The organism is Pseudomonas sp., from assembly GCF_050739775.1.
GTDB lineage: Bacteria > Pseudomonadota > Gammaproteobacteria > Pseudomonadales > Pseudomonadaceae > Aquipseudomonas.
This window is the reverse complement of record NZ_JBOICA010000029.1, coordinates 1-56193: the sequence shown is the minus strand read 5'-3', so window position 1 is coordinate 56193 and position 56193 is coordinate 1. Positions and strand designations below refer to the sequence as shown.

53 protein-coding genes and 2 pseudogenes are annotated in these 56193 nt (G+C 60.8%); 27 read left to right on the top strand and 28 right to left on the bottom strand.

Features of this window, described 5'->3' with window-relative positions; all coding sequences use genetic code 11:
- Window positions 1-290: 290 nt before the first annotated feature.
- The 5 genes from betA to speB form a co-directional block, all read right to left on the bottom strand.
- The gene (gene betA, locus ACRESH_RS16435) at window positions 291-1976 is read right to left on the bottom strand and encodes a choline dehydrogenase (RefSeq protein WP_431742970.1); all 1686 of its coding nucleotides are present in this window, start codon (window positions 1974-1976) and stop codon (window positions 291-293) included.
- 4 nt (window positions 1977-1980) lie between these two features.
- On the bottom strand, window positions 1981-3450 hold the full coding sequence (locus tag ACRESH_RS16430) for a cytosine permease (protein WP_431742969.1): 1470 nt from the start codon (window positions 3448-3450) through the stop codon (window positions 1981-1983).
- A complete protein-coding gene (locus ACRESH_RS16425) occupies window positions 3447-3626 on the bottom strand; it encodes a hypothetical protein (RefSeq protein ID WP_166571115.1) in 180 nt (59 codons plus the stop codon). The genes ACRESH_RS16430 and ACRESH_RS16425 overlap by 4 nt, the downstream gene beginning before the upstream one ends.
- 95 nt (window positions 3627-3721) lie before the next feature.
- Complete coding sequence (locus tag ACRESH_RS16420) at window positions 3722-5230, bottom strand: aldehyde dehydrogenase family protein (RefSeq protein WP_431742968.1); 1509 nt, start codon at window positions 5228-5230, stop codon at window positions 3722-3724.
- A 15-nt stretch (window positions 5231-5245) separates the two neighbouring features.
- Window positions 5246-6217, bottom strand: a complete 972-nt coding sequence (gene speB, locus ACRESH_RS16415) for an agmatinase (RefSeq protein WP_431742967.1) — start codon at window positions 6215-6217, stop codon at window positions 5246-5248.
- Window positions 6218-6517: 300 nt separating this feature from the next.
- On the opposite strand from speB, the gene ACRESH_RS16410 reads away from it, so the two are divergent.
- From ACRESH_RS16410 to ACRESH_RS16400, 3 genes are all read left to right on the top strand, one after another.
- On the top strand, window positions 6518-7432 hold the full coding sequence (locus ACRESH_RS16410; RefSeq protein ID WP_431742966.1) for a LysR family transcriptional regulator: 915 nt from the start codon (window positions 6518-6520) through the stop codon (window positions 7430-7432).
- A 309-nt stretch (window positions 7433-7741) separates the two neighbouring features.
- The gene (locus ACRESH_RS16405; RefSeq protein WP_431742965.1) at window positions 7742-8032 is read left to right on the top strand and encodes a hypothetical protein; all 291 of its coding nucleotides are present in this window, start codon (window positions 7742-7744) and stop codon (window positions 8030-8032) included.
- A gap of 311 nt (window positions 8033-8343) precedes the next feature.
- Window positions 8344-9684, top strand: coding sequence for a tetratricopeptide repeat protein (locus ACRESH_RS16400; protein ID WP_431742964.1), 1341 nt, complete (start codon window positions 8344-8346; stop codon window positions 9682-9684).
- A gap of 258 nt (window positions 9685-9942) precedes the next feature.
- Here the strand turns inward: ACRESH_RS16400 and ACRESH_RS16395 are convergent, their stop codons facing one another.
- Both ACRESH_RS16395 and ACRESH_RS16390 read right to left on the bottom strand, forming a co-directional pair.
- Window positions 9943-11205 carry a type II toxin-antitoxin system HipA family toxin gene (locus tag ACRESH_RS16395; protein ID WP_431742963.1) on the bottom strand — a complete coding sequence of 421 codons (1263 nt, stop codon included), beginning with the start codon at window positions 11203-11205 and terminating at the stop codon, window positions 9943-9945.
- Window positions 11198-11518 (bottom strand): helix-turn-helix domain-containing protein, encoded by a 321-nt coding sequence (locus tag ACRESH_RS16390; RefSeq protein ID WP_431742962.1) that lies wholly within the window; start codon window positions 11516-11518, stop codon window positions 11198-11200. Before ACRESH_RS16390 ends, ACRESH_RS16395 begins: the two co-directional genes overlap by 8 nt.
- Window positions 11519-11707: 189 nt before the next feature.
- Here ACRESH_RS16390 and ACRESH_RS16385 point away from each other — a divergent pair.
- Window positions 11708-11933 (top strand): annotated as a pseudogene (locus ACRESH_RS16385) (TraC family protein); the annotation flags it as partial.
- Between the two features lie 158 nt (window positions 11934-12091).
- Here the strand turns inward: ACRESH_RS16385 and ACRESH_RS16380 are convergent.
- Complete coding sequence (locus ACRESH_RS16380; protein ID WP_431742990.1) at window positions 12092-13765, bottom strand: TonB-dependent receptor; 1674 nt, start codon at window positions 13763-13765, stop codon at window positions 12092-12094.
- Window positions 13766-13916: 151 nt separating this feature from the next.
- Between ACRESH_RS16380 and ACRESH_RS16375 the strand changes: the two genes are divergently transcribed.
- Window positions 13917-14402: an adenosine-specific kinase gene (locus tag ACRESH_RS16375; RefSeq protein WP_431742961.1), complete on the top strand. Its 486-nt coding sequence runs from the start codon at window positions 13917-13919 to the stop codon at window positions 14400-14402.
- A gap of 66 nt (window positions 14403-14468) precedes the next feature.
- Here ACRESH_RS16375 and ACRESH_RS16370 read toward each other — a convergent pair whose 3' ends face one another.
- The 3 genes from ACRESH_RS16370 to ACRESH_RS16360 form a co-directional block, all read right to left on the bottom strand.
- Window positions 14469-15164 (bottom strand): tRNA (adenine(22)-N(1))-methyltransferase, encoded by a 696-nt coding sequence (locus tag ACRESH_RS16370; RefSeq protein WP_431742960.1) that lies wholly within the window; start codon window positions 15162-15164, stop codon window positions 14469-14471.
- Between the two features lie 127 nt (window positions 15165-15291).
- Window positions 15292-16179 carry a LysR substrate-binding domain-containing protein gene (locus ACRESH_RS16365; protein WP_431742959.1) on the bottom strand — a complete coding sequence of 296 codons (888 nt, stop codon included), beginning with the start codon at window positions 16177-16179 and terminating at the stop codon, window positions 15292-15294.
- A 353-nt stretch (window positions 16180-16532) separates the two neighbouring features.
- A complete protein-coding gene (locus ACRESH_RS16360) occupies window positions 16533-17285 on the bottom strand; it encodes a phytanoyl-CoA dioxygenase family protein (RefSeq protein ID WP_431742958.1) in 753 nt (250 codons plus the stop codon).
- Between the two features lie 112 nt (window positions 17286-17397).
- Between ACRESH_RS16360 and ACRESH_RS16355 the strand changes: the two genes are divergently transcribed.
- A complete protein-coding gene (locus ACRESH_RS16355) occupies window positions 17398-17790 on the top strand; it encodes a GFA family protein (RefSeq protein WP_431742957.1) in 393 nt (130 codons plus the stop codon).
- 43 nt (window positions 17791-17833) lie between these two features.
- Here the strand turns inward: ACRESH_RS16355 and ACRESH_RS16350 are convergent, their stop codons facing one another.
- Entirely contained in the window at window positions 17834-19747 is a 1914-nt protein-coding gene (locus ACRESH_RS16350) for a hypothetical protein (RefSeq protein ID WP_431742956.1), read from the bottom strand.
- Window positions 19748-19953: 206 nt separating this feature from the next.
- Between ACRESH_RS16350 and ACRESH_RS16345 the strand changes: the two genes are divergently transcribed.
- Both ACRESH_RS16345 and ACRESH_RS16340 read left to right on the top strand, forming a co-directional pair.
- Window positions 19954-21348, top strand: coding sequence for an acyltransferase family protein (locus tag ACRESH_RS16345; protein WP_431742955.1), 1395 nt, complete (start codon window positions 19954-19956; stop codon window positions 21346-21348).
- A 142-nt stretch (window positions 21349-21490) separates the two neighbouring features.
- Window positions 21491-22126: a hypothetical protein gene (locus tag ACRESH_RS16340; RefSeq protein WP_431742954.1), complete on the top strand. Its 636-nt coding sequence runs from the start codon at window positions 21491-21493 to the stop codon at window positions 22124-22126.
- A 10-nt stretch (window positions 22127-22136) separates the two neighbouring features.
- Here the strand turns inward: ACRESH_RS16340 and ACRESH_RS16335 are convergent, their stop codons facing one another.
- Together ACRESH_RS16335 and ACRESH_RS16330 are read right to left on the bottom strand one after the other, a co-directional pair.
- The gene (locus ACRESH_RS16335) at window positions 22137-24458 is read right to left on the bottom strand and encodes a TonB-dependent siderophore receptor (RefSeq protein WP_431742989.1); all 2322 of its coding nucleotides are present in this window, start codon (window positions 24456-24458) and stop codon (window positions 22137-22139) included.
- A 215-nt stretch (window positions 24459-24673) separates the two neighbouring features.
- Window positions 24674-25183, bottom strand: a complete 510-nt coding sequence (locus ACRESH_RS16330; RefSeq protein WP_431742953.1) for a GNAT family N-acetyltransferase — start codon at window positions 25181-25183, stop codon at window positions 24674-24676.
- An 89-nt stretch (window positions 25184-25272) separates the two neighbouring features.
- Here ACRESH_RS16330 and ACRESH_RS16325 point away from each other — a divergent pair, with 89 nt between their 5' ends.
- Complete coding sequence (locus ACRESH_RS16325) at window positions 25273-25701, top strand: DUF1801 domain-containing protein (RefSeq protein ID WP_431742952.1); 429 nt, start codon at window positions 25273-25275, stop codon at window positions 25699-25701.
- Window positions 25702-25727: 26 nt separating this feature from the next.
- Here the strand turns inward: ACRESH_RS16325 and ACRESH_RS16320 are convergent, their stop codons facing one another.
- Together ACRESH_RS16320 and ACRESH_RS16315 are read right to left on the bottom strand one after the other, a co-directional pair.
- Window positions 25728-26900: a cystathionine gamma-synthase gene (locus ACRESH_RS16320; protein ID WP_431742951.1), complete on the bottom strand. Its 1173-nt coding sequence runs from the start codon at window positions 26898-26900 to the stop codon at window positions 25728-25730.
- Window positions 26897-28273, bottom strand: coding sequence for a pyridoxal-phosphate dependent enzyme (locus ACRESH_RS16315; protein WP_431742950.1), 1377 nt, complete (start codon window positions 28271-28273; stop codon window positions 26897-26899). Before ACRESH_RS16315 ends, ACRESH_RS16320 begins: the two co-directional genes overlap by 4 nt.
- A 226-nt stretch (window positions 28274-28499) precedes the next feature.
- Between ACRESH_RS16315 and ACRESH_RS16310 the strand changes: the two genes are divergently transcribed.
- From ACRESH_RS16310 to ACRESH_RS16300, 3 genes are all read left to right on the top strand, one after another.
- The gene (locus tag ACRESH_RS16310) at window positions 28500-28829 is read left to right on the top strand and encodes a hypothetical protein (RefSeq protein WP_431742949.1); all 330 of its coding nucleotides are present in this window, start codon (window positions 28500-28502) and stop codon (window positions 28827-28829) included.
- Between the two features lie 52 nt (window positions 28830-28881).
- On the top strand, window positions 28882-29286 hold the full coding sequence (locus ACRESH_RS16305; protein WP_431742948.1) for a GFA family protein: 405 nt from the start codon (window positions 28882-28884) through the stop codon (window positions 29284-29286).
- Between the two features lie 150 nt (window positions 29287-29436).
- On the top strand, window positions 29437-29769 hold the full coding sequence (locus ACRESH_RS16300) for a YegP family protein (protein WP_431742947.1): 333 nt from the start codon (window positions 29437-29439) through the stop codon (window positions 29767-29769).
- A gap of 79 nt (window positions 29770-29848) precedes the next feature.
- On the opposite strand, the gene ACRESH_RS16295 is transcribed toward ACRESH_RS16300, so the two are convergent.
- Window positions 29849-30577: a substrate-binding periplasmic protein gene (locus ACRESH_RS16295; RefSeq protein ID WP_431742946.1), complete on the bottom strand. Its 729-nt coding sequence runs from the start codon at window positions 30575-30577 to the stop codon at window positions 29849-29851.
- 128 nt (window positions 30578-30705) lie between these two features.
- On the opposite strand from ACRESH_RS16295, the gene ACRESH_RS16290 reads away from it, so the two are divergent.
- Window positions 30706-32070 carry a hypothetical protein gene (locus ACRESH_RS16290; protein ID WP_431742945.1) on the top strand — a complete coding sequence of 455 codons (1365 nt, stop codon included), beginning with the start codon at window positions 30706-30708 and terminating at the stop codon, window positions 32068-32070.
- A gap of 42 nt (window positions 32071-32112) precedes the next feature.
- Here ACRESH_RS16290 and ACRESH_RS16285 read toward each other — a convergent pair whose 3' ends face one another.
- From ACRESH_RS16285 to ACRESH_RS16265, 5 genes are all read right to left on the bottom strand, one after another.
- A complete protein-coding gene (locus ACRESH_RS16285) occupies window positions 32113-33060 on the bottom strand; it encodes a DUF4880 domain-containing protein (RefSeq protein ID WP_431742944.1) in 948 nt (315 codons plus the stop codon).
- The gene (locus tag ACRESH_RS16280) at window positions 33057-33566 is read right to left on the bottom strand and encodes a sigma-70 family RNA polymerase sigma factor (protein WP_431742943.1); all 510 of its coding nucleotides are present in this window, start codon (window positions 33564-33566) and stop codon (window positions 33057-33059) included. The genes ACRESH_RS16285 and ACRESH_RS16280 overlap by 4 nt, the downstream gene beginning before the upstream one ends.
- A gap of 372 nt (window positions 33567-33938) precedes the next feature.
- Entirely contained in the window at window positions 33939-34274 is a 336-nt protein-coding gene (locus tag ACRESH_RS16275) for a DUF2790 domain-containing protein (RefSeq protein ID WP_431742942.1), read from the bottom strand.
- A 77-nt stretch (window positions 34275-34351) separates the two neighbouring features.
- Entirely contained in the window at window positions 34352-35104 is a 753-nt protein-coding gene (locus ACRESH_RS16270; protein ID WP_431742941.1) for an anti-sigma factor family protein, read from the bottom strand.
- Complete coding sequence (locus ACRESH_RS16265) at window positions 35101-35610, bottom strand: sigma-70 family RNA polymerase sigma factor (RefSeq protein WP_431742940.1); 510 nt, start codon at window positions 35608-35610, stop codon at window positions 35101-35103. Before ACRESH_RS16265 ends, ACRESH_RS16270 begins: the two co-directional genes overlap by 4 nt.
- 131 nt (window positions 35611-35741) lie before the next feature.
- On the opposite strand from ACRESH_RS16265, the gene ACRESH_RS16260 reads away from it, so the two are divergent.
- The 6 genes from ACRESH_RS16260 to ACRESH_RS16235 all read left to right on the top strand — a co-directional run bounded on the left by ACRESH_RS16260 (window position 35742) and on the right by ACRESH_RS16235 (window position 40611).
- Entirely contained in the window at window positions 35742-36788 is a 1047-nt protein-coding gene (locus ACRESH_RS16260; protein ID WP_431742939.1) for a catalase family peroxidase, read from the top strand.
- On the top strand, window positions 36785-37333 hold the full coding sequence (locus ACRESH_RS16255) for a cytochrome b (protein ID WP_431742938.1): 549 nt from the start codon (window positions 36785-36787) through the stop codon (window positions 37331-37333). Before ACRESH_RS16260 ends, ACRESH_RS16255 begins: the two co-directional genes overlap by 4 nt.
- Window positions 37334-37418: 85 nt before the next feature.
- The gene (locus ACRESH_RS16250) at window positions 37419-38645 is read left to right on the top strand and encodes an MFS transporter (RefSeq protein ID WP_431742937.1); all 1227 of its coding nucleotides are present in this window, start codon (window positions 37419-37421) and stop codon (window positions 38643-38645) included.
- 58 nt (window positions 38646-38703) lie between these two features.
- Window positions 38704-39252, top strand: coding sequence for a cupin domain-containing protein (locus tag ACRESH_RS16245; protein ID WP_431742936.1), 549 nt, complete (start codon window positions 38704-38706; stop codon window positions 39250-39252).
- Between the two features lie 493 nt (window positions 39253-39745).
- Window positions 39746-40078 (top strand): hypothetical protein, encoded by a 333-nt coding sequence (locus ACRESH_RS16240; protein WP_431742935.1) that lies wholly within the window; start codon window positions 39746-39748, stop codon window positions 40076-40078.
- Window positions 40079-40188: 110 nt separating this feature from the next.
- Window positions 40189-40611 (top strand): group II truncated hemoglobin, encoded by a 423-nt coding sequence (locus ACRESH_RS16235; RefSeq protein ID WP_431742934.1) that lies wholly within the window; start codon window positions 40189-40191, stop codon window positions 40609-40611.
- Here ACRESH_RS16235 and ACRESH_RS16230 read toward each other — a convergent pair.
- The 4 genes from ACRESH_RS16230 to ACRESH_RS16215 all read right to left on the bottom strand — a co-directional run bounded on the left by ACRESH_RS16230 (window position 40602) and on the right by ACRESH_RS16215 (window position 44146).
- The gene (locus ACRESH_RS16230; protein ID WP_431742933.1) at window positions 40602-40904 is read right to left on the bottom strand and encodes a hypothetical protein; all 303 of its coding nucleotides are present in this window, start codon (window positions 40902-40904) and stop codon (window positions 40602-40604) included. The two genes, ACRESH_RS16235 and ACRESH_RS16230, sit on opposite strands and share 10 nt — an antisense overlap.
- 138 nt (window positions 40905-41042) lie before the next feature.
- A complete protein-coding gene (locus tag ACRESH_RS16225) occupies window positions 41043-41231 on the bottom strand; it encodes a hypothetical protein (protein ID WP_431742932.1) in 189 nt (62 codons plus the stop codon).
- A gap of 161 nt (window positions 41232-41392) precedes the next feature.
- Window positions 41393-41713: a YbjQ family protein gene (locus tag ACRESH_RS16220; RefSeq protein WP_431742931.1), complete on the bottom strand. Its 321-nt coding sequence runs from the start codon at window positions 41711-41713 to the stop codon at window positions 41393-41395.
- Between the two features lie 99 nt (window positions 41714-41812).
- Window positions 41813-44146 (bottom strand): FdhF/YdeP family oxidoreductase, encoded by a 2334-nt coding sequence (locus ACRESH_RS16215; RefSeq protein ID WP_431742930.1) that lies wholly within the window; start codon window positions 44144-44146, stop codon window positions 41813-41815.
- 357 nt (window positions 44147-44503) lie between these two features.
- On the opposite strand from ACRESH_RS16215, the gene moaA reads away from it, so the two are divergent.
- Both moaA and ACRESH_RS16205 read left to right on the top strand, forming a co-directional pair.
- The gene (gene moaA, locus ACRESH_RS16210; protein ID WP_431742929.1) at window positions 44504-45544 is read left to right on the top strand and encodes a GTP 3',8-cyclase MoaA; all 1041 of its coding nucleotides are present in this window, start codon (window positions 44504-44506) and stop codon (window positions 45542-45544) included.
- A 26-nt stretch (window positions 45545-45570) separates the two neighbouring features.
- Window positions 45571-46470: a bestrophin family protein gene (locus tag ACRESH_RS16205; protein WP_431742928.1), complete on the top strand. Its 900-nt coding sequence runs from the start codon at window positions 45571-45573 to the stop codon at window positions 46468-46470.
- Window positions 46471-46482: 12 nt separating this feature from the next.
- On the opposite strand, the gene moaB is transcribed toward ACRESH_RS16205, so the two are convergent.
- Window positions 46483-47022 carry a molybdenum cofactor biosynthesis protein B gene (moaB, locus tag ACRESH_RS16200; protein WP_431742927.1) on the bottom strand — a complete coding sequence of 180 codons (540 nt, stop codon included), beginning with the start codon at window positions 47020-47022 and terminating at the stop codon, window positions 46483-46485.
- Between the two features lie 240 nt (window positions 47023-47262).
- Between moaB and ACRESH_RS16195 the strand changes: the two genes are divergently transcribed.
- Entirely contained in the window at window positions 47263-48150 is an 888-nt protein-coding gene (locus ACRESH_RS16195) for a LysR family transcriptional regulator (RefSeq protein WP_431742926.1), read from the top strand.
- Between the two features lie 169 nt (window positions 48151-48319).
- Window positions 48320-49741, top strand: coding sequence for a purine-cytosine permease family protein (locus ACRESH_RS16190; RefSeq protein WP_431742925.1), 1422 nt, complete (start codon window positions 48320-48322; stop codon window positions 49739-49741).
- A 116-nt stretch (window positions 49742-49857) separates the two neighbouring features.
- Here ACRESH_RS16190 and ACRESH_RS16185 read toward each other — a convergent pair whose 3' ends face one another.
- On the bottom strand, window positions 49858-50073 hold the full coding sequence (locus ACRESH_RS16185; protein ID WP_010227092.1) for a TOBE domain-containing protein: 216 nt from the start codon (window positions 50071-50073) through the stop codon (window positions 49858-49860).
- A gap of 450 nt (window positions 50074-50523) precedes the next feature.
- On the opposite strand from ACRESH_RS16185, the pseudogene fdnG reads away from it, so the two are divergent.
- The 4 genes and pseudogenes from fdnG to fdhE all read left to right on the top strand — a co-directional run bounded on the left by fdnG (window position 50524) and on the right by fdhE (window position 56029).
- A pseudogene (gene fdnG, locus ACRESH_RS16180) lies at window positions 50524-53573 on the top strand (formate dehydrogenase-N subunit alpha).
- A gap of 16 nt (window positions 53574-53589) precedes the next feature.
- Window positions 53590-54480, top strand: a complete 891-nt coding sequence (fdxH, locus tag ACRESH_RS16175; protein ID WP_431742988.1) for a formate dehydrogenase subunit beta — start codon at window positions 53590-53592, stop codon at window positions 54478-54480.
- Window positions 54477-55121, top strand: a complete 645-nt coding sequence (locus tag ACRESH_RS16170; protein ID WP_431742924.1) for a formate dehydrogenase subunit gamma — start codon at window positions 54477-54479, stop codon at window positions 55119-55121. The genes fdxH and ACRESH_RS16170 overlap by 4 nt, the downstream gene beginning before the upstream one ends.
- Window positions 55118-56029, top strand: coding sequence for a formate dehydrogenase accessory protein FdhE (gene fdhE, locus ACRESH_RS16165; protein WP_431742923.1), 912 nt, complete (start codon window positions 55118-55120; stop codon window positions 56027-56029). The genes ACRESH_RS16170 and fdhE overlap by 4 nt, the downstream gene beginning before the upstream one ends.
- Window positions 56030-56193: the final 164 nt, after the last annotated feature.

Here is a 56193-nt window from a genome sequence, read left to right as displayed (position 1 = left end):
TCAGCCAGTGCGGCTGAGTGCCAATGAAAGAGCAAGGTCTATGCCAAGCGAAAAAGCGTTGTTTTATGCAGCGTTGTATTTATCAGGTGTAATGAAGTCACTCCATAAAAAGTCGCTAATCAGGCTGCCCACCGGCACTAAAGCGTCGTAACCCCTGCTCTTGGGCCCACTGTAGCGGTTTCGCTCCAATGGAACGCATTCAGTCCGGAGGGTGTGGGAGCGGGCTTGCCCCGCGATTGCGAGCTGTCAGACAACATCGCATCGCGGGGCAAACCCGCTCCTACCCAACGTCAGGCGCGTACCTTACGCACCGGCGCGCGGCTGCGCTGTTCTTCTTCCCAGCTACCGACCAGGCCGACCGGTATATCGCTCGGCGCCAGCGGCTCACGCCCACGCACCAGGTCCGCGGCCCGCTCGGCGAGCATGATGGTCGGCGCATTGAGGTTGCCGTTGGGCTCGCTGGGGAACACCGAGGAGTCGATCACCCGTAGCCCCTGCAGGCCACGCACGCGCAGTGAGGAGTCGACCACCGCCATGTCGTCCTCGCCCATGCGGCAGGAGCCACAGGGGTGCATGGTGCTTTCCATGTTGGCGCGCACGAAGGCGTCGATCTGCTCGTCGGTCTGCACCTGCGGTCCGGGCGCCAGCTCCTCGCCACGGAAGCGGTCCATGGCCGGCTGGGCGATGATTTCCCGGGTCAGGCGCACACAGCGGCGGAAGCCCTCACGGTCCTCTTCGCTCTCCAGGTAGTTGAAGCGGATTTCCGGATGCTGGTAAGGGTCCGCCGACAGCGCCCGCACATGACCTCGGCTCTTGGGTTTGTTCGGCCCGGTGAGCACCATGAAGCCGTGGCCCTTGAACGGTTTGTCGCCGTCGTAGCGCATGGCCGCCGGCAGGAAGTGGAACTGGATGTCCGGCCAGCGCAACCCCTTGGACGAGCGAATGAAGCCGCCGGCCTCGAAGTGGTTGCTGGCGCCCAGGCCATCCTTGAACAGCAGCCAGCGCAGGCCGATCATCGCCTTGCCCAGCAGGCTCATCTTGCCGTTGAGCGTCACCGGCTCCTTGCAGGCGTACTGGATGTAGATTTCCGAATGGTCCTGAAGGTTTTCGCCCACCCCCGGCAGGTGATGACGCACCTCGATACCGGCCTTTTTCAGTACCGCCTCGGGGCCGATGCCCGAACGCTGCAACAAGTGCGGCGAGCCGATCGGGCCAGACGATACCAGCACCTCGCGGTTGCAATAGACCTTGTGGGTCTGGCCGCCCTCGTCGTACTCCACCCCCACCGCCCGCTTGCCATCGAGGAGGATGCGCCGGGTCATGGCATGGGTGACGACCGTCAGGTTCGGCCGGGTCATGGCCGGGCGCAGATAGGCATTGGCGGTGGACCAGCGCACGCCGTCCTTCACCGTCATGTGCATGGCGCCGAAGCCTTCCTGCATGTAGCCGTTGCAGTCGTCAGTCTTGATGTAGCCCGCCTCGGCGCCGGCTTCCACCCAGGCACCGTACAACGGGTTCTGCATGTTGTTGCCGTTGTTGGTAGACAGCGGCCCGTCACCACCGCGGTAGTCATCGCCACCGAACTTGTAGTTCTCGGCGCGTTTGAAGTACGGCAGGCAATTGCGATAGCTCCAGTTCTTCGCACCCAGGCTTTCCCATTCGTCGAAGTCACAGGCATGGCCACGGATGTAGACCAGGCCGTTGATCGACGATGAGCCGCCGAGCACCTTGCCCCGCGGGCAGTGCAGGCGCCGGCCGTCCAGGTGCGGCTCGGCGACTGTCTCATAGCGCCAGTTGTACTTCTTGGTGTTCATCGGCAACGAGAACGCGCTGGGCATCTGGATCAGCACACTGCGGTCGCTGCCGCCGAACTCCAGGACCAGCACCGAGGTACCGGCATCTTCGGTCAGGCGGTTGGCCAGGACGCAGCCGGCGGAGCCTGCACCGATGATGATGTAGTCATATCGCTTGTTCATTGTTCTAGTCCTGTGCTCGCAGGCCCGTGGCCTCGGTGTTGCGTTCTTTGTTCTTTGGGTAGCTGCCCCAGCCCAGGCGCGCCGCCAGCAGTCGGGTCAGGCCGTAGTGGACCAGCCCGGCCAGCAGGCAGGACGGCAGGGAAGCGGTGGCGAAGGTGAAGAAGTCGGTATGGGCCAGGGTCTGCGGGTTGAACACCACCACGTAGATGGCGAAGCCCGCCACCAGCGCCACCAGCGCGATGGGGTTGAAGCCTTTGCAGAAGCGCAAGGGCGACCCGCTTTGTTCGGCATACAGTTGGCGCAGGTTCACGCGCTGGTGACGCAGGAAGAAGTAATCGGCGATGCCGATGCCGGCCAGCGCACTGTTCAGCGCAGAGGTCCATACCAGAAAGATGAAGAAGCCATCGTAGATACCCGGGAAGCACAGCGCGATGATCACCGGAATCACGCAGAACAGCCCGATCAATATCCCCCAGCGCACGCTGCGCAAGCGCTCCCCGGCCAGTTGGCGCAGGCCGATGACGGCGGTGTAGAGGATGTTGACCATGCCGGTCAGGTTGGCCAGCGCCAGGAAGCTCAACGCCACCACGCCGAAGCCCACGCCACCGGCCAGACGCATCCAGGCGGTAGGGTCGCTGCTGCCCAGGGTGGAGGCGGCGAACAGGCTGACGGTTTCGCCCAGCGCGGCGGCGCCGAAGATGCCCACCAGGTTGGGCCAGAAGGCCGTGCGCTGGTTGCTGCACAAACGCGACAGGTTGCCGATGTATGGCCACCAGGAGAAACCGGCGGCGATATTGATTTCCACGGCAATCATGAAGTTGATGCGCTGATCGGCAAAAGGCGGCTGCAACGGCGGCATGGCTAGCAGTTCGGCGAAGCTGAAGCGCTGGGAAATGAAGTACATCAGCGCCAGCATGATCAGGATCAGGCTGGGCGCGATCACCGCACTCAACCGCCGGATCATGTCCGGCCCGCGCATGGCCACCAGCGCCGCGAGGACGATGGCCAGCAAGGCGCCCGCCGTCACCAGCCAGCCGTCGCCGTCGGGTTGGCTGTGCTGCACCAGGGTTTCCAGGTTGTCCAGCGCCCGCCCGCACATCAGCCCCAGCACCGCCAGCCAGCCCATGGTCAGCACCACCACCGACAGCACATAGACCAGGCGGCTGCCGTTGAGGCCGAACATGCTGCGCAGGTAAGTGAATTGCTCAACACCGTACTTGCCGCACGGCAGGCAAGTAGACGACGCAGCGAGAATCACGCCGATGATGTTGCCGATGACGATCGCGGCGATACCTTGCAAGGGCCCGACGAACAACGCAGTGGCACCGCCGATCAGGAACACCCAGGTGGCTACAGCCAACGCCGAGTTGGCATAGGCAAAGCCCCAGAAGCCCCACACCCGCTCGTTGGGCAGCAACGGGGTATCGCCCCGTTCAGCGCCCAGGCGAAATTCCTGCTCTCTGGACTGGCTCATGGATGACCTCCCAGGAAGTAAGCCCCGGCAACCATCACCAACGTCAGCAGGGTCAGCGCGACAAAATCGCCAGCGCTCAATGCGCCGGGCCAGTCCGCCCTGCTCTCCAGCTCTTCATAGGCGCGTATGCGCCTGTCCAGGTCTTGTGCACGCTCTACATCCACTTGGCTGTTCATGGGCATCACCTCGATAGGTTCTTGTTCTTGAAATACGATGCATGTGAAACCCGCGCCGCCCGCCAACCGTCAGCGACGCAGGTTTGCCCTGTTCCTCAGGGCAAGGTGATCCAGACCGCCTTGGTCTCCAGCAAAAACTCCAGTTGTTCGGCACCCATGTCCTTGCCATAACCCGACTGCTTGTAGCCACCGAACGGCATGGACGGGTCCAGGGTGCTGTGGGCGTTGACGTAGACGGTGCCGGCGCGCAGGCGCGGAATCAGCCCGTGGACCTTGCCCAGGTCATTGGAGTAGATCGCCGCCGCCAGGCCGAATGCCGAGTCGTTGGCCAGGGCCAGCGCCTGCTCCTGGGTGTCGAAGGGCATGGTCACCAGCACCGGGCCGAAAATCTCCTCGCGCACGATGCGCATGTCGTTGTTGCAGTCAGCGAAGATCGTTGGCTGCACGAAGAAGCCCGGGCCCTCGACCGGCTCGCCGCCGAAATACACCTGTGCCCCTTCGGCCTTGCCCAGAGCGATGTACTCCAGTACACGCTGCTGTTGCTGGCGCGACACCATGGGGCTGATGAAACAGTCCGGATCCAGGCCCGGGGCGATCTTCAAGGTTGCGGTGTACCTGGCCAGCGCCGCAAGGAACTCGGGATAGATACTGCGCTCGACATAGGCACGGGTACCGGCATCGCAGACCTGCCCCGAGTTGAAGAACACACCGTTGGCGACCGCCTCGGCCGCCGCCTCGATATCGGCGTCGGCGAACACGATCACCGGCGACTTGCCGCCCAGCTCGAGGGTCAGGCGCTTCATCTGGTCCATCGCCGCCTTGCCCACCGAACAACCCACCGGCGTGGAACCGGTGAAGCTCAGCTTGTCGATGCCCGGGTGGCTGGACATCGCCGTGCCCACCACGCTACCGCGCCCGGTGACGATGTTCAGCACGCCGTCAGGGATGCCCGACTCCTGCACCAGCTCGGCAAAGCGCAGGGCAGACAGCGAGGTCAGCTCCGCTGGCTTGACCACCACGGTGCAGCCGGTCGCCAGTGCCGCGCCGAGCTTCCAGGCCATGGTCTGCAGCGGGAAGTTCCAGGGCACGATGGCCCCCACCACACCCACCGCTTCCTTGCGGGTGTAGGCCAGGTAGTTGCCCGGCAGCGAAGGCTCGACGGTGCGGCCGTGGATCTTGCTGGCCCAGCCGGCGAAATAGCGCAACGTATCGACGCTGCCCTGGATATCCACGGCGCGGGCCTGGGCGACCGACTTGCCCATGTCGATGGACTCGATCTGCGCCAGCTCGTCGGCATTGGCTTCGATCAGGTCGGCCAGGCGATGGATCAGGCGCTCGCGCTCCAGAGGCTTGAGCTGGCTCCAGGGACCTCCATCGAACTGTGCACGAGCGGCTCGTACTGCACGGTCCAGGTCTTCAGCGGTGCCCATCGGAATACGCGTCAGCACGCCTTCGGTGGAAGGCTCGATGACCTCGGCGCTGGCACCGTCACTGGCCTCCAGCCACGCGCCACCGATAAGCATGCGCTGGGACTTGGAGAGAAAACGCTGGGTGGCCTCGGAAACGCCGAAGGCCTGCAGGTAGGCTTTTACCTTGTTGTCCACTGTGGAGTCTCCGGATCAGCGGGCGTTGGCGCGCGCGTGGAAGATGAAACCGATGCTGTTCATCAGCAGTTGCGCGGCGAGGATCGAGGTAACGCCTGCCGGGTCGTAGGCCGGGGCCACTTCCACCAGGTCCATACCGACGATCCGGCCCTGGCTGCGCCGGGCCAGCGCCTGGATGATCTCCAGCACTTCGTAGTACAAGAATCCGCCATGGCTCGGTGTACCGGTGCCCGGGGCGATGGACGGGTCGAAACCGTCGATGTCGATGGTGATGTAGTAGTCGCTACCCTCAGGGATCTTCGCCAGCACGCCCTCGCAGCCCAGGCGGCGCACGTCGCGTACCGAGAGGATCTGCGAGCCGGCCTCGCGGGCGGCATCGTAGTCGTCGCGGTTGGAGGAGGACACGTTGCGGATGCCCATCTGGGTCATGCCGACGATGTGGTCCAGCTCCGAGGCGCGACGCAGCGGGCTGCCGTGGCCGTAGCGCACGCCATGGCGCTCGTCGACGAAGTCCAGGTGGGCGTCGAAATGCACGATATGGATCGGCCCGCGACCTTCGAAGGCCTTGATCACCGGCGCATGGATCGAGTGGTCACCGCCCAGTACCACCGGCATGGCGCCCGCCGCGAGGATCTGGCGCACGGCCGCCTCGATGTTGGCGTTGCTGGTGGCCATGTCGGTGTGGACGATATCGGCATCGCCGACATCGACCATGCGCAGCTGGTCATCGGTCAGGTAAGTGGCGTCATCCTCGAAGTCGTAGGCGCCGGCGTGGCCGAAGGAGAACAGGGTCGATGCCTCGCGAATGCCGCGCGGCCCGAAGCGCGCACCAGAGCGCCATTGGGTGCCCATGTCATTGGGCGCGCCGAGGATCGCCACATCGGCGTCGATGGCCGCCCAGTCGGTGCAGATGGGCGACTTGGCGAAGGTGCAATGCCCCACGAAAGGCAGGTTCAGGCGGCCGGATTCATAACCGTGCTTTGCCATGTTCAGGTTTCTCCACTTATTGTTCTGGTCAGGAGACGGGGCGACTGCTCGACCACCGTTGCAGCCACTATGGCGGCAGGCCGTACATGGAAAAATGCGCAAGTGCAGATGCATACATCGCAGGATCCGAAGTATCCACCTGAGTGTCAGTTACCAATGAAAAACCGCCACCGCCGCCGAGGGCATTTCCCAACGCCAGGCATTGCAGTGATCACACGCGCATGGTTAGCTTGGAAAAAAAAACAATGCCCGGACGTTCATATCAGCCTTGGCGATGTGACGCCCGGCCGGGAGGCCACGGTGATCCAGCTCCACGATGTCGATCTGAAGCTCCTCAGAGTATTCACCACCATCGTCCGGTGCGGTGGCTTTTCCGCAGCGCAAGCCGCACTGAACGCGGGTCAGTCGACCATCAGCGAACAGATGACTCACCTGGAAACCCGCCTCGGGGTCAAGCTCTGCCAGCGCGGGCGCAGCGGTTTTCGCCTTACCGAGCAAGGCGTGGCCATCCATGAGGCCACCCTGCGCCTGCTCAGCGCCGTGGAGAGCTTCTGCATGGACGCCGACGTGCTCAAGCAGCACATCAGTGGCAAGCTCAACCTCGGCATCATCGACTCCACCCTGACCGACTCCGGTTCGCCGCTGCCGCGCACCACCCAGCGTTTTGTCTCGCGCGGGCATGACGCCCACCTGCATATCTACATCGGCGCCCCGGCGGAACTGGAAGAGCGCGTGCTGGACGGTCGACTGCACCTGGCCATCGGCCACTTTCCCCTGCACGTACCGGGGCTGTCCTACCTGCCCCTCTACGACGAGGCTCTGGGGCTCTACTGTGGCCGCCGCCATCCGCTGTACGCCAGCAAGGCGGCGAACGGTCGCCTGCTCGATGAAGTCCGCGACTGCCATATTGTCGTGCGCGGCTACATGCACCAGTACGACCTGGAGCAACTGGGCATCACCAAAGCCGCCGCTACCGTAGAGAACATCGAGGCGGCGGCGATCCTGATCATTTCCGGCGCCTACATCGGCTTCCTGCCCGTGCACTTCGCCGAGCAGTGGGTCAAGACCAGAGAAATGCGCCGCCTGGGCGCCAGCACACTGGACCTGACCTCACCTTTCAATGTCATCACCCGACGTGGTGTATCGCCACCACCGATCCTGCAGGCTTTCCTCGAAGACCTGAACGCCTGTACGCACCAGCCCGGGCTCGTCTGAACGAGGTCGAAGCACGCTCGGCAACGGCAGCGTTGTTGCGTCGCTCGATGCAAGCAGGCCAATCGGCGGTAGAGTGATCGACAGCGATTGTTCTGGGCCGCCGATGCGCCCCAATCAACTACCGTCGTTCGCGTTTTCAGCGCTTCGTGACAGGCAGAATTCGGTCAGAACCGGCCGGTGGTCGTTGCCTTTCGCTCGTCGCTGGCGTGTGGCTAAGCTTAATAAATCGGGGCGAATTGAAACCTGGATGATAGCGGCCATCAGTGGACCTGGATTGGCATCAAGACGCTGCTCCCGAGGGAGACGAACATGTACGCGGTTATAAGAACCTACCTGGGTGCTGGAGCAAAGCAGCTTTTCGAGCTGTTAGAAGAGCGCAAAACCGACGTCGAAGCGACCCTGCGGACAGTGCCTGGCCTCGTAAGCTACACACTGCTCAATACCGGTGATGGTGGTACGGCGGTGACTGTTTGCACGGACAAGGCCGGCAGCGATGCGAGCTTGAAAGTCGCACGTGACTGGATTCAGAAAAATGCATCACATATCCACGCGGACCCGCCGATCGTGACGGAAGGTCCGGTCATTGTGCAGATCAAATAGCGCGCCCTTGCGATTGATCTCACGACACTATCGCTGTCGCAGACTCACCTGATTCGCGTCTGTGGGTTTGTCCCGCAACGGTGCCTCGCTGGAGCAACTGGCAATCGCGGGACAAGCCTGCCCCCTCACAGACTCTCGCTGCACCGCCCGCTTCGGCTTGATAGCTGCCTGCCGGGAAGGTCTGCTACCGGGCAGAAACAGCCATTCACGTTTCGTCGGAAAAGTGTCTCTGAGCCAAATTCGGAGGGACAATCGAGTGCGTTCTTCACATCTCGATCATGTATGCCCTCAGGGCGTGGTCAGGGGAAACCATGAGCAAACGCGACAAGCGTGGCAATCCTGTTTCCTGTGGCTCGCAGGAGGCAATCGATGCTCTGGATAGCGCTTGCGACTTGCTGCATGCCTACCAGGCCGATCCTCTGGCTGCGGCTGACAAAATTATCGCGGAGCACCCGGATTTTGCGCTGGCCTATGCCTTTCGTGCTGGCGCGATTGCGACTGCGACCGACAAAGCGTTTGAGTCAGAGCTGTTCAAGAGCTTGGACGCGGCAGAGCGCTTGGCACCGAAAGCGAATGATCGCGAGCGGCAGCATATCCATGCAGTACGCGCTTGGTTCGACGGCGACTGGGAGCGGGCAATCGAAATCTGGGGGCGTGTTTCGATCGAGCACCCCCGCGATCTGCTGGCACTGCAATACGCCCATCTGGGCGACTTCTATCTAGGTTACTCGCACATGCTCCGTGATCGTGTGGCTCGTGTGATGCCGCGCTGGGATAACGAGATTCCTGGCTTTGGCTTTGTGAAAGGGATGTATGCCTTTGGCCTGGAAGAGGCAGGGGATTACCGGCAGGCCGAAGAGCAGGGCCGCGAGGCTGTTGCCTTGAACCCGCAGGATGGTTGGGCAGTGCATGCCGTCACTCATGTCATGGAAATGCAGGGCCGTAGCGAAGAAGGGGCTAAGTACCTTTCATCCAGCGCCAGTGCCTGGGCTCCCAACAGCATGTTTGCCTTCCATTTGTGGTGGCACCAAGCACTATTCCTCCTTGAGGCTAATGACGTGGCTGGCGCGCTTCGTCTCTTTGATGAGGACATCTCAGCGGGTGGATTTGGTCAAGCGCTTGAGCTACTTGATGGATCAGCGCTGCTCTGGAGACTCTCCCTGCTTGGTCATGACGTTGGAGATCGATGGAAAGGACTGGCCAGAAAATGGGAGTCCCGTTGTGAAGACGGCTTCTACGCTTTTAACGACGTGAACGCGATGATGTCATTCGTGGGTTCTGGAAACAGTCGCGCACAAGCTCAGCAGTTGGATGCCCTGAAGCGGGCCGCTGCTGGCAGTGGTACCAACGCCATGATGAGTAGAGAGATTGGTGTGCCCGCGTGCGAAGGGTTGGTGGCGTTTGGTCGTGGGGATTACGCCCAGGCTATTGCGTCGTTGATGCCGCTACGCGCCAAAGCTAACCGCTTCGGCGGTAGTCACGCGCAGCGTGATGTCTTCTCATTGACGCTGACCGAAGCAGCTATTCGTCTTGGCAACCGCGCACTTGCCGAAGCACTGGTTGCCGAGCGCCTTGCGTTAAAGCCTGAGAGCCCGATCAACCACGCCTGGAAAATGCGCGCTGATCAATTACAGTCTCTGCATGCGCGATAGCAGGAAGTCAGTCATCCGCGCACTGCGAAGGCGCGTTCGATCTCGTTTGCGACGAGGGTTTCGATTGAGGCATTACACTGAAAGCCAGCAAAGGCCATACTGGATCGTGTCAGGATTCCCGATCGGGATCACTCGAGTATGGCGTGCAGTCGGGGACAAATGTCGGGGCAACTCCGATAGTTTTCGGCCTATGACCATTGATCTAGAGCCAAATTAGAATGTTTTTTGGGATCAGCGCCATACCCACCGGCTGATGCGTCATTCGCGCAGCAGGTCAATGTTCTGGTTGATGCGGCCTTGGATCATGTACAGGGTGTCCCGGGTGATCAGTTGCGGGAACAGGTTATCGGCAATGGCCGCAAACTGGCTGGCCACTGTGCAAATATTATCAATGATGACTCCGGCAATGTCCTCTGCGACTTCAGCTTCGCCTGCAAGGCGGAGCATTGCCTCACGCTTGATCGCCATGGCCTCACCCATCACATCCATCTGGTGGTACCCACCCGGTCCTTCGCAGAAGGTCACGTCGTAGGCCGGCGCCAGCTTCCATTCGCCAGTTGACGACATGATGTAGGCGAAGTTCTTGGGGTGGTCGTCTCGGTTGTTGAACGCGACATTGAAGACGGCACGCTCAAAGGCGAGCGCTTTCTCTCGCACATCGTTGGTGCACATCTGGGTCGCACGCAAGAAGTTGACGTAGTCCAAGACCCCCGGAACCTTGTAGTCGCCGCCGGTAAAAGCGGCGAGACTTTGCATGGGTACGCGCTGACCGTCTTGGCGGTCAAAGCGCTTACTCGCGAAGGCAGCCAGCCCATTGGGCAGACTGAAATACTGCGTGTCCGGGGTCTGGATACCACACATGCGCAAGCACTCGGCGTAGACCATTTCGATAGCGCACACCTCGGCATTCTCTTCTTTGGCCGGGAACTTGATCAGCCAGGTTTCGAAACCCGGCGTGACGGCGGTGGTATAGGTTCCGGTTTGAGGGTTGCGATAGACCAAGGCTTTTGGCCTGGCACCTTGAGGCGAGCCCCCCACCAGCAGCAACGTTTGCAGGAACTCCTCACCTTCCCCATGGAGTACTTCTTGTACCTCGGCCGCGAGCAAATCGAGGGGGATATCCACGCCCGGCTCCTGCCCCTCAGGTGCTACGGGCTCGAATGACATTGCTCCCATGGCATTGTTGCCGATGTAAGCCAGCCGCTCCAGAGCCCCAATACGCGCTGTATTGAGGCGGCGACTCCTGAACAAACGGTCCATCAGCAACATGCCCCAGCCGTCAGGCAACGAGTCATAAACAGGACCTGGCAGGCCCAACTGGTGGGACGGGAAGTCTCTGCGTAACTTAGCCCCCTCCAACGGAAGCCTGAAGGATGAAAGCTCCAAGCCTTTGAGCTTCGCCTCATCGCTGTACTCAAATACAATTTGTGGACGTCCAGTGAGGACGGTCGTAGACATCAGCGTGCCCCACAGCCAACGCTCACCCCAGCCATCGTAATAGACGTCAACCTGCTCAAGCATTGTCAGGCTTCCTCTTATTGGTACGAATGCGGCGAGCACAGTTTTCGTAGCGGCGAATGTCTTCAAGGCTGTCCAATTTTGGCAAGAACAGTCCTTCGAGCTCTTTGGTTCGGCCCAGCACCATCGCCACGCGGACCACATTCTCGAACCCCACATTGCGCCCAGCTTCCAGGTTGGACACGGTGTTGGTACCAATACCGGCGCGACCGGCCAAATCAGCTTGTGTCATCTGCAGAGCCAACCGCTCTGTGCGCAGTCGCTCGCAGAGTCGCTTGACGACCTCACTTGGCTTACTGAAGCTTAAATCCAACATATTGTGACTTCCTGTAGCAGACCCCCCACTTAACACCCAAAATTATAGAATTAACCGCAATTCCGTTCAAGATACTTAATTCCAAGATTGTGTGGCTTATGTAGGCATTTTGTACATTAGCCCCAATTTACTGGGGTTACTGCCAAATCTATCTTGAAGCGCGAGCCCTGGTTCTCAAGCCGGAACCATGGGGTATCGGTTAGCGCCTTTTTCGAGCTCATCCCCGTGGGTACAGAGGGCGCGAACTGCACGGCTCGCGCAGGTGCGCGACAGCCTGGAGAACACGCTGCAGGACAGCTTCGACGAGCTCGACGACAACCTCTGGGTGGTTCGGCTCCATGCCCATGATGACACGGCCTGGGACAGCTATCTGGACACCCTGCACGGGTACATCCAGCCGCGTGCGCAAGGCTCACCGCCACTCCCACAGCACCAGCTGCTTTGCGAGCAAGCAGCCGTTCGCTATGCAAATGATTACGCGCCGGACTTTCCACATTTCCTGGAAAAAATACCCACGCACAGTGTCTGAGCCGCTAGGTGTGCGCGGGGACCCGGCTTCCCCGCGCCCAAGGCTTACATGTCGTAGCGCAGAACCAGCCCCACCGTGCGCGGGGCGCCGACATCGATGATGTCGCCACTGCGGTTGTTGGTGATGTATTCCTTGTCAAAGACATTTTTCACGAAGCCGGACACGGCGACATTCTTGGTGATTTTGTACTCGGTGTTGAAGTTGACCAGCACATAGTTGTCGCTCTTGCGCTCACCGGTGACCTGGCCGTCGGCGTCAAACTCGTATTCTGACGGGCTGGCGCTTTGGTAAGTGACGTCGGTATTGAAGATCAGGCGCTCGTCGAAACGATAGGTACCGCCGACTGACACCTTGTACTTAGGCGAATAGAGGAACGATTCGCCGCTCATGTCCCGGCCATCACCCGTGACGAAGTCCTTGTACTTGCCATCGGTGATGGCGCCACCGGCGTTCAGCGTCAGCTGTTCGCTGATGTCTTTTTCAACGAAGACTTCCAGACCCTTGATATCACTGCGACCGGCGTTGAAGACATGGACGAACTGGGTGTTTTGATCAAGCACGCTGACCTGTTGATCTTTCCAGTCGGTGTAGTACAGGTTGGCACGGGTTCGCAGGGTCTTGTCGAAGAACAAACCGCGGTACGACAGTTCGTAGTTGGTGGTGTACTCCGGATCGTATGACTCGTGACCGCCGCCGGCCCGGACGTTGACGCCACCGCCGCGATAACCTTTCTGCACCATGAAGCCAAGGTACTGATCCGCGGCCAGCTCGTAGTCGATGCCCAGCTTCGGCAGCACGGCGTCAAACGACTTGCTGACCTTGCCAGGGCTGGAGAAATCGTCCTGATCAATGTCGGTGTCGTTCGTTTCATGGTCGTAACGCAGACCGGTAATCAATGTCCAGCGTGGTGCAAACGTCCAGTTGATTTCGCCGAACAGCGCCTTGTTTTCAATCCTGGTGTCACCCTTGGCCGTGCCGAACAGTTCGCCATCGAACAACAACCTGTCATGAAAGTTGTTGGTATTGTGGCCATAGTAAGCACCAACGAAGCTCTTCACCGTGTCCGCGTTGTAGTTAAGACGCAGTTCCTGGCTGAACAGATCACCGTCCTGCTTGCGTAGAATGACCTGGTCGTCCACGGCCGTCTGGTCGAAGTCCAATCGGGCGCTGTAATCCGAACGGGTATTGGCGGTAAGGCTGGTCAGGGACCAGTCATCATTCAGGCGATAATCGACCTTGGCGCTAACGGTGTCCTGTTTGAGGTTGTCGAACGCCTTGGTGTTGGACGACATCTTGTAATAACGGACCTTGCCGTTTTCACGCATGACCGAGTTGTCGCCCTGACGGTGCTCACCATGGGCGTAAGTCAGCAAGACTTCGAGATCTTCGTTAGGCAAAACCAGCAGCTTGCCACGGGCATTGGTGGTTCGATTGGGGTTGGCGTCGTCATTGAGTGCGACGTTGCGGATGTAACCGTCACCTTCCTGGTAATCGACAGCGAGACGCCCCGCTATCTTGTCGTCGACGATCGAACCACCGCCAGCAACCGCTGCACCGTACTGCCCTTCGTTGCCGACATTGGTTTGCGCCGAGAAGGTGGGTTGAAACGTCGGGTTCCTGGTCTGGATGACCACTGCACCGGCCAGGGAGTTTGGGCCCTGAGTGGTGGACTGTGGGCCAAGGAACACTTCGACCTGCTCGGCATCCCACAGCGGCATCGGGCTGAACGTCAATGCGCGGTTCGGCTGCACGGCACCGTCGATGAATTGGTTCGCTATCCGTACCGCCAATCAGCGCGACACAAATGAGTAGCTATGCTTGGTCTGTCGCCAGATGCTGGTAGCAACGTCGTGAAAGGAGGCGTTTGAGATGCAACTTATCACGTTGAAAATCGATAAGCCGGATGTGACGAACTTCATTTTGGGTCAGACGCACTTCATCAAGTCCGTCGAGGACATCCACGAAGCGTTGGTAAATACCGTGCCAGGCATCCAGTTTGGCGTGGCCTTTTGTGAAGCCTCTGGCAAATGCCTGGTGCGATGGTCTGGCACCGATACCTCAATGATTGAGCTTGCACAGAAGAATGCGAAAGCCATCGCCGCAGGCCATAGCTTCATCATTTTCCTAGGCGACGGTTTCTACCCGCTGAACGTGTTAAACACCATCAAAATGGTTCCAGAGGTATGCCGTATTTTTTGTGCAACAGCCAATCCAACTGAAGTGATTCTTGCTGAGACGGAACAAGGGCGAGCAATCCTGGGCGTCGTGGATGGCTTCTGTGCCAATGATATTGAAGGCGACGAAGACATCCTGTGGCGCAAGAGCTTGTTGCGCCAGATTGGCTACAAGCAGTGAATTGCAGTTGATGATGCCCAACGCCGAAGCACGGAGCAATCGATAGCGCAAACCCTGAACCGGGGCTCAAGCCAGCAGCTCGATAATCCACCGGGCCTGCCGGGCGATGTCCTGTACCTTCTCCTCGGGCACGGCCTGCCGCGCCCGGGCGAAGTTGGCCAGGGTCTGCTGCTTCTGGCGCAGGATGCTCTGCCACTTGGCCAGGAACGCCGGGCTGCGGGCCTGCATCTGCAGCGGGCCGAAGTACAGCTCCTCGGCGGTGTACATCACCGGACCTGCGCGCTCGGCGACGATGATTTCGTAGTCGAAGCGGTTTTCCCGCAGCACTTCCTCGCAGAGAATGCGGTAACCATTTTCCATCAACCATTGGCGCAGTGGCTGCTCGCCGCCGTTGGGCTGCAGGATCAGGCGCTCCTGGCCGCTCAAACGTACCTTGCCAGTGTCGAGAATGTCGCGGATCGTCTCGCCGCCCATGCCGCAGATACTGATCGCCGTGATCCCGTCTACCGGCTCGATCGCCGCCAGGCCATTGGCCAGGCGCACGCTGATCCGCTGCTCCAGGCTGTTCTCGTGCACAGTGCGTTCGGCCGAGTAAAACGGCGTCAATGCCACTTCGCCGGCCACCGCCGCCGCGATGGCGCCACGGCGCATCAACGCCACCGGCAGGTAGCCGTGATCCGAGCCGATATCGGCCAGGCGCGCACCTGCCGGCACATGCGCCGCCACGCGCTCCAGGCGCATGGACAATGTCTGTTCGTTCAACTGCAGCCCCTTTTCACCACGAGCATCCGGCACCTTTGGCCGGGTCGGGGCGCGATTTTGTCGGGCAACGCCGTGCATTTCAACTTTATGCGACCAGGGTCATGGCTCGACCTGTAGGAGCGGCTCTTTACTCGCCAGCAGACGACACCTCTGCGAGGTAGCCCATGTACCCCTGCGAGAAGTCCAGGTACGCCCGCACAATGGCAGACGGATGCCGATGTGATGGATAAAGCAAATTGATTTGCTGTTCCGGCAGTGGATGCTCGGGAAGTAGCGCAAGTAACTTCCCTTCGCGGATGGCACTCGCCGCTAAAAATGGCGGCAGCTCCGTTACCACATCACCGCCCAACGCCCGGCTGCGCAGATGCGCATAGTCGTTGGTGGACAGCATCGCCTCAGGTTTGAATACCACCCCGCCCAACTGCCATATCGCATTGCCCCCCTGGCTCCAGACCGCACATGGATAACCGTGTAGGGCCTCGACGCTATTGAGTGCACCTAGCCGCTCGATTAATGTCGGACTGGCCACGAGAATGTGACGATAGGTCAGCATGCGACGGGCAACCATGGTCTCGTGCGCAATCATGCCTACGCGCAACGCCACATCGACACCATCTTCGATGAGATCGATGCGGCGCTCGGTGGTGTAGACGCTGATTTGGATCTGCGGATAGTGGCGCTGGAAAGCCGACAGTACGTCCCACCACGGTTCAAACGACGGCGGCAATGACAGCCGCAAGCGTCCTTTCAAATGCGCCTGGTCACTGATCACGGCCTGTTCGCCTTCAATCAAAGCCTCAATGCCTCGGCTGGCGTGTTCGTACAATCGCGTCCCCGAATCAGTGAGTTTGGTACCACGCACAGAGCGTTCGAGCAGTTGCACCTTCAACTGCTGTTCAAGCTCGCGAATGCGTCGGCTCAAGGTAGGCAGCGGAATCTCCAGGCGCTCGGCCGCAGCCGATAGGCTGCCGGTCTGCGCCACGCTGACCACCCAAGCTGCCGTGAGGTCCGACATGAATAAGGTCCAGTCTTACCTGATGGCCGCGGCCAGAACGTTGATGGCGCTGTTCCTCAAGAACCTCGCAATGGCTGGTTGATTTGTGCTGTTGGCAGTCGCGGGATCCGGCGCCTTCAGTCTCGACGCTCGTAGGGGTTCCAGTCTGACTCAGCTGTCATAAGGCGAAATAGAAAGCGGTCTGAGTAAGCACTATGTGTAAAAAGATTTGTCCGCTTTGGGTTGTGGATTGAACCGGTCACTTGAATAAAACGTTCACATTGATGCGCTTGATCTGGACGTCGGCCACCAGAGAGTTGACCCGCTTCGACCTCAAAATATCTATCACACCAGTAAAGGCCAACCTGAAAAACCTATGCCCCCCCTTCAACCAAGTTTCGGTAGAACGCCAGAAGATCCTCTCGAGTTGATAACGCCAAACGTTCGGGTGCCTTGCAGCGAAGCGTTGAAGAACGCAAACCAAACTGGATAACGATCACGTCTCGCTCCTGCCCGCTACGGTTGGGTGATCCGCCATGCAGCGTGGCTGAGTGAAGTACCAGGCAGCCGCCCGGTGGTACTTCGGGACATAGTGCGCAATCGGTAGCCGCGTCGGCTTCGAGGTGAGAACTGGGTACAACTGCGGTGCCGCCATTTTCGCCTGACATGAACTGAAGCGGGATCAGTAAACGCACAGTACGTCCATCTTGACTGGCGAAGTAGGTGTTTTCCGCGTCTCGATGCCAGCCTATGGCAGGACCTACTTCGCTTGGTTTGCGGGTGAGATTGCTGAAGTGAAACAACAGATCAGACGGAGCACAGCCGAATAGCTCGGCTACGCAGTTCCAGATGGACTGCTGGGAGAATAACCGTGCAAAACGGGGTTCCAGGGCGATGAGATCACCAATGATGAAAGGTTCATGCCTCCACTGTTCGAGGTTGATTCCTGGGTTGCGCTGCGGATGGCGCCGACCCGCATCGCCGATGTTCACACCGACAGACAAAACCGCCTCTTCGCCCCGCCGATAGCGGTCTATCAGCCCGTTGGCGAGCTCACGAGCGAACGCTAGCTCGTCGTCACAAACAACCGCCGGGATCACCGCATAGCCTTGGGAGGCAAATGACATTGTCCTTGTGTTCAAACCAAACTCCGTCAGATGATCAGTTTCTCAACTGACGTGAGGCTAAACTTGGAGGCAGGCGAAGTCTATCTGTGAACGCACAAGCGGGAGACTCAGCATGGACCGATTCACCGGCGGTTGCCTTTGCGGCAATGTAAGAATTGTGGCCTCGGGACGCCCCTACCGGGTCGGCCTTTGTCACTGCCTGGACTGTCGCAAGCATCATGGCGCGCTGTTCAACGCGTCTGCGGTATTTCCTCAGGATGCAGTGACGATCGAGGGCGAGACACACGACTACGCCGGGCGCTTTTTCTGCCCCCGCTGCGGCTCGTCGGTTTTCGCCCGCAGCGCTGACGAAATCGAAGTGCACCTGGGATCCCTGGATGCCCCCGACCAACTGATACCTACCTACGAAAGCTGGATAGTGCGGCGCGAGTCCTGGTTGCCGGCGTTTGCGCTCAGCAGACGATACGAACACGATCATGATCCCAGCGATCGCTTTGAGGAGTAGACCCCCTCCTCGACCTGCCCGTCCAAGAGCGCAGTGGCCTTGGTCATGAGGCGCTCCAGGTCAAGGCAAACAGCGTTTCGCCAGGCACTTCAAAACGGATACTGCCGTTGCGGCAATCGATCGCGGCGTCGCGGCTTCGGCTGTCGGGGCCAAACAGGGTGAGCGACGGACAGACGCTGCCTGCGCCCTGCAGGCTGATCTGCTGCAAACGCTCGCCTTTGTTCACGCCCAGCACACTGCGTTGGCGGTCGCGGGCCATGGCCAGGGCATCGACTTCGAACGCGCTGTTGTCCAGACGCTGTACCTGATCGAGCCAGTGCGCCTGCATGAACTGCTGTGCAAGGCCTACAGGCTTCAACTCGAAGCGGTTGGGACCTGGCAGGCGAATCATGCCTTTGAGGTGGTCGGGGTCGTCGGCGGCTTGAAACCAGTTGATCATATCAAGCAGGCCATCCTGGGCAGAGCTGATGGCGACCGAAGCCCACCACAAGGAAGCAAAATGCGTTTCCTGTTCGTAGGGGCTCACGCTGGAACCACTGGAGATATTGGTCTGGTCCAGTAACAGTGCCTTGCGCGGCCGACCATTTGCCTGCCGACCGACCACATCGGCCGCTTGACGCACACTGTCACGGTAAACACGGGTGGCCAGCAAGTCGCGGATCATCCATTCGTGCCAGGCCAGGGCGTCGATCTGCGGTGCCGATTCTTTGAGCATGCGCCGGGCCCAATCGATGCCCCGGCGCTGGTCACCCTGTGGAATGAACGGTCCGTTGACCAGGCGCGAACTCGCCGGCATGGCGATACGCACGCCGGCTTCGCGGGCGCCTGGGTATGCGCGCACCTGGCGCTCCATGGCATCGAAGAAGCGCTTGTAGGTGGCGTAGTCGCGGTAGTTGTAATTGGGCTCGTCGGCAAACGACAGGTAGTGCGTGCCTTTGCCTCCCAGGGCCACCGTTGCCGCAAGCCAAGCATCCAGGCCGGCGATGCTCTGGGCATTGACCTCCAGGTCGGCCTTGCGCTGCGAGGCACCGAGCAAGGTGATGTTCATATCAATGCCGGCGCGCTCCTCATAGAAACGCCGGAAGGCATCTTCGTAGTGGGGGCGGCCGGCCATAATGTCGACGTTGCTGTAGAAACCGGCCGCGCGTGGCTTGAGCGCATCGAGGATGGCATGGCTTGCCGGCGGCGGCAGCAGGTAGGGCATGGCAATGCCCAGGCGCGGCGTGGGCCCCAGGATCTGGGCATGCAGGTTGAGTTCGGTACGCCCGCTCTCCTGGCGCAACGGCTGCAGGTGCTGCGGGCGTTGGGCAAACAGGTTGGCCGTGCCGTCCAGCCAGAAAGCCGCCTTGCCGCTGCCTTGCAGGCGCAGGCGCCAGGTCTGGTCGGTGTTGGCAACAGGCAGGGCAATCTGGTCGAACTTTGGGTAGTCCTTGGTCGGTTTGAGCCTCAGTGCGACCCTGGTGCGATCGCCCAGGCGCTCGGCCTGCAAGGCATTGACACCACCGAAATACTTGCCCGCCAAGATCGCGTGCTCACCGGCGCGGACCTTGAAATAAAGCTCGACATCATTCGTGGTTTCGACGCTGAAATGCACTTTGGCCGGAGCGAACAACGCGACAGTGTTGTCGTCGTGCTCGAAGCGATAGCGCCTGAAACTGTAGCCCGGCACCTCCATGCGGTAACTCGCGGCGCTGGCGGGTAATGGCCAGGTTTGTCGGCCGTGACCTTCGCTGGAGGGGATGAAGCGCTCGCCGTGCAATTGTCCCCGGCCGTCGAGCAAGTAGATGCGTTCTTCATTGGCGCTGGTTTGCCAGGCCGGTACCCAACTGACGCGCAACGTGTCATCGCGACCCGGCTGCAGGTACAGGCTGCCGTCGCGAATGTCGCCCCAGCGCATGGGTGCTGCATGGGCCAGGCTGCTGAACACGAGCATCATTAGCAAAAACGTTGGTTTCATACGTTCCTTCGCGTTGGTATCCGGCGTAGCGACGCCAGGCGCGTGCTTCATCAGGTTCAGGACAAGTGTAAAGGTGTTGAGACGGCTACAACGGGTATAGATCAGTAATGGCACATTGCGCCAATAGACTGTCATCGCGGACGGCGCATGCCCGAAAGCTGACGCCTTGGCTTATTGCCTGCTTGCGCTCTAGGACAATGGATGTGATGAAAAACATGCGCCGGAAAAATATTAACGAGGCGATGGACGGTATATACCTTTTTCGACTTGTTTTTCTAATACCGAGTCGTGTCGCTGCTAACCATTGGCTTTTATCGCCAGCGCTTCATTTAAGCATTATTTGGCGGGATTACGGCGTCAATATTGTGTTGCGCGCAAGCATGGGAAACCGCCTTGCTCTTTGGATAGGTGATGCTAACGTGACATCGAACTCGCAGTTCGCTTGCAGGGAGAGGGGCCTCGATATGAGCGTAGAAAAGCGTTTTCATTCGCTGGACAGCTTCAGGGGCCTGTTTGCCGTGTCGGTAGTGCTCTATCACTTGCGGGTCAGCGACAGTTTCACCGAGTGGCTATTCTTTCGCCATGCCGAGGTATTTGTAGCCTTCTTTTTTGTCCTCAGTGGTTTTGTCCTGACCCATGCCTATGGCAACAAACTACAGTTTGATTTTCGCAAGTTTTTCATATCTCGAACGTTCCGCTTAGTACCTTTACACCTGTTCATGCTGGCTGCTTTCATACTATTGGAGTGCGGCAGGTATGTTGCTTTGCAAAAGGGCATGACATTCAACAACGCTCCCTTTTCCGAGAAATTTGCCCCTGCCGAAATTCTGCCTAATGCCCTACTGCTGCAATCCTGGACACACTTTAGCAACCCACTTTCATTTAACTATCCGTCCTGGAGCATCAGTATCGAGTATTACACCTACATGGTGTTCGCCTTGATCTTGAGTGTTGCCGTCGGCTTCCGGCAATGGGTGTGGGCGACGGTCGTCCTGGTGACGCTGATGTTGATGTATACAGGCAATACCTTCTTCACCCTCGAGTCGCTGCGTGGCCTGGCCTACTTCTTTACCGGCTGCCTCGCTTACACCCTGTACCTGAAAATTTCTCAACCCGGCCAGGCGATGTTCTGGCTGCTGACAGTGCTTGAAGTTGCGGCGGTTGCGGCGGCGCTGTTATTTGTGGTGAACGATTTCGCGGCCAAGGCGTTAGTGGCCAGCCCGTTGTTTGGCGTCATCATCCTTATATTCGCCTTTGATGGTGGAGCAGTGTCGCGCTTGCTGGCGGGGCAGTTCTTCGGCTTTCTGGGCAAGTTGTCCTACTCCATCTACCTGACCCACGCGGCCATTCTGTTTTGCGTGGTGTCAGTGTTCATGGTGGGAAAAAAAATACTTGGCGTCGATATCGCGCCGATGATCGACGGGACCCGCTACCTGGACACCGGCAATGCACTGTTCAACAACCTGGTGGCATTGCTGGTGGTGGGCTTGGTGATACTGGTGTCTATGTTCACCTACAGGTATGTCGAAATGACCGGGCAAGCCTTTGGCCGGGCGCTCGCCAACAAACCCGCAGACAAACGCCCCGTGCTCGAGTCCTGATCTGCGAGCCAGACTGAGCGAGTAACAGGTGCCAACGCGCAATAGCCGCACTCTTGCCATCTGATAGTAAAAATCTCTTGTACGAACCCCAGGCGAGAAGCAGATGGTGTGAGCAGCTACCTGCACGACTGAGGCCTGGATCATGAACACACGCCCGCGTTGCACAGCTTTCCATGAAGCAGGCCACGCCTTGGCCTTCTGGTGGAATGGCCAGCGCATAAAGCGTGTGACCGTGCGGACCCGCGCAGAAGCACTGATCGGCCCGATGGTCGATCTGCGCGGTAACCTGCAACAGGTCAAGGGCCTGGTGGAAGCCGAATACTTGATTCCTCTCCCCGCCTTCGAGCCCCCCGGCATCGCTGAATACCTGCCCTCCATGATCGACTCCATTGAGCGCGATCTTTTGCATTGCTTCGCCGGCCCCGTGGCCGAGGCAATCTACCGGCACAGTCCGTCCGACAAGTGCATCTCCCGTAGCGGTGCCGGTGACCGCCATCGGGGAATGGAGTTGATCAGTTTGCTTCCGGCACGCAAGGTGCTCGGCGCCGAGCCCCGAGCCATCGCCCGTTCAAGCTGCCTGGTGCGCCGATATTGGCCAGCGCTCAGCGCTGTCGCGCAGCTGCTGCAAGCCCAAGGCACGGTGAATGGTGAGGTGATCATCGCACTGTTGTGCCAGCTCACCGGGGAGTCGCCGACGCACCTCAACAATGCCCTGAGCACCCTTGATACACGCAACCACCGCTACTGCAATGCAGCCCGCGCAGGGCTCACCGGCTGACAAGCCCCGGTCAAAAACCCAGGCTAGCCGACAGCAGGTAGGTCCTGGGCGTAGACAACGTCAGCCCTGCTTCGCTGTCATCGGAGGCACCCGCCGAAGCCCAGTAGCGCTCATCCAGCAGGTTCTCGACGCTGGCGCGCAGGGTGACGTCTTTGCCGTCGACCTTGAAGGCATAGCGGGCACCGCCATCGAAACGCTGCCAGCCGTCGATCTGCTTGCTGTTGGCCTGGTCCAGGTACTGCGAGCTGGAATGGATGCCGCGGGCGCTCAGGGTCAGCCCCGACACGCTCGGCACGTCCCACTCGGCGCCGAGGTTGACGTTGTACTCGGGCGTCGCCGGGGCGCGGTTGCCGTCAAAGGTGCCGCCGACGGTATCGGTCAGCTCGCTATCGATGTACATCACGCCACCGAGCAGACGAAAGCCCTTGAGTGGTTCACCGAACACACTCAACTCGACGCCCTTGTTCTCGCGTTTGCCGTTGGGACCAAAGACCCGTGTAGTGGCGTTAGTTTCGTAGGCTGGCTGCCTGATGCGAAAGGCGCTGGCGGTAAGGGCGAATGCGCCCAGGTCATACTTGGCACCGACCTCCACCTGGCGGCTGATAAATGGCGGAAAAATCTGCTCCTCGTTGATCGAGGTCGAGGGCGCGATCTTGCCTTGGCTCAAGCCCTCCATGTAGTTGGCATAGAGTGACAGCTGATCAGTGAGCTTGAACAGAATCCCAGCCGACGGCGAAACTTTCTCTTCGTCGTAGGCCGTGGCGCCTTTGACGTTGTCGCTCCAGTCATCGACCTGGACCCGCTGCCAGCGGGCACCAAGGGTCAGGAGCAGGCGCTCATCGAAGAACCCGAGGGTGTCGGCCAGCGCCACGCCGGTGAAACGGTTCTCGGTGTAAACCTTGGAATCCAGGCGTGTGGGCGTGCCGGGGGTAGGCGTTGGTAGCGGGTTGTAGAGGTTGCTGGGGGCCGATGCATAACGGGCGCCGCCGTTCTCGAAATCCATGTAGTAGTAACTGGCGGCCAGGTTCACTTCATGGCTCACGGGACCGGTATTGAACCAGTTGCGCAGGCCGGCCGTGGCGGTTTTGACATTTTCATCGCGGCTGAAATCGCGCGGCTGGACGCTGAAGTCACCGGCATCGTTGGAGATGGGCACGTTGTGCCGGAGGAAGTCATGGTCGCTTTTACGCGCGCCGACAGCCGCGTAGGCCATCAGCGAATCGTTGATGTCGAATTCTCCATTCAGGGTACCGAAGGTATCGTTGGTGCGCGCCTTGCTCCAGGCCTGGGCATAGTTGCGCCGCACATCATCGGCATCCGGCACCTTGGCCTTGGCGCCGACAATCACCCGTTCCTGGGGCGCATCGGTATCGCGCTCGGTGTGGCCGAAGTCCGCCGACAGCCGCAGCCGCTCGCCGCGAAAATCCAGGCCCAGCACGGCCATCTCGCGGTCGACGCGCTGATGGTCCCACTCAGTGTCACCGGACTGCTTCACGCCGTTGAAACGCAGGCCGAACTGGTTCTGGTCACCGAACCGGCGGCCGATGTCCACCGCCCCGCCCACCTGGCTGTCCGACGCATAGCTGCCGGTGAACTCAGTGATCGGCTTGTCACCCGCACGCTTGGGCACCACGTTGATGCCGCCCCCGACACTACCCCGCGGCGAGATACCATTGATCAGCTGGCTCGGGCCCTTGATGATGTCCACACGGTCGGCCATCTCCATGTCGATCGAGTAAGTCGGCAGAACGCCGTACAGGCCGCTGTAGGAAACATCACTGTTAAACAGGCTGAAACCACGGATGGTGAACTGCTCGAAGCGCCCGCCTGCGGGGTTGGTCGCGCGCACCGATGGGTCGCTGGCGATCAGGTCGCCTAAAGTCCGCGCTTGTTGGTTCTCGACCGCCTCACTGGTGTAGGTAGTCATGCTGAAGGGTGTTTCCATGAAATCCCGCGAGCCCAGCAAACCTTGCGAGCCGCGGCGGGCTACCTGCCCGCCGGCATAACGCTCGCCATCCACGTCGGCCCCGGCGTGGTTGCCGAGGATACTGGTCGGTGCGATTTCCAGTGCATCCGAACCCTGCGGTACCGGCACCAGGGTATAGGCACCGGCACTGACGGGCTGAAGCTGCAAGCCACTGCCCTGCAGCAGCCGGGCAAAGCCTTCATCGACGCTATAGTTGCCCGACAGCCCGGCACTACGTCGGCCACTCACCAGGCCCGGGTCCACCGAGACACTTACCCCGGCCTGGCCGGCGAAGCGAATCAATGCCGAACCCAGGTCGCCGGCGGGCACCTTGTAGCTGCGTTGTTCGCTGTCGGCCATTGCCATCTGCGCTGCCAACGGGCCGAAGCCAAGCATCAGGCTCAAGCACAAGGTGGAATAGGAAAACGAAGACGCCAGGTGCGTTCGGCGGCGTGTCGGTGCGGGCATTGTGGCGCTCTCTGGTTAATTCACTTGCCCTTGATGACAACCGAGCGAAAGAAAGGGGACAGGCTTAATGCAGTTATTTTCAGCGCATAGCTTGCCGAACCGCTGCCGAACGATCAGTGAACCGCGCGCGTGACCAGGTAACTCAGCAGCTCGGGTTCGTCATCCAGTTCAATCGTCCGTACCGGCCGCGGCAGGTTATCCAGCACCGCACGCCAGAAGGCCTGGGCGGTTTCGTCCTGGTCATAGAAGCGCACCAGCCAGTCGCTCTCCCCGCTCATCAGCACCTGGCTGGCGAGCGCGCGGCCGATGCCTTTGCGCCGGTAACGCTTGAGGATGAACAGGTCAGCCAGTTCCAGGGCATTGAGTGCGGCGAACTCGCTGCGCTCGATCAACAGGAAGCCGACAATGAAGCCATCGACCAGGATCAGGTTGGCGCTCCACTGTGGCTCTTGCCAGTAGCGGGCCAGGTGCTCTTCGTGGATATAGAAACGGCCATCCACTTCCACATCCTCTTGCTCCCAGTCCGAGGACTCATAGGCATAGAACTGGTACAGGTTGCGGATCAGCTCGGCTTGGTCCTGGCCGGTTTGCAGCAGTTCAACAGTGAAAGGGATCGAAGGCATGGGAATCTCGGTCAATAAACAGGTAGCGCTCTTTGGGCGGGCGCTATTGTTTACAAAACCCGTGGCCAATACCAGCAGCAGGAGACCCCATGGCCCACAGCGACCCAACACCAACTGCTGAATCATCTGCCAGCGCCTTGATAGAGGGCAGAATCAACGAACTGAACGACTGGCGCGGGGCAACGCTCGCCCAGGTACGCAGGCTCATCCACCAGGCCGACCCCGAGGTGATCGAGGAGTGGAAATGGCGAGGCGTTCCCGTGTGGTCCCACGCTGGCATTCTCTGCACCGGCGAGACCTACAAGCAAGCGGTGAAGCTGACCTTCGCCAAGGGCGCCGCACTGAAAGATCCTGCCGGCCTGTTCAACGCCAGCCTGGAGGGCAACACGCGGCGGGCCATTGATATCCATGAAGGCGACAGCATCAATGAGCAAGCCCTGAAGGGGCTGATACAGGCCGCCGTGAAACTAAGCACGTCGGCACAAGCAGCCGGCGCCAGCAAAACCAGGCGCAAGTAGGTGTGGGCTAAGCATGGCGCCCGTATTCAGACTCGCTCCAGCGCCTGGGCCAGATCCGCGCGCAGGTCTTCGACGTCCTCTACCCCCACCGACAGGCGCACCAGCGCATCGCCGATACCCAGATGCGCGCGAGTCTCGGCCGGGATGCTGGCATGGGTCATGATCGCCGGATGCTCGATCAGGCTTTCCACCCCGCCCAGGCTCTCGGCCAGGGCGAAGATGCGCACACTTTCAAGAAAGCGCTTGGCACCCGCCAGGTCGCTGTTGAGGTCCAGGGAAATCATCCCGCCGAAACCGCGCATCTGCCGCCGTGCCAGGCCGTGCTGGGGGTGCGAGACCAGGCCCGGATAATAGACCCGCGCCACCTGCGGCTGACGCTCAAGCCAGTGTGCCAGTTCCAGAGCGTTGCTACAGTGGCGTTCCATGCGCAGGGCCAGGGTTTTCACCCCGCGCAAGGTGAGAAAGGCGTCGAACGGTCCGGCAATGGCCCCCACCGCATTCTGCAAAAAGCCCAGGCGCTCAGCCAGCTCGGGGTTCCCCACCACGGCGATCCCACCAATCACGTCGGAGTGGCCGTTGAGGTACTTGGTGGTCGAGTGCAGGACGATGTCGAAGCCCAGCTCCAGCGGGCGCTGCACCCAAGGACTGGCAAAGGTGTTATCGGCGACACAGAGAATGCCACGTTGGCGACAGATGTCGGCGACGGCGACCAGGTCAGTGAGGCTAAGCAAGGGGTTGCTGGGCGTCTCGACCCAGACCATACGTGTGTCGTCTTGTAGCGCAGCTTCGAAAGCCGCCAGGTCGGTCAGATCGACAAAGCTGAACCGATGCCCGGCGCTGCGTCGACGCACCCGCTCAAACAGGCGGAACGTACCACCGTACAGGTCATTACCAGAGACAATGTGGGCACCGGCATCGAGCAGTTCAAGCACATTGGCGATGGTCGCCAGGCCCGAGGCAAAGGCAAAGGCCTGGGTACCGCTCTCAAGATCAGCCACACAGCGCTCCAGCGCCCAACGCGTGGGATTGTGCGAGCGTCCGTAGTCCAGGCCCTTGTGCACGCCGGGACTCTGCTGGGCATAGGTGGAGTTGGCGTAGATCGGCGGCATCAAGGCCCCGGTGGACGGGTCGGGGGTTTGCCCGGCATGGATCACGCGGGTGGCGAAGCCGCGTGGCGCGGTGCTTTCGTCGTGGCTCATGGCAAGGACCTGCGCAGGTGGTTGAGCATGTCGACACGGGTAATCAGGCCATAGAAGCCCGAGGCATCGGCGATGATCGCCACCAGCCCACGGTCGAGTTCCGCTTGCAGTGTAGTCAGGCTGGCACTGGGCGGCAGGGTTTGCAGCTTGCCGGTCATGGCGCTGGCAACGGGCAGGCGAAAGTGCGTTGGATCGGCGTGCATGCCGACCAGGATATCGGACTCGTCGATCACCCCGACCAGCCGCTGACCATCTTCGAGCACCGGCAATTGCGAGACATCGGCCAGGCGCATGCGCTGGAAGGCGGTGAGCAAGGTGTCGCCGGGCCCCACGCTGACCACCCGGCCATCTTCGAAGCGCCGGGCGATGAGGTCGCGTAAATCGCCGTAGTGCTTGAACTGCAGCAGGCCCTGATCGGTCATCCACTGGTCGTTGTAGACCTTCGACAGGTAGCGGGTGCCGGTGTCGCAAACAAAACTGACCACCCGTTTCGGTTCGGTCTGCTCGCGGCAGTAGCGTAGCGCCGCGGCCAGCAAGGTACCGGTCGAGGAGCCGCCGAGGATGCCCTCGGCGCGTAGCAACTGACGGGCATGCTCGAAGCTGTCCTCATCGCTGATCGAATAGGCCTGGCGTACGCTGGACAGGTCGGCAATCGACGGAATGAAATCCTCACCGATGCCCTCCACCGCCCAGGAACCGGGCGTGCCTAGCGCACCGCTGCGGCTGTACTCGGCCACCACCGAGCCGACCGGATCGGCCAGGATCATGGCAAGGTCCGGCTGCACCCGGCGAAAGAAGCGGGTCAGTCCGGTCAAAGTGCCGGCCGAGCCGACGCCAACGACGATGGCATCCACGTCATGCTGCATTTGCGCCCAGATCTCCGGCGCGGTGCTGCACTCGTGGGCCAGGGGGTTGGCCGGATTGTTGAACTGATCGGCGAAGAAGGCCTCGGGGATCTCTGCGGTCAGCCGCGCCGCCACGTCCTGGTAATACTCCGGGTGCCCCTTGCCGACATCGGAACGGGTGATATGCACCTCGGCGCCCATCGCCTTGAGGTGCAGGACCTTCTCAGTGGACATCTTGTCCGGCACCACCAGTACCACCCGATAACCCTTGGCCCGGCCAACCAGGGCCAGGCCAAGGCCAGTATTGCCAGCAGTGGCCTCAACGATGGTGCCACCGGGACGCAGCCGACCGTCGCGCTCGGCCGCGTCGATCATGGCCAGGCCGATGCGATCCTTGATCGAACCGCCGGGGTTCTGCGATTCGAGCTTGAGAAACAAGGTACAGGGGCCGGTATCGAAGCGACTGACGCGGACCAGGGGCGTGTTGCCGATCAGTTCGAGTACGGCTGGGCGGGAGTCGTTGGCCATGGGGTCACCTCGCAGCTGGAGTGGGCGCTGGACGGACGACCTGTGCCAGGTCAGCGCATCCGTCCCAGGCAATGCCTCGTTTGGACCATAGGCCCGCTTGGCGCCCACCGCAACCTCTGCTGCCAAGGCGCCCCGAAAGCCCGCAGCAATTAAGGCAAACTGCTGGCCCCCTACGGCTCCCTTCGTTGGCAAACTTGCTTTCCTTTCAACAGCTTAGGTTGACACTATGCGGGCTTATGGATTGACCCTTGCAACGTTTTTTCTCGCCGCTTTCGCCCTTGGCGCCCAGGCCAAGGCGTTGGGCAAGAATGATCGCTATGTGTGTGGTTGGGGTTCGCAGATCGCCGCTGGCGCCCAGCAGTCCAAGCTGTCTGGCGTGACCTTGTACCCGGCGCGCAAAAGGCTCCAGGTGCGCAAGTTCCCTAAACCCTGGATGCGCATGACCGCCATGGGCATCACCGAACAGACCTACAACAGCCCGTCGCGGCTCAAGCCTGCAGCCATCAAGCAAACCTACTACGAGCAGTGTGTCCGACATGCGCTAGCACAGCGCTGACGGCTTAGCGCGTGTATGATCTTCGGCCCTTTTGTTTCAGGCACATTAGCGGATGAACAGCACACCGCAGTATCACGGCAGTTGCCTGTGCGGCGCCATCAGCTTGCGTATCGACGGGCAGATCAAGGCCGTTACCCATTGTCATTGCAGCCAATGCCGCAAGGCTCATGGGGCGGCATTTGCCAGCTATGGCAGCGTGCCGGGCGCAGCGTTGACGGTCAGCGACCCTGATGAAGCGATACGTGTGTTCAAATCGTCGCCAAGCATCAGCCGCAGCTTCTGCTCAACCTGTGGCGCGAACCTGTTCTGGGCCGATGCGGCGGGAAAATTTGCCGATTGGGTCAGTGTCGCGCTGGGGGTGCTGGACACGCCGTTCGAACCTGTCGGGCACAAGCATGTGCATGTGCAGTCCAAGGCCTGCTGGCTAGTGATTGACGATGAGTGGCCGCGGCATTGATGAGCTGACCGCGGGTGCAGGAGCGGGCTTGCCGCGCGAAGCGGTAGCCGAATCATTGGACAAGCATACAAAGCCCACCATACTGATTTGTCACTGCAAGCGAGCACGCAAGCAGCGTACCCAGGCTTATCTGCGTAACAAGGAGTTCCCATGGCAGGATGGTTCGAGTTGAGCACCAGCAGTGACGGGCAGTACCGCTTTGTTCTCAAGGCGGGTAATGGCGAGACTATTCTTACCAGTGAGTTGTACAAGGCCAAGACCTCTGCCGAAAGTGGCATTGCTTCAGTCCAGGCCAATAGCGGCACAGATGAGCGCTATGAAAAGAAAGAGGCCAGCAATGGCAAATTACATTTCAACCTCAAAGCCGCCAACCACCAGGTCATTGGCAGCAGCCAGATGTATGCCAGTGCGCAATCGCGTGATGCCGGCATTGCCTCGGTGAAAACCAATGGCAGCAGCAAGACGATCGAAGACCACACTTGAACGCAGGGCTCCCCTGTGAACGCCAGTGCCGTACGTTTACAGGGGCGCCGGTGTTGGAACAGCGGTACGACTCACCCACTCAAGGTGTCTGCGCAGTCCCTAGCCAGCGCTGCTGCAATTGTTTGAGGCGACCATCCTGGCGCATTTGGTCCAAGGCCTGCTGCCAACGTTGCACGCGTTGGCTGTCGGTCTGCGGCGAGAAGGCAATATAAGCCCCCTGGCGGGTCAATGGCATCTGATAGCGCAACGGGCCAAGCCCGGCCTCGCGGGCTTGCGCGGCGACACTGAGGTTGTCGAGCGCCACCAGATCGGCACGCCCCAGTCGCAGCAGGCGCATCATCTGCTCGGGCGTCTCTACACCATAGAGATTGTTCATTCCGTGCGCTTGCAAGTACCGATAAACCTGCCATTTGCGCGGCACGACAATATGCTTGAGTGCCGCCGCCTGCTGCAGGTCGCGCACCTCAAGATGGCTATCCGGCGCCGCGTAAAGCGCAGTTTGCACCTCCATCAAGGGCCCCACCCACTGATAGCTGGCTTCGCGTTCCGGGCTGCGCAAAATGCTGAACACCGCCGTATCAGGGTCGCTGCTCGCTTTGCGTAACGCACGCCGCAAGGGCATCTGCTGGAGTTGAATGGCATCGCCACTCTGTTGACTCAGGCTGTGTACGACATCCACAGCAAAACCGACCAACTCATTACCCTGCTGGAAGTGCAAAGGCCGATGGTTGTCGGTGAGCAAGCGAAGTTCTCCAGCAAGCGCGGTAAGGGGCAAACACGCCAACAAACAGGCAGCGATCAGTTTCATCGATCTGACTCGAAAAGCAGGTCACAAAGCTTAGTATGCAGGCCTTATGCTCGTCTCAAGAATTTGATGGCATCAGGCCATTCACCGCTACACTGAAACAGCACCCAGCCTCCCAGACAATCGCGATCATGGCCCTTGCGCGCTTCGCATCCTTGCCGCTCCTGCTACTGATACCCAGCCTGCCCGCCCTCGCCTACGAATCGGACGTTCATTTCGGCCTGACGTATTGGCTGGCGACCCAGGCCGGCTTCAACCATCAGCAGAGCCACGACATCGCCCGCGGCAATGAACTCACCGACACCGGCCTGCTCGATGCCAAGCACGCGATCATCTGGCAGCTGTGCATCAAGCGCCAGGAAGACGCCAGCAAACTCACCCGCTACCTGCATTTTCGCGCACAGCAACCGCCACCAGCGCTACCGCCCGCTCGGCCGGTCGATAGCGCCGAGGTGTTTGCTCAGGGGCAAATCAACAGTGTGCTCGCCGAAGCGGATCACGGCCCGCAAGCGCATTTGCTCAAGCTCGGCCAGGCCCTGCATGGCTGGCAGGACGCCTATGCCCATCATGGCGTGTCGGATCATCACGCCCCTTGCCCTGAACAATGGGTCTGGACCCATGCGCTTGATCGTGGCGGTGCCTTGTCCCATCAGGCTGACCGTACCTATGTCTATCCCTTTGACTGCCGCGAAGCGGCAAGGTCAAGCTACGGCTACCTGCGTCGTTATCGCCAGTCGATGAATCTGCCCACTGCGGCCAAGGATTGGTCGACGCTGGAGCCACAGGTGTTTGCCTTCTGCCAGCTCAGGACCCGTACCGCCAAGTATCAATGGCTCGAATCCCACAACGTCCCGCAGGCCCGGGCAATTGTCGGCAACACCAGCTTGTCCGATGGTGAGCAGCGCTTTTCGGGCGCCCCGGCCATCGACCTGCGGCCAGTGCCTGCAGCGCTCGCGTCGACGCAGCGTGCTGTCCCTGATTATGAACGCCAAGCCACCGGCTGGCGCCTGGATGCCGAGCCTGATGCGCTGTTGCAATCGACGCTCGGTAGCCTTGCGATCGAGTCGTCGCCCCAGGCCAGGCAATGGGCCAATGCATTCCTCCAGACCTGGCTGACCAGCCCGGCGCAACGATTGCCGCAGGCGCTGGCGCCATTTTTTGCCGGTCGCCCGCTAACGTTTGAAGATCAGCCCATCGACCGCTTGCTGCGCCTGCGCATGACTGATCGCGGACTGGCCGACGATCCTGAATTTCTCCCGGATAGGTTCCTTGGCGATGCGCAAGGTTTCGTCACGGCTGATGCCGATACCTGGCGGTCATTGCTGGTGCCGCCACGGGCGCAGGAAACACCTGTGCTGGTGGGCAATTACCAAGGCGATGGCATCATCCTGATCGCGGTGCTCAGAAGCGCGCCCAATGCAGTGTTGATCCTCAAGGCCAGGTCCGTTGAGCAAGGCTATGCGATCGAAGGCCTGGTGGTTCAGGTATTTCATTGAGCCTGTGTGGCGAGAACAGGCCATCACCGCTACAGACCTGCATCATGCAGAGTTTTGTCGTGGTACCAGTGTGACCCAGTAGCGGCTGCGCGATTGCACGTTCACCGGCAGGCTGGCGGCCAGCAAGGCAAGAATCCGGTCAGTGTCGTTCAACTGGAAGGTGCCGGTGACTTTGAGCGACTCCAGCGCCGGTTCCCAGCGCAGGATACCCGGGCGATATCGGCCGACTTCACGCAGAAACTGACCCAGTGGCTGGTTTTCGGCACTCAACACACCGTCGCGCCAGTCAGGCACATGCGGATCGAGACGCCCCATGGCGCCGCTGCCATCGGCGTACAGGGTCAGTTGGTCACCATAATGCAGCGCCAGGCCCATACCCTGCACAGGCTGCACCTGTACCGTGCCATTGAGCACCGAAATCCGACAGCGGTCAGCATCGCGGCGTAGACAGATCTGCGCCTGGCCCGTGCTGACCCGGCCCAGGCCAAAGTCCACATCAATCGGCTGGGCGCGATTGACGCTGAGGGCGATTTCGCCTTCGACCAGCGTCAGGCGATGCTGGGCCATATCCAGATCGACAGCAGTGGCAGTATTCATCTGCAGCACACTGCCATCGGCCAGGCGCACGCCACGCCGCTCGCCGACGGCGGTACGCAAATCTGCGCGCCACACCGCCAGTGGCAACTGCTGACTGAGCAACCAGCCGCCCGGCACCAGCACGGCCAAGGCCAGACCACGCTTGAGCAAGGTGCGACGACTGGCCTGCGGACGGTCCAGGCTAGCCATGGCCAACGCTTGCGGCACCGCCTGGAAGCGCTGACGCAAGCCTTCGGCACGCTGCCAGACCTGTTCGTGCCGGGGATCGGCCGCCCGCCAATGGTCAAGCTGCTGCAGGTCTTCGGCACTGGCCCGCCCTGAGTCGAGCAGGGTCAACCAAGCGGCAGCGATGCGGGCCAGTTGGCGCGCCTCGGGGTTGCTCGCACGGTTCATAGATTGGCCAGCAGGCAGTGCTCGTAGGCCTGGGCCATGTAGCGTTTGACCGTGCGTTCGCTAACCTGCAGGCGCTCGGCAATCTGCGCGTAACCCAAGCCTTCGAGCTGCGACCAGAGAAAGGCCCGACGCACCTGCGGTGCCAGGCCATCGAGCAGTTCATCCAGGGCTTGCAGGGTTTCCAGCAGCAGCCAGCGCTGTTCCGGTGACGGCATCAGGGCTTCGGGCAAACTGGCCAGGGCGTCGAGGTAAGCGTGCTCGAGACTGCGGCGCTTGTAGAAGTTGACCAGCAACCGCTTGCCGACCGTCAACAGGTAGGCCCGCGGTTCGCGCAACTCTTCGAGCACCTGGGGGCTGGCCAGCACCCGCAGGAAGGTGTCCTGGCTAAGGTCGGCAGCATCCCAGCGATTGCCCAGGCGCCGATGCAACCAACTTTCGAGCCAACTGCGGTGGTCACGGTAAAGACCGTGCAGCGTTTGCTCGGAAAGGACCACCGCTTCGCTCATCTCAAGGCACCTGCACGGGAAAAGAATCAAATGAGATTGATTCTAATTAATACCCTTGCACAAACCAAGTGCCTTCATAGGATCTGCAGTCTTTATGTGAGCAGACGTCGGATTTGGCACTAGCGCTATATTTGGCACTCGGGATAAATAACTGCTAAATCAGTATGTTGCGCAATTTTTTGGTGCCAAAGATAGCGCTTAGGAAAAGGTATGATTTTCCTCACTTCCCCCCATTTTTGCGGGCTCTTTGGCACTCAAACTCGCCTGTAGCCCGCATGTTTCCTGGAGGTGCCAAAGACAGCGCTTCACGGTGCCAAATCCACCGCCTCCACACAGGTGCAGCGACGCTCCCTCGCCGCTGCCGGTGGTGCCTCAACGCGTGGCCTGAAACCGCGGGCACTGCCCCTCGAGCTGATAACGCATCGTTACCAACTGCCCGGACGAGTCCTCGTAGGTCATCAACATCGGCGCCGCTTCGCAGCCGCGGGCCATGGGGGTCTGTTCGATGAGCCGGGCAACATCGATCGATGTGCCGTAGCGATAGTCCTGAACAGCCGGGGCTGTCTTGCCGGTTTTTGCCGCATAGGCCTGCACTGCCTGCTCATGGGCAACCAGACGCGCATCCTTCACTTCCGGTGCCGAGGCCAGCGCGCTTTGGCCGGCCAGCAGCAACAGGGCTGCCACTACCAAACCTTGCTTGCGCTTCATTTCGCCTTACCTCACAGGTGATGGATCGAACTGCTGGGTCAAACAGTTTCGAGCTTACGCCTGCTGGGGGCGACCGGCTACAAGGCGATATCCAGCACCTTGCGCAATTGGGCGCCGCGGCTGTCAGATATAGCGCTGACCAACGCATAGTTGTAGTCGCCATGAGACCAGTAGCGTGCCTGCAATTGCCCATCACTGCGTTCACCGTTGGGCATGCGCGCGAAATGCTCGCCCGGCGAGCGCAGGAACAGGCTGACCCGCTGGCCCTGGGCATCTTCGAACACCAGCAAGGCGGCTGGCCCCTGCTCGTTGCTCAGCAACCGCGCACCCAGCGGGGTGAAACCATAGGCCGACAAGTCCGGCAGGTTGCCGACATGACGAAAATGCTGTCCCAGCCAGGCCTGCAGACGCGCGGGGTCCCGGGCGTTAAGGTCCAAGGCGCTGGCATCGGCGAAGAGCCGATGGGCCTGCACCGCATCGGCCATTGGCAGGTTGCTGGCCATCAGGCTGGCCTCGCGCACCTGCCAGCCCCCCAGCCCACCGATGCCCAGGGTCACCAGCAGCACCGCAGCGTTGGCCCAGCGCCGCTGCCGCCGCCGACGCAGCTCACGACGTACATGAATCGGATCTAGCCGTGGGTTGGCTGCCTGCCCGGCAAAGCCTGACAAAGCGGCGCGCAATTGCCGGGCATCGTGGCGCCAGCCTTCGACCCGCCTGGCCTGCTCGGGGTTGGCGGCCAGGTACAACTCCACCGCCCGCCGACGCTCAGGCTCCAGGCACTCGTCGACATAGGCATGCAGCTCGTCTTCTGACGGGATCAACTGACTCATTTCAACCTCCGCAACGCCGGGGACACTGTATTGCCCTCGGCCAGTTCGCGCAGCGCCGTGCGCGCCCGCGACAACCGCGACATCACGGTGCCGATCGGCACCTCCAAGGCCTGAGCGGCCTCCTTGTAACTCAGGCCCTCGACACTCACCAGCAACAATAAGGCGCGTTGTTCGGTGGGCAACCGGGCGAACGCCGCCAGGCCGGACTGGGCCAAAACAATATCCTCTGTAGCATTGCCCGCCTCCTCGCCCCGTCCGAACCAAGCCAGCCAACGGGCATGGCGACGCTCCCGGCGCTTGCCGTCGATAAATTGCCGGTAGAGGATCGAGAACAACCAGGCTCGCAGACTGTCGTGCTCACGCCGCTGGCCACCGCGACTGAGGGCGCGCTCGACAGTGGCCTGAACCAGGTCGTCAGCACTGCTGGCCTCGCGGGTCAACCACAGGGCGAAGCGCCGCAAGCGCTCGAGCATCTCGCGTAATTGGTCGTCATCCAGTTCGTTCATTGCCAGGGTCTTGGCCTGTAAGCGATCAGTGTACGAGGCAGACGCTGCAGAGAAAAAATTATTCCATGGACCAGGAATAAATTTCTGCCCCAGGCGTCGTACCGGCTCATTCACTGACCCGGATCGCCGCCATGAGCACGCCGTTACACGATCGTCCCCGCACCTTGCGCCTGGCTGCAATCGGCCTGGGCCTGAGCGCCCTGGCTATATGTTTTGCTTATGCCGCCGGCTGGATCGGCAGCGAACGCCTGACGCCGAAGCGCATTATCGACACCTTCGAAACCCAAGCCGGACACTACCCCGGCTACCGTAAGAATCACGCCAAGGGCCTGTGCGTCAGTGGCTATTTTCTCAGTAGCGCCCAGGCCGCACCGCTGTCCCGGGCACGGGTGTTCAGCCAGCAACGGGTGCCGGTGATCGGTCGCTTCGCCATTGGCGGCAGCAATCCCTACAGCGCCGATACCAGCGTGCCGACCCGCAGCCTGGCGCTACAGTTGACCAGTGACGATGGCCAGGTCTGGCGCACCGGCATGAATACCCCGCCGGTGCTGGCGGTGCGCACCCCTGAAGCCTTCTACCAGCAGGTGCTGGCCATGACCCCGGACCCGGCCACCGGCAAGCCGGACCCGGCGCGGGTCCAGGCCTTCTTCGCCGCTCACCCGGAAAGCGCCGCCTTTCGCCAGTGGGCCAAGGACTACAAGGCCCCGAACAGTTTTGCCAACTCCAGCTTCAACAGTATCAATGCCTTTGCCCTGATCGATAGCACCGGCAACACCCGCTACGTGCGCTGGAGCCTGTTACCACAGGCGCCGTTCGCCGCCTTGCAGAGCCAGATCGATGACCGTGACTATCTGCAACACGACCTGCAACAGCGCCTGCGCCAAGGTCCCTTGCGCTGGACCCTGCGCCTGACCCTGGCTGACGCCGGTGATCCAGTCGATGATCCGACCCAGCCCTGGCCAGCAGAGCGTCGCAACGTCGATGCCGGCACCCTGGTGATCGAGCATGTCGACGGCCCCGAGCAAGGCGCCTGCCGCGACCTCAACTTCGACCCGCTGATCCTGCCCACGGGCATCGGGCCTTCCGCCGACCCGATTCTGGCCGCCCGTTCGGCTGCGTACGCCGAGTCCTTCAACCGCCGCAGCCACGAAGCGGCCCAACGGGGAGCACGACCATGAGACCTGTGCCTGTTGCCTTCCATCCTCTGGCGCGCTTGCTGCACTGGCTGATGGCGGTGCTGATCCTGGCCATGCTGTTCATCGGCGTGAGCATGATCACCGACCTGTCGCCGCGCCACACTTGGCTGCTAAGCATGCACAAGGTCATTGGTTTGGCCTTGCTGCTGTTGGTGCTGGTGCGCATCGTCTTGCGCCTGACCCTGCCCCACCCGCCGTTACCCGCCGATCTCCCGACGCCGCAACGCCTGGCCGCGAGGGCTTCACACCTGCTGCTGTATGCGCTGATGCTGGCTATGCCGTTGATTGGCTGGGGCATGCTATCGGTCGGCGGCTACCCGCTGCCCTTGCACCTGCCGGTCCTGCTGCCCCACGACCTGCAGCTGTATGCCGTACTGCGCCAGGCCCATGGCTGGTTGGCCTACGTGCTGTTCGCGACGGTGCTGGCGCATCTGGGCGCGGCGCTGGTGCATTATCTGGTGCGACGCGATGGCGTGTTGCGCAGCATGTGGCCCGGACCACTGCGCAACCATCAGCTCGATGAATAGCATTAACGATTCTTATTATCGAAGGATTCTGTCGATAAGCCTTTTGCGGCACAATGCAACGCTTGCCTCTAAGCCTTGGATAGCCATGAACAGCGCACAGGATCCTGCCCAATCAGCTCCCCTCGCCGCCACCGGGAGCAGCTTCGACTTGCGGCCGCTGTTGATCGCAAACATGGTGTGCACCATGGCGATGATGGCATTCGTTTCCTTGATCGGCCCGATTGCCCGCACCCTCGGCCTGGCCACTTGGCAGGCCGGGGCAGCGGTGACTGTTGCCGGGGTGATCTGGATGTTGCTGGCCCGGCCTTGGGGCCAGCTCAGTGATCGCCTGGGACGGCGTCGCGTGCTGTTGCTCGGCACCGCCGGCTTTACCGTGGCCTATTGGGCCTTATGTCTGTTCATCGATACCGCCTTGCATCTGCTGCCCAGTGCCACCCTGGCGTTCATCGGGCTGATGATCGGGCGCGGTTTGATCGGCGCCTTTTACGCAGCCCTGCCCGTGGGTGGCGCTACGCTGATTGCCGACAATGTCGCGCCGCAACACCGCGCCCGGACGCTTGCCTCGCTTGGTGCGGCCAACGCTGTCGGCTTAGTGCTTGGCCCGGCCCTGGCCGCGCTGCTGGCACGCCACAGCTTGAGCCTGCCCTTCTATGTAATGGCATTCCTGCCGATACTGGCTTTCGTGGTGCTGTTGCGCAAACTCAAACGCCAGGAGTTGCACCTCAAGCAACCGCCACGTCCGGTACACCTGACCGATCCGCGCTTGCGTCGGCCGCTGCTGGTGGCTTTCGTGGCTATGCTCAGCGTTTCGGTGGCGCAGATTACCGTAGGCTTCTTCGCCCTGGATCGCTTGAGAATGAATCCGGCCGACGCGGCACAGACTGCGGGCATTGCCCTGACCATGGTTGGTGTGGCTCTGATCCTGGCGCAGTTGGTAGTGCGCAAGTTGCAGTGGCCGCCAGTGCACATGATCCGTGTCGGCGCCAGCTTGTCAGCCTTGGGCTTTGCTGCTGCCGCCTTTGCCCCCAGCGCCGAGATGCTGTGGGCCAGCTTTTTTGTCTCGGCCTGCGGCATGGGTTGGGTATTTCCGGCCTTTTCAGCATTGGCTGCCAACGCCATGGACGCCTCCGAGCAAGGCGCTACAGCCGGGTCCATGGGCGCGGCACAAGGCCTGGGTGTGGTAATCGGTCCATTGGCAGGGACCTTGATCTACGCCGCCGATCCGCGCCTGCCGTACCTGATTGTGGCTGTCCTGCTGCTGGTCGGACTGTGGCCACATCCACGTCAGCCGTCCGTACAGGCAGGCCGCTAAAGCATCAAGGAATGTGCTTTAATGCTCCGCCAAAAATTTTTCGGTATATAAGGCGGCTATGGACACGGGGACACGACTCAAACTGGTGCGTGAACGCAACAAACTCTCCCAGCGGGAGCTGGCCCGTCGTAGCGGGCTGACAAACTCGACGATCTCCCAGATCGAGCAGAATCGCGTCAGCCCTTCGGTCAGTTCCCTGAAAAAACTGCTCGAAGGCATTCCCATGTCCCTGGCGGAGTTCTTCAGCTTTGACGAGCCGCCACGCGAGGAGCGTTTCGTGTTCCGCTCCACCGAACAGCCCGACTTGGGCAACAGCGGCCTGCGCATGCTGTTGGTGGGTGCCAGCGTCGAAGGTCGGCAGATGCGCATGCTGCGCGAACTGTATGCGCCGGGTGCCGACTCGGGCGACGAGCCGATCGTCCATTCCGAGGGCGAAGAATGCGGCCTGGTGACCCGTGGCACCATCGAACTGCGGGTGGATGGCCATGTCAGCATCCTCAATTCGGGTGACGGCTACTACTTCCCGACCACCCTGCCCCACAGCTTCAAGAACATCGGCCAGGACGAAGCGGAAATCATCAGCGCCAACACCCCGGCAAACTTCTGATTGCTGATCGCTGCGCAAACAAGAGCGCAGCGTAGGGCCCCTGGCGGGGCAAGCCCTTTGGTCACTTTGGGGCTCCAAAGTGACCCGCCGAAAGGGCGCAAAGGTGACTCAGCCTCACCATCGCCAATGGATAATCTCACCAACCTCAGCGCGATTGAACATGCTCGGACACTTGCCATGAGTACGAACTGATACGCATCAACACCCGGAAATCGAGTATTGTCGAACAAAATGTAGTGCCATAAAAAAATCACTACAAAACCTATTGACGCCATTCGTCGGCCCTTGCATGATGAGGCCGTCTCCCCGATCGGGGACACTGGCAAGGGTGTTCCAGGCAGCTCGAAGGATCCATGAGCTGTATGCGGATGGGTACTGCCCAAAAGGCAGCGTGTAAAAGCCCCCAGTTGTGACGTTGCTGTAGCAGCTTTCTTTCAACGCTACATGACGTGCGCCGAGTTTGAACTCAACTACGAATGGTCAAGGGGGCTTTATGATGAATCTGAACAATCAACCAACTGTTGACGAATTGGCCCGGCTGTTCGCCGCGCGCAAAGACACGCTCGACAGCCACATTCTCTGGGTTTGCGAATCGGGTGAAGTCCACCTGGAAGGCCTGGGGGCACGTACCGATGAAGCGCAGTTCGAGCAATCCACTCCGAGCATGCGCGCCCGGTTGAAGATGTACCGCCGTGGCCAGGGCTATGTCGGCAAGAAAGCCGCCGCCGACACCCAGTACGTCGGACGTGTTCTGCAGACCCTGCAACACGAGTGGGCCGAGCTGCAGGGCAAACCAGGCGTAGCGGTGATCGACCGCCTCTGCTGAGGCCTGCGCAACGCAACAGGCAATACACTGAAGCCCGATCCGCAAGGATCGGGTTTTTTCATTACTGCCCTACCCGGCTACAATGCCCTCTTTTACCCAAGAGCCTAGCCATGAACAATCCCGCATTCGGCACCGGTGATGCCTCTTACCAAGCCGCAGGCGGCATCGATGGCCTGCATCGGCTGGTCGATGATTTCTACCGGTTGATGGAGCAGACTCCGGACGCCCATCCGGTACGCCAGATGCACCCGGACAACCTCGACAGCTCGCGAGACAAACTGGCCTGCTTTCTCAGCGGTTGGCTCGGCGGCCCGGCGCTGTTCAGCGAGCGCTATGGGTCGATCGCCATTCCAGCCTTCCATGCCCGCTGGCCGATCGATGAATCCCACAGTGAAATCTGGTTGAGTTGCATGGAGCAGGCCATCGCCTTGCAAGGTTACTCAACGGAATTTGCCGAGTACCTGTTGCGCCAGTTGCGCGTGCCAGCCCAGCGCATTGTCCAGGCCAGCCGCAACCGTCACCCTCAGGCCTGACGCCGCATTGGCGCCTGCTCCAAGGGAAAGTCCCTGGTGAGTAGCGCCCTGGCCCGATCCACTCCCCAGACCATGGCCCGGGTCATGGTTTCGCCCGGGCGGTTGTCGTAGTACTCCTCCACCATCGCTTTGCCATGGCTTGCATAGACGCCGAGGAACAATTGCGTGGCGCCAGTGCGCGACAACCTGACCTGTACATCGATGCTGGTGCCATCACTGAGCTGTTCGTCATGGCTGCGACTGTGCAGCTGCGCGTCCGCCCACTCCCAGTAAGTTTCTTCCCTGATCCGCATCCGTTACCCCTGTATTGATAGCCGGACAAGTAAGACATACCCGCGCGCGTCAGGCGAGCGCCCGTGCCTCAACCGTTGAGCAAGGTCAAACAATGCAGAAAAAACCCCGCAACAATGGGCGGGGTGATGTGAGCCGGTTCACTTTTTCACAGGGACCCTGGGCATGAAACGGCCCTTCTTGGCGCGCTGCAGGTGGCTCGGTCTGGCCTGGTCGGCGTCGTCCTGGGTCATGTGGGCAAAGCCCAGGCGGAAGGCCGTCTGACCGCAACGCACCTGGCTGTTGATGGGAAATTCGTCGCCGTTGTCCTCGAAATAGGATTCACTCATACCCAGTCTCCCTCTGACAGCAGACCGATACCGGCAAGCAGATGATTGCCCAGAAAGTATCGACCCAAGTGACTCTGAGACTAGCCGGTCATTTACGGACCAGGCAGGCAAAAAACAAAAAGCCCGACCAATGGCCGGGCTATTTTGTCGCACCCAGGTCGTTACCTGAGCTTGACCGCGGTGCCGGTGACGAACACCACGACCATCCCGCCACGGGCCGATGGCATGCTGATCTCGTAATCCAGACCCACCACGGCATCGGCTTGCAGGCTGCGGGCACGGGCCTTGATTTCATCAGTGGCCTGGATACGGGCTTCTTTGAGCGCGCTTTCCAGGGTTTGCGAGCGTCCACCGAAAAAGTCGCGAAAGCTGGCGAATACGTCGCGTACCACGTTGATGCCTTGGACCGACTCGGCGCTGACCACGTCCAGGTAGGCGGCGATCTGCCGACCTTCGACAGTGCCTGTGGTGGTGATGATCATGCTGCTCTCCTTCGGTCTCGCAAGTTGTACGCCTTTGCCCGTGTGAACAACGACAAAAGGAGGCGATGGTAACAGTGGCGCTACTGACCGTGATAGTCATCAGTCAATCGAAACGCTTGCCGATGGAATTCGGTTGTCGCCCCGCGACTTCTCGAGTTTGATGGCAATGAATTTCGAGGTCGGTGTGAAGGTCCGATCACCGTAGCTTTCCAGTGGCACCAGTGGATTGGTCTCCGGGTAGTAAGCCGCTGCCTGCCCAGTGGGGATGTCGTAGGCCACCAGGGTAAAGCCGCTCACACGACGCTCGCGGTCATCCTCCCAGAGCGACATCAGGTCCACCTTTTCACCGGGTTCGAAGCCGAGGCGGCGAATATCCTGCTCATTGGCAAAGATCACTTCGCGCAGGCCGAACACCCCACGATAGCGGTCATCCAGGCCATACAAGGTGGTGTTGTACTGGTCATGGGAGCGCAGGGTCTGCAAGACCAGATCAGGCTTGTCGCCACGCGCCAGCACCGCCTCATTGACCAACTGTTCCGGCAACAGGCTTGGGGTGAACTGGGCCTTGCCAGACGCGGTGTTCCACTGTCGTGCAGCGGCGGGGTTGCTCAGGTGGAATCCACCGGGATGCTGCAAGCGGTCATTGAAGTCCTCGAAGCCTGGAATAGTGTCGGCGATCAGGTCACGGATGCGGCTGTAATCGGCCACGGTCCATTCCCAGTCGATCGGCCGGTCGCCCAAGGTAGCCTTGGCGATTCCGGCGATGATCGCGGGCTCCGAGCGCAGCAGCGGCGAGCGCGGCTTGAGCTGGCCGTAGGAGATATGCACCATGCTGAAGGTGTCTTCCACGGTAACGCCCTGAGGGCCTTCAGCCTGCACATCGATTTCGGTACGGCCCAGGCACGGCAGGATCAACGCATCACGGCCGGTTACCAGGTGCGATCGGTTGAGCTTGGTGGCGATGTGCACGGTAAGGTCGCAGTTGCGCAACGCGTCGTGAGTACGCGGACTGTCAGGCGTAGCCTGGGCGAAGTTGCCACCCAGGGCAATAAACACCTTGGCGCGTTTTTCCTCCATCGCCTGGATTGCCAACACGGCGTTGTGGCCATGCCGACGCGGTACCTGAAACTGGAAACGCCGCTCCAGTGCGTCCAGCAGTGACACCGGCGGCTGCTCGTCGATGCCCATGGTCCGGTCACCTTGCACGTTACTGTGACCACGCACTGGCGACAGCCCGGCACCCAGCTTGCCGACGTTGCCACGCAGCAATTGCAGGTTGATGATTTCTTGCACCGTCGGCACCGAATGACGGTGCTGGGTAACGCCCATCGCCCAACACATGACCACCCGCTCGGCGCGCCGGTACATGCGCGCAGCCAGTTCCAGCTCGGCCAGGCTCAGGCCGGACTGCTCGACAATATGCACCCAGGTAGTGGCATCGACTTGCGCCAGGTACGCGTCCAACCCCGACGTGTGCTCGGCAATAAAGGCATGGTCGAAGACGGCCGGTTCGCCATTGGCCTGGGCTTCGCGCTCCCACTTGAGCAAGAACTTGGCGATGCCGCGCATCACGGCCATGTCGCCGCCCAAGGCGGGCCGGAAGTAAGCGGTGTTGGTCGGTTCGGAGCCGTTGCTGATCATTTCAAAAGGATGCTGCGGATGCTGGAAACGTTCCAGGCCGCGCTCCTTGAGCGGGTTGAAACAGACCACCTGGGCGCCGCGTTTCACCGCTTCACGCAGCGGTTCGAGCATACGCGGGTGGTTGGTGCCCGGGTTCTGGCCGATGACGAAGATCGCATCAGCTTCCTCCAGGTCGTGAAAGACCACGGTGCCCTTGCCCACCCCGAGGGTTTCGCCCATCCCTACGCCGCTGGCTTCATGGCACATGTTCGAGCAGTCGGGAAAGTTATTGGTGCCGAAGGTCCGCACGAACAGCTGGTAGAGAAAAGCCGCCTCATTGCTGGCGCGACCGGACGTGTAGAACTCGGCCTGATCAGGGGAGTCCAGGCCGTTGAGGTGCTGCGCGACCAGGGCAAACGCCTCGTCCCACGAGGTTTCGACGTAGTGGTCGGTGGCCGCATCGTAACGCATCGGGTGCGTCAGGCGTCCCTGGTATTCGAGCCAGTAGTCGCTCTGATCGGCGAGTGCGCTGACGCTATAGCGGGCGAAGAACGTCGGGTCGACAGAGCGACCGGTCGACTCCCAATTGACCGCTTTGGCACCGTTCTCACAGAACTTGACCATACCGTCTTCAGGCGACTCACCCCAGGCACAACCCGGACAATCGAACCCGCCGTTCTGGTTGGTCTTGAGCATCGCCCGCAGGTTCTTGAAGGCATTCTCACTGCCCAGCCAGCTCTTGGTAACGCTTTTCAGCGCTCCCCAACCGGCTGCCGGAGCATTGTAGGTTTTGATGTGTTCGTCTTGACTCATCAGGGTATTCCTCGATGTGCACGCAGAGATTAATTAATCTCAAGGCCTGGGCAGCTCTACGGCTCAATTAAGCAGTGCCATACAAATAACAATCAGCCGGACACTAACTGCCTTCCTGCTTTATTTACACTTTCAGCCTATTGAGCCTATCCCGGCGCGTCCAATCGAAAGTAATTACAGCCTGATCAAAACCCTCTATCACCACTGAATACCACAAAATACGCGGCCTGCAGCACCGATAGACGACACTTATCAATTGGTCACTAAAAGCAATTTGACGACCCTCCTGTGCCTCCCTATGCTCGATAAAAGGCGCCACGTTTATTTAATTAATTTGCACGCAATGTGTTCACCGCAATGACCGATATCAGATTAAAAGAGGTAATCGCAATCGTGAATGCAAACGACAATACATTGGTCGATGGTTTCAATCGAAAGATTGATTACCTCAGGATGTCGGTTACCGATCGCTGCGACTTCCGCTGTGTCTATTGCATGGCCGAAGACATGCAGTTCCTACCTCGCCAACGCATTTTGACTCTTGAAGAGCTGTATCACGTGGCCGAGCGTTTCGTCGCCATGGGCACCCGCAAGATCCGCCTGACCGGTGGTGAGCCACTAGTGCGCAGTGGCATTGTCGAACTATGCGCGCGCGTCGCTGCGTTGCCGGGCTTGCGCGAACTGTGCATGACCAGCAATGGCTCACAACTCGGGCGCCTGGCCAAACCCTTGTTCGATGCCGGCCTGTCGCGCCTGAACATCAGCCTCGACAGCCTCGACCCGCAGCGCTTCAAGGCGCTTACCCGTACCGGCGATCTTGGCCAGGTCATCGCCGGTATCGACGCGGCGCGCGGCGCAGGCTTTCGCCGCACCAAGCTCAATTGCGTGGTACTCAAGGGCCGCAACGACGGCGAGATCAATGACCTGGTGCGCTTTGCCATTGACCGCGAACTGGATATTTCCTTCATCGAAGAGATGCCCCTGGGCGTCATCAGTGAACACCAGCGCAGCGAGTCCTACTGCTCAAGCGATGAGGTACGCGCGCGCATCGCTGAACAGTTCACCTTGATCGAGTCGGCCGAGTCCACCCAGGGCCCTTCACGCTACTGGCGCCTGGCCGAGGCGCCGCAGATCCGCATCGGCTTCATATCTCCCCACAGTCATAACTTCTGCGGCAGCTGCAACCGTGTGCGACTCACCGTCGAAGGACGTTTGTTGCTGTGCCTGGGCAACGAGCACGCCAGCGACCTGAAACAGGTCCTGCGCGCACATCCCGGCGACAGCGCCCGGTTGGACAAGGCCATACGCGATGCCATAACCCTCAAGCCCTACCGCCATCACTTCGACATCAACGGCGACGTGCAGATCCTGCGCTTCATGAACATGACCGGCGGCTAGCCGCTGTTGCCACCAACGGAACACTCATGATCGTTCACCCCAAGCCCAACCTGCTCAACGTGCTGATCACCCTCAAGGGCTCCATCGCCAAGCGCATCGCCCGGCGCAGCGTGATGGTGACCGTGCTCGCCTCGCTGATTGTCCTGATCGAGAACCAGCACCCGGCGTTCTTTTCCAAGGTCAATGCCACGCCCTTCACCTTGCTTGGTATCTCGCTGTCGATTTTCATGAGTTTTCGCAACACCGCCTGTTACGAACGCTGGTGGGAAGGCCGCAAAGCCTGGGGCCAGGTGATCATCGAAATACGCTCGTTCATTCGCGAGAGTTGCGTGATCGCTGATCCGAAACTGCGCGAAAGCCTGCTGCTGGGGTTGTGTGGTTACGCCCATACGCTGAATGCCAGGCTGCGTGGCGACGACGAACAGCAAGCCGCGCGCAAATGGCTGCCTGGGATATCCAGCCTGCCCACCCACAACATCAGTGACGGGATCCTGCAGGAGGCTGGCAAGATCTGTTCGCGCCTGGCCGAAGAAAACACTATCAGCGAATGGCGTTACATGAGCCTGGAACAGCGCCTGCGGGGGCTGTCCGAAGCCCAAGCCATTTGCGAGCGGATCAAAAACACGCCACTGCCCTTCCCCTACACCTTGCTGCTGCACCGGACCATCTACATTTTCTGCGTCCTGCTGCCCTTCGCCATGGCCCAGCCCCTGGGTTGGTTGGCGCCGATCTTCACGGCCATTGTCAGCTACACCTTCTTCGGCCTGGATGCCATCAGTGATGAGCTGGAAGATCCGTTCGGGCGCGATGAAAACGACCTGCCCACCGATGCTATGGTGCGAACGATTGAACGGGAAATACTCTGCGCGACCGGACATACCGACCTGCCTGCGCCCTTGCAGCCGGTGGACTTTGTGCTCAGTTGAGGTTGGCCGGGGTCATTGGCGCGACGCGCACAGGTTGCCGGGCTTGAGGTGGGCGACAAAGTTGCAGGGACGATGGCGGGCATCGAGTTGCTCGGCCAGGATGCCTTCCCAGGCCGTGCGACAGGCACCGGTCGAGCCCGGCAGGCAACACACCAGGGTGCCGTTGGCCAGCCCGGCCAAGGCGCGGGTTTGTACCGTGGAAGTGCCGATATCCAGGATCGACAAGGCGCGGAACAACTCGCCGAAACCGTCGATGTGCTTATCGAGCAAACAGGCCACCGCCTCGGGGGTGCTGTCTCGGGCAGTGAAGCCGGTGCCACCGGTCACCAGCACAACCTGCACCTGGTTGTCGGCAATCCAGGTCGCTACCTGTGCGCGGATCGTGTAGACGTCGCCCTTGACCAACTCACGGGCCACCAGTCGATGCCCCATCTCCACCGAGCGAGTAGCCAACAACTCGCCGGAGGTGTCGGTTTCGAAAGTTCGTGTATCACTGACCGTCAGTACGGCGATATTGAGGGGGATAAAAGCCGCATCCATTTTTACACTCATACAATAGCCTCAGCGTCGAAGAGTAATCTTCGGGGAAACTAGTGACTAAAATACAAGCCGTCCAATCGATATATCACAACACCCCATCGACTCCCTCTATTGGCAAAACACCACAACTACCCGTTTCATCGACCGCACCTATCACACAGTCACTATTTCTCATTGGACGTCTTTTTACCCTGACCGTAGGGTGGCATCGCCGCGCTATGCTCATCACCACACCACTTGCCAGGCCGAGTCATGGACATCAAACAACTCAAGTTTCTAATCGCCCTGGATCAGACCAGACACTTTGGCCAGGCCGCTGCGCTGTGCCACATCACCCAGCCGACGCTGTCCATGCGCCTGCGCAACCTGGAGGACGAGCTGGACCTGGTCCTGGTAAGGCGTGGCCAACGTTTTGAAGGTTTCACCGAGGCGGGCGAGCGCATCCTGGCCTGGGCCCGTACCCTGCTGGCCGCCTATGATGGCCTGCAGGCCGAAGCAGCCAGTTGCCGCGGGCAGATCGTCGGCAACCTGCGCCTGGGGATGGTGCCGCTGTCGAGCATCAACCCCATGAGTTTCCTCACGCCCCTGGCCCAGCGCTATCCGGAGCTGCACTTCCAGCTCTCGTCGCTGAGTTCGGAACAGGTCATCGATGGTTTGAGTCGCAACCAGCTCGACCTGGGCATCTGCTACCTGGACCAGATCAACACCAGCTACTTCGAGGTCATCGAGCTGGGCGCTACCAGCATGGGGCTGCTGTACGACACGCGCCACTACCACTTTGACCAGGCCGAGCTGCCCTGGGAGGCGATCAGCGATATTCCCTTGGGAATGCTGTCCAAGGGCATGCACTACCGCCAATCAGTCGACCTGAGCTTCAGAAGCCGAGGACTGCACCCACAGCCGGTGCTGGAAAGCGACTCCACTTACCAGTTGATCCAGGCGATCTGCGCCGGGATCTGCTGCGCAATCATGCCGCTGCAGAGCGGGCTGGATGAGTTGAGCGAACACATCCGTATCGTGCCGATTGCCAGCGCCAGCGTGCATGCCCCGATCGGCCTGTTGCTGCGCCGCACAGAACCGCGCTCGGCCCTCGCTGAAAAGTGCTTTGCCGAAGTAAAAGCACTGCTCGACGCCCAATAACACCGTTCATTGGTAGAACTGCTCTACCCGCATTGACTGCCAACTGCAGCGCAGCAAATTCACTTGACCGTAATTGTATATACATGATCATATCTGTGAACGTCGCCGCCCCTGCGTCCGGCCGGCGACTCGACCGCTCGACAACAATAATATGCGGAGATCCACAGCAATGACCCAGGCCAGCGCCTCGCGCAGCAAACCCTTGATCGAGCGCCGTTCGATCGACTACATCCCGGAAAACGAACGACACGGACGCCTCGACAGCCAGTTCACCCTGTGGCTGGGTGCCAACCTGCAGATCACCGCAATCGTCACCGGGGCCCTGGCCGTGGTGCTAGGTGGCGATGTGTTCTGGTCGTTGATCGGCTTGCTGATCGGCCAACTGGTCGGCGGCGCGGTCATGGCCCTGCATGCCGCTCAGGGGCCAAAGCTGGGCTTGCCGCAGATGATTTCCAGCCGGGTGCAATTCGGTGTCTATGGCGCGGCCATCCCGATTGCTCTGGTGTGCCTGATGTACCTGGGTTTCACTGCCACCGGCACGGTGCTATCGGGCCAGGCCATCGGCCAGTTGCTCAGCGTCAGCGACAGTGCCGGAATCCTGATCTTTGCCGGGGTGATCGTACTGGCCACGGTGTTCGGCTATCGCATGATTCACTGGATCGGCCGGATTGCCAGCGTGTTGGGGATCATCGCGTTCGTCTACCTGTTCAGCCGCATCCTGGTCATCAGCGACATCAGCCAACTGCTGCAAAACCGTCACTTCACCTGGACCTCGTTCCTGCTCGCGGTGTCGTTGTCGGCGTCCTGGCAGATCTCTTTCGGGCCCTATGTCGCGGACTATTCGCGCTACCTGCCAAGCAGCACCTCGTCGTTCAAGACTTTCCTCGCCGCAGGCCTGGGCTCGGTGGTCGGCTCCCAGGCCTCGATGGTGCTCGGGGTGTTTGCCGCAGCCATCGCCAACGGCCAGTTCTCCGGCCGTGAAGTGGCCTATATTGTCGGCCTGGGTGGTACCGGCGCCACCGCCGCGCTGCTGTACTTCAGTATCGCTTTCGGCAAGGTGACCATCTCTACCCTCAACTCCTACGGCAGCTTTATGTGCATCGCCACCATCATCAGTGGCTTTCGCGGGCATATTGACGTCAGCCGCCGCCAGCGCCTGTTCTTCGTGCTCGGCATCGTCGGCGCCTCAACCCTGATCGCCCTGCTCGGCCAGCACTCGTTCCTCGCCGCGTTCAAGTCGTTCATCCTGTTCCTGCTGACCTTCTTCGTGCCTTGGAGCGCGGTCAATTTGGTGGACTATTACTTCATCACCAAAGAGCGCTATGACGTACCCGCACTGTCCGATCCTGATGGCCGCTACGGGCGCTGGAACATGCCGGGCATCATCGTCTACACCATTGGCGTGCTGGTACAGATGCCGTTCATTTCCACCAAGCTCTATACCGGCCCCATGGTTGCCCACCTGGGCGGTGTCGATGTGTCGTGGATCATCGGCCTGGTAGTACCGAGCGTATTGTATTACCTGGTGGCCCGTGGCAAGGCAGCCCAGGCACCGGCCCAGATGATCCTGCCCGAAGCGGCCAGGTCCTGAGCTGAACCCTCCGGTTGCCCACCGTCTTGACGGTGGGCAACAACCAATCGGCGCCCTGGGCAGCTGTACCCGCTCAGCGCCCACGGCAGCGGGCCTTTGAGCTGACGCGCGCCACCTCATAACTTGGCGATCGACACCTCGGTGGACTTCACGAAGGCAATCACTTCACTGCCTACCCGCAACTCCAGCTCGTGCACCGAACGGGTGGTGATCACCGACGTGACGATGCCCGCGGATGTCTGTACATCGATTTCCGATACCACCGGCCCTTCGATGATCTCCTTGACCGTGCCCTTGAACTGATTGCGTACGTTGATCGCCTTGATGGTCATGCTCTGCTTCCTCGTTCCGGGGTGCACTGCGGCGCAGTGCTTGAGGTGCAGAGTGCACGCTTACAGGAAAAACAAAAAAGAATAATTAATCATTTTATTAGACCCAATAATAATATCAATGAGATCACTGCCCAGCCTTTTGACTGGCCGGCCTGCTACTTTCGTCTAATGCACGAAACTACCGGCCAACGCCGAAGGCGCGGATGGCAAGGCTCCGCCGGGGTCAAACAGTTGACGATAGACCCACTCGATAGCGCCATCAACACCCTTGATTAGTCCTACATTCCATACGGGAATACACTACCGTTTATCCGCGTTATCCGAGCCCTGCGCTAGATAGGGCCTGCAACCAATCGTGATCTCACCACAGCCAACTGCGCTTGCGACGCCCTGTTGCCGGGCATGCCTATGCCCGCTGCTTTGTGCAGCCGATAGAATAAGGAGATAACCATGGGACTTGGCAGACGTCAGTTCTTCAAGCTCTGTACCGCCGGGGTCGCCACCGCCACCTGCGCGACCCTGGGCTTTGCCCCCGGTATGGCCCAGGCCACCCAGCCGCGCCAGTACAAGCTGTTGCGCGCCAAGGAAACCCGCAACAACTGCACCTACTGCTCAGTGGGTTGCGGGATTCTCATGTACAGCCTCGGTGACGGTGCGAAGAACGCCAAGGCGCGCATCTTCCACATCGAAGGCGACCCGGATCACCCGGTCAGCCGCGGCTCGTTGTGCCCTAAAGGTGCAGGCCTGGTGGACTACGTGCACAGTGAACAGCGCCTGCTGTTCCCCGAATACCGTGCACCGGGTTCGGACAAGTGGCAGCGCATCAGTTGGGACCACGCCATCGAGCGCATCGCCCGCTTGATGAAGGACGACCGCGACGCCAACTTCATCGAAAAGAACGCCAAGGGCACCACGGTCAACCGCTGGCTGAGTACCGGCATGCTCTGCTCCTCAGCTGCCAGCAGTGAAACCGGCTCGCTGGACCAACGCTTCACCCGCGCCCTGGGTATTCTCGGCACCGACAGCCAGGCCCGCGTGTGCCATGCCCCGACCGTATCGGCCCTGGCGCCGACCTTCGGCCGTGGCGCCATGACCAACAACTGGGTGGACATCAAAAACGCCAACGTAGTGCTGATCATGGGCGGCAACCCGGCCGAGGCGCACCCGGTGGGTTTCAAGTGGGTGATCGAGGCAAAGATTCGCAATGGCGCCAAGGTCATCGTCGTCGACCCGCGCTTCAACCGCAGCGCCGCGGTGGCCGATATCTACTCACCGATCCGTGCTGGCTCCGACGTGACCTTCCTGATGGGCGTGGTCAACTACCTGATCAGCCACGACAAGGTCCAGCACGAGTACGTGCGCCACTACACCAACACCAGCCTGATCGTGCGCGAGGACTACCGCTTCGACGACGGCCTGTTCAGCGGCTACGACGACAGCAAGCGCAGCTACGACCGCAGTTCCTGGACCTATGAGCTTGACGAGAAAGGCTACGCCAAGCGCGACCTGACCCTGAGCCACCCGCGCTGTGTGTGGAACCTGCTCAAGACCCACGTCAGCCGCTACACCCCTGAAGTGGTGACTAACATCTGCGGCACGCCCAAGGATGATTTCCTGCAGATCTGCGCGATCCTCGCCAGCACCTGCGTGCCGGACCGCACCGCCACCTTCCTCTACGCCCTGGGCTGGACCCACCACACCAACGGCGCCCAGATGATCCGCGGCGCGGGCATGATCCAGTTGCTGCTGGGCAACATCGGCATGGCCGGTGGCGGCGTCAACGCTCTGCGCGGTCACTCCAATATCCAGGGTTACACCGACCTGGGCCTGCTGTCGCTGCGCCTGCCGGGCTACATGAATCTGCCCTCCGACGCGCAGACCACGCTGGCCACCTACCTCAAGCAGACCACACCGACGGCACTGCTGGAAGATCAGGTCAACTACTACAAGCACACGCCGAAGTTCTTCATCAGCCTGATGAAGAGTTTCTGGGGTGACAAAGCCACTGCCGACAACGACTGGGGCTTCGACTGGCTGCCCAAGTGGGACGACAGCTACGACGTGCTCAACTACAGCAACCGCATGTTCGAAGGCAAGGTCAACGGCTACATCGCCCAGGGCTTCAACCCGGTGGCGGCGTTCCCGGACAAGAACAAGGCCCAGGCGGCACTGGCCAAGCTCAAATTTCTGGTGATCATTGACCCGCTGGCTACCGAGACCTCAAGCTTCTGGCAGAATCACGGTGAACAGCACGACGTCGATACTGCCGCGATCCAGACCGAGGTGTTCCGCCTGCCCTCCTCCTGCTTTGCCGAAGAAGACGGCTCGATCGTCAACTCCGGGCGCTGGCTGCAGTGGCACTGGGCCGGTGCCGCACCGCCCGGCGAGGCCTGGCACGATGGCAAGATCCTCGGTCACCTGTTCATGAAAATCCGTGAGCTGTACGAAAAGGAAGGTGGCGCCAACCCGGCCCCGATCCTCAACATGGCCTGGGACTATGTCGACCCGTACGACCCCAAGCCCGAGGAAGTGGCCAAGGAATCCAACGGCCGCGCCCTGGCCGACCTGCACGACGAGCAAGGCAAGCTGATCCTGCGCAAGGGCCAGTTGCTCAGCGATTTCTCGCAGTTGCGTGATGACGGCAGCACCCAGTGCTTCAACTGGATCTTCGCCGGTTCCTGGACCGAACAAGGCAACCAGATGGCCCGTCGCGACAACGCCGACAGTGGCCTGGGCTGCACCCCGGGTTGGGCCTGGGCCTGGCCGCAGAACCGGCGCATCCTCTACAACCGCGCCTCCGCCGACCCACAGGGCAATCCGTGGGACCCGAAACGCAAGCTGATCGGCTGGGACGGCCAACGCTGGAGCGGTGTCGACGTGCCCGACTTCGCCGTCACTGCCGCGCCAGGTGGCAAGGTCAATCCGTTCATCATGCTGCCTGAAGGCCTGGGCCGGCTGTTCTCGGTTGGCGCCCTGAACGACGGCCCGTTCCCCGAACACTACGAACCGACCGAAAGCCCGCTGGCGCACAACCCGCTGCACCCGAAGGTGACCTACAGCCCTACGGCGCGCGTGTACGAAAGCGACCGCAAACGCATGGGCAAGCGCGAGGACTTCCCCTATGTGGCGACCACCTACTCGATCACCGAGTTGTTCCGTCACTGGACCAAGCACGCGCGCCTGAACGCCATCGTTCAGCCCGAGCAGTTCATCGAGATCGGCGAAAAGCTGGCCAATGACAAAGGCATCGTTCAGGGCGACACGGTCAAGGTCAGCACCCAGCGCGGCTACATCAAGGCCAAGGCTGTAGTCACCAAGCGCATCCGCCGCCTGGCCGTCGATGGCCAGGATGTCGACACCATCGGCATTCCGTGCCACTGGGGTTACGAAGGGGCGACCCGCAAGGCTTTCTGGCCAACACCCTGACCCCGGGCGTCGGCGACTCGAACACCCAGACGCCGGAGTACAAGGCGTTTCTCGTGAACATTGAAAAGGTCTGAGGGCGCAACCATGTCCATGCAATCCCAAGACATCGTCCGCCGCTCGGCCACCAGCGTGCTGACCCCGGCGCCGCATACCCGCGATCACCAGGCCGAAGTGGCCAAGCTGATAGACGTCAGCATCTGCATCGGCTGCAAGGCCTGCCAGGTAGCCTGCAATGAGTGGAACGACCTGCGTGACGAGGTCGGCCACAACGTCGGCGTGTACGACAACCCGGCAGACCTGTCTGCCGAAACCTGGACGCTGATGCGCTTCGACGAAGTCGAAGACGAGAGCGGCAAGCTCGAATGGCTGATCCGCAAGGACGGCTGCATGCACTGCGCTGACCCCGGCTGCCTGAAAGCCTGCCCGCAACCGGGGGCGATCATCCAGTACGCCAACGGCATCGTCGACTTCCAGTCCGAACATTGCATTGGCTGTGGCTACTGCATCGCCGGTTGTCCCTTCGATGTGCCGCGCATCAGCCAGAAAGATAACAAGGCCTACAAGTGCACCCTGTGCGTGGACCGGGTGTCCGTCGGCCAAGAGCCAGCCTGCGTCAAGACCTGCCCCACCGGCGCGATCAACTTCGGCAGCAAGCAGGACATGCTGCATCAGGCCGGTGAACGGGTGACTGAGCTTCAGGGCCGGGGCTTTGCCGGGGCCGGCATCTACGATCCGCAAGGCGTCGGCGGCACCCATGTGGTCTATGTGCTGCAACATGCCGACAAGCCGCAGCTGTACCACAAGCTGCCCACCGACCCGCGTATCAGCAGCGCCATCCAGGGCTGGAAAGGCTGGATGAAACCGGTGGCCGCCGCGGCGTTTTTCGCCACCCTGGTCGGCACCCTGTTCCATTACATCGGCGTGGGCCCCAACGAGGTCGACGAGCAGGATGAGAAACGCGAAGAGGATACGCACGCATGAACACCGACAACCTGATCCTGCGTACCCGCTTCATTGACCGCGCCTGCCACTGGTTCATGGTGATCTGCTTTTTCGCCGTGGCGCTGTCGGGGCTGTCGTGGTTCTTCCCCTCATTCAACGGGCTCAACGCGGTGTTCGGCACCCCGCAGCTGGCGCGCATCCTTCACCCCTTCTTCGGGGTCGCGGTGTTCGTGATGCTGATGTTCCTGTTCGTGCGTTTCGTGCGCTACAACCTGCCGGAACGCGAGGACCTGCAGTGGTTCAAGAACGTCAAGCAGGTGCTGGCCGGCAAGCATGACCCGGCGCTGAACATTGGCAAATACAACGCCGGGCAGAAACTGCTGTTCTGGGGCATCATGACCCTGATCATCCTGTTGCTGCTCAGCGGCGTGGTGATCTGGCGGCCGTACTTCGCCCCGCTGTTCTCCATCCCCACCATTCGCATCGGCCTGCTATTGCATGCCATCGCCGGCATCGCCCTGATCCTGCTGATCATCGGCCATGCCTACCTGGCGTTCTGGGTAAAAGGTTCGATTCGCGGCATGCTCACAGGCGTTGTCAGTCGCGCCTGGGCCAAGACCCATCATGATCGCTGGTACCGGCAGATCAGCAAGCAGGACAAACCCGGGGGCAAACCATGAGCAGCATTCAGATGACCCCGGTGCAAACGCCTGCGGGTGGGATCAACGGGATCGTGCCGGCGCTGCTGCCGTCGCTCAAGGACCGCTACAGCAAACGTGCTGCGCGCCTGCGCCAACTGGCCGAAACCCATGCCATGGGCGATTACCTGGCTTTTTGCGCACAACTGGTCCAGGCCCAGCAACTGCTGCTTGAGCGTATGCCGTTGCCCCAGGCACTGGCCGCCGGGCTCGCTGATCGACTGAACAACGGCCAGGCGCCGCTGGCGAGTGCCGACTACCCGCGTGACCCGTACTGGCAGCAACTGCTGCATGGCCTGATCGAGCAGCTGTATTGCGACGCCAACCCAGCCGTGCGCACGACGCTGGACGGCCTTCGCGGACACGTTCCAGCGCAATTGGAGCATCTGGCCAGCGCCTTGCTGGCCGGCGACTATGAACAAGTCGGCAGCGGCCAGGCGTTGTTCCTGTGGGCCGCGCTCTCGCTGTACTTCACCCAGCTGGCCAGCGTCCTGCCGGCATCGGCCAGCGCCTCTCTCGGTGAACAGCGCCAGCACTGCCCGGTGTGCGCCAGCGCGCCGCTGGCCAGCGTGGTGATGACCGGCGCGCAGGCGGGCTTGCGCTACCTGCAGTGCAGCCTGTGCGAATGCCGCTGGCACATGGTCCGGGTCAAGTGCAGCAACTGCGAAGCCACCGGCGCGCTGGACTACTGGTCGCTGGAACGCCAGGATGCCGCGGTCAAAACCGAAAGCTGCAACGATTGTCACAGCTACCTGAAAGTCTTTTACCCGGAAAAGGACCGCGACCAGGAACTGCTGGCCGACGACCTGGCCACCCTGGCGCTGGATGCCGAGGTGGAACGCGAGGGGTTTGGACGCAGTGGGGTCAGCCCGTTTCTGTTTCCTGGTTGAAAAAAGCATTGCGGGGCATGCCCGTTCCCACAGGTGTTATTTCTGTGGGAGATCACCCAGCCCTCCGGGCTGCGCTGTCGCGCAGCAAACATGAAGTGCATGGCTTCAGGTCTGCAGCGGCGCTGACATTTTGAAAAGCAAAAGGCGGCTGGCCCGGTAGGGCC

Bases quoted from the DNA above. Each gene is read 5' to 3' on its own strand.
- betA (WP_431742970.1), bottom strand. From the start codon at position 1,976: ATGAACAAGCGATATGACTACATCATCATCGGTGCAGGCTCCGCCGGC.
- ACRESH_RS16430 (WP_431742969.1), bottom strand. From the start codon at position 3,450: ATGAGCCAGTCCAGAGAGCAGGAATTTCGCCTGGGCGCTGAACGGGGC.
- ACRESH_RS16425 (WP_166571115.1), bottom strand. From the start codon at position 3,626: ATGAACAGCCAAGTGGATGTAGAGCGTGCACAAGACCTGGACAGGCGC.
- speB (WP_431742967.1), bottom strand. From the start codon at position 6,217: ATGGCAAAGCACGGTTATGAATCCGGCCGCCTGAACCTGCCTTTCGTG.
- ACRESH_RS16405 (WP_431742965.1), top strand. From the start codon at position 7,742: ATGTACGCGGTTATAAGAACCTACCTGGGTGCTGGAGCAAAGCAGCTT.
- ACRESH_RS16400 (WP_431742964.1), top strand. From the start codon at position 8,344: ATGAGCAAACGCGACAAGCGTGGCAATCCTGTTTCCTGTGGCTCGCAG.
- ACRESH_RS16395 (WP_431742963.1), bottom strand. From the start codon at position 11,205: ATGCTTGAGCAGGTTGACGTCTATTACGATGGCTGGGGTGAGCGTTGG.
- ACRESH_RS16390 (WP_431742962.1), bottom strand. From the start codon at position 11,518: ATGTTGGATTTAAGCTTCAGTAAGCCAAGTGAGGTCGTCAAGCGACTC.
- ACRESH_RS16380 (WP_431742990.1), bottom strand. From the start codon at position 13,765: ATGCCGCTGTGGGATGCCGAGCAGGTCGAAGTGTTCCTTGGCCCACAG.
- ACRESH_RS16375 (WP_431742961.1), top strand. From the start codon at position 13,917: ATGCAACTTATCACGTTGAAAATCGATAAGCCGGATGTGACGAACTTC.
- ACRESH_RS16365 (WP_431742959.1), bottom strand. From the start codon at position 16,179: ATGTCGGACCTCACGGCAGCTTGGGTGGTCAGCGTGGCGCAGACCGGC.
- ACRESH_RS16360 (WP_431742958.1), bottom strand. From the start codon at position 17,285: ATGTCATTTGCCTCCCAAGGCTATGCGGTGATCCCGGCGGTTGTTTGT.
- ACRESH_RS16355 (WP_431742957.1), top strand. From the start codon at position 17,398: ATGGACCGATTCACCGGCGGTTGCCTTTGCGGCAATGTAAGAATTGTG.
- ACRESH_RS16350 (WP_431742956.1), bottom strand. From the start codon at position 19,747: ATGAAACCAACGTTTTTGCTAATGATGCTCGTGTTCAGCAGCCTGGCC.
- ACRESH_RS16345 (WP_431742955.1), top strand. From the start codon at position 19,954: ATGAAAAACATGCGCCGGAAAAATATTAACGAGGCGATGGACGGTATA.
- ACRESH_RS16340 (WP_431742954.1), top strand. From the start codon at position 21,491: ATGAACACACGCCCGCGTTGCACAGCTTTCCATGAAGCAGGCCACGCC.
- ACRESH_RS16335 (WP_431742989.1), bottom strand. From the start codon at position 24,458: ATGGCAATGGCCGACAGCGAACAACGCAGCTACAAGGTGCCCGCCGGC.
- ACRESH_RS16330 (WP_431742953.1), bottom strand. From the start codon at position 25,183: ATGCCTTCGATCCCTTTCACTGTTGAACTGCTGCAAACCGGCCAGGAC.
- ACRESH_RS16325 (WP_431742952.1), top strand. From the start codon at position 25,273: ATGGCCCACAGCGACCCAACACCAACTGCTGAATCATCTGCCAGCGCC.
- ACRESH_RS16320 (WP_431742951.1), bottom strand. From the start codon at position 26,900: ATGAGCCACGACGAAAGCACCGCGCCACGCGGCTTCGCCACCCGCGTG.
- ACRESH_RS16315 (WP_431742950.1), bottom strand. From the start codon at position 28,273: ATGGCCAACGACTCCCGCCCAGCCGTACTCGAACTGATCGGCAACACG.
- ACRESH_RS16310 (WP_431742949.1), top strand. From the start codon at position 28,500: ATGCGGGCTTATGGATTGACCCTTGCAACGTTTTTTCTCGCCGCTTTC.
- ACRESH_RS16305 (WP_431742948.1), top strand. From the start codon at position 28,882: ATGAACAGCACACCGCAGTATCACGGCAGTTGCCTGTGCGGCGCCATC.
- ACRESH_RS16300 (WP_431742947.1), top strand. From the start codon at position 29,437: ATGGCAGGATGGTTCGAGTTGAGCACCAGCAGTGACGGGCAGTACCGC.
- ACRESH_RS16295 (WP_431742946.1), bottom strand. From the start codon at position 30,577: ATGAAACTGATCGCTGCCTGTTTGTTGGCGTGTTTGCCCCTTACCGCG.
- ACRESH_RS16290 (WP_431742945.1), top strand. From the start codon at position 30,706: ATGGCCCTTGCGCGCTTCGCATCCTTGCCGCTCCTGCTACTGATACCC.
- ACRESH_RS16285 (WP_431742944.1), bottom strand. From the start codon at position 33,060: ATGAACCGTGCGAGCAACCCCGAGGCGCGCCAACTGGCCCGCATCGCT.
- ACRESH_RS16280 (WP_431742943.1), bottom strand. From the start codon at position 33,566: ATGAGCGAAGCGGTGGTCCTTTCCGAGCAAACGCTGCACGGTCTTTAC.
- ACRESH_RS16275 (WP_431742942.1), bottom strand. From the start codon at position 34,274: ATGAAGCGCAAGCAAGGTTTGGTAGTGGCAGCCCTGTTGCTGCTGGCC.
- ACRESH_RS16270 (WP_431742941.1), bottom strand. From the start codon at position 35,104: ATGAGTCAGTTGATCCCGTCAGAAGACGAGCTGCATGCCTATGTCGAC.
- ACRESH_RS16265 (WP_431742940.1), bottom strand. From the start codon at position 35,610: ATGAACGAACTGGATGACGACCAATTACGCGAGATGCTCGAGCGCTTG.
- ACRESH_RS16260 (WP_431742939.1), top strand. From the start codon at position 35,742: ATGAGCACGCCGTTACACGATCGTCCCCGCACCTTGCGCCTGGCTGCA.
- ACRESH_RS16255 (WP_431742938.1), top strand. From the start codon at position 36,785: ATGAGACCTGTGCCTGTTGCCTTCCATCCTCTGGCGCGCTTGCTGCAC.
- ACRESH_RS16250 (WP_431742937.1), top strand. From the start codon at position 37,419: ATGAACAGCGCACAGGATCCTGCCCAATCAGCTCCCCTCGCCGCCACC.
- ACRESH_RS16245 (WP_431742936.1), top strand. From the start codon at position 38,704: ATGGACACGGGGACACGACTCAAACTGGTGCGTGAACGCAACAAACTC.
- ACRESH_RS16240 (WP_431742935.1), top strand. From the start codon at position 39,746: ATGATGAATCTGAACAATCAACCAACTGTTGACGAATTGGCCCGGCTG.
- ACRESH_RS16235 (WP_431742934.1), top strand. From the start codon at position 40,189: ATGAACAATCCCGCATTCGGCACCGGTGATGCCTCTTACCAAGCCGCA.
- ACRESH_RS16230 (WP_431742933.1), bottom strand. From the start codon at position 40,904: ATGCGGATCAGGGAAGAAACTTACTGGGAGTGGGCGGACGCGCAGCTG.
- ACRESH_RS16225 (WP_431742932.1), bottom strand. From the start codon at position 41,231: ATGAGTGAATCCTATTTCGAGGACAACGGCGACGAATTTCCCATCAAC.
- ACRESH_RS16220 (WP_431742931.1), bottom strand. From the start codon at position 41,713: ATGATCATCACCACCACAGGCACTGTCGAAGGTCGGCAGATCGCCGCC.
- ACRESH_RS16215 (WP_431742930.1), bottom strand. From the start codon at position 44,146: ATGAGTCAAGACGAACACATCAAAACCTACAATGCTCCGGCAGCCGGT.
- moaA (WP_431742929.1), top strand. From the start codon at position 44,504: ATGACCGATATCAGATTAAAAGAGGTAATCGCAATCGTGAATGCAAAC.
- ACRESH_RS16205 (WP_431742928.1), top strand. From the start codon at position 45,571: ATGATCGTTCACCCCAAGCCCAACCTGCTCAACGTGCTGATCACCCTC.
- moaB (WP_431742927.1), bottom strand. From the start codon at position 47,022: ATGAGTGTAAAAATGGATGCGGCTTTTATCCCCCTCAATATCGCCGTA.
- ACRESH_RS16195 (WP_431742926.1), top strand. From the start codon at position 47,263: ATGGACATCAAACAACTCAAGTTTCTAATCGCCCTGGATCAGACCAGA.
- ACRESH_RS16190 (WP_431742925.1), top strand. From the start codon at position 48,320: ATGACCCAGGCCAGCGCCTCGCGCAGCAAACCCTTGATCGAGCGCCGT.
- ACRESH_RS16185 (WP_010227092.1), bottom strand. From the start codon at position 50,073: ATGACCATCAAGGCGATCAACGTACGCAATCAGTTCAAGGGCACGGTC.
- fdxH (WP_431742988.1), top strand. From the start codon at position 53,590: ATGCAATCCCAAGACATCGTCCGCCGCTCGGCCACCAGCGTGCTGACC.
- ACRESH_RS16170 (WP_431742924.1), top strand. From the start codon at position 54,477: ATGAACACCGACAACCTGATCCTGCGTACCCGCTTCATTGACCGCGCC.
- fdhE (WP_431742923.1), top strand. From the start codon at position 55,118: ATGAGCAGCATTCAGATGACCCCGGTGCAAACGCCTGCGGGTGGGATC.